At 67.7% G+C, this 47,926-nt stretch carries 48 protein-coding genes; 23 read left to right on the top strand and 25 right to left on the bottom strand.

From position 1 onward, the window contains the following. Positions 1–518 precede the first annotated feature (518 nt). A complete protein-coding gene (locus J2X70_RS19850) occupies positions 519–1,241 on the bottom strand; it encodes a response regulator (protein ID WP_025879186.1) in 723 nt (240 codons plus the stop codon). Positions 1,242–1,369: 128 nt separating this feature from the next. Here J2X70_RS19850 and rlmD point away from each other — a divergent pair, with 128 nt between their 5' ends. Next, a complete protein-coding gene (gene rlmD, locus J2X70_RS19845) occupies positions 1,370–2,704 on the top strand; it encodes a 23S rRNA (uracil(1939)-C(5))-methyltransferase RlmD (protein ID WP_032977094.1) in 1,335 nt (444 codons plus the stop codon). Between the two features lie 60 nt (positions 2,705–2,764). Here the strand turns inward: rlmD and J2X70_RS19840 are convergent, their stop codons facing one another. After that, the gene (locus J2X70_RS19840) at positions 2,765–3,385 is read right to left on the bottom strand and encodes a hypothetical protein (protein WP_080148296.1); all 621 of its coding nucleotides are present in this window, start codon (positions 3,383–3,385) and stop codon (positions 2,765–2,767) included. Between the two features lie 93 nt (positions 3,386–3,478). Here J2X70_RS19840 and J2X70_RS19835 point away from each other — a divergent pair, with 93 nt between their 5' ends. From J2X70_RS19835 to J2X70_RS19800, 8 genes are all read left to right on the top strand, one after another. Beyond that, positions 3,479–3,964 (top strand): CYTH domain-containing protein, encoded by a 486-nt coding sequence (locus tag J2X70_RS19835; RefSeq protein ID WP_309911819.1) that lies wholly within the window; start codon positions 3,479–3,481, stop codon positions 3,962–3,964. A gap of 48 nt (positions 3,965–4,012) precedes the next feature. Next, entirely contained in the window at positions 4,013–4,720 is a 708-nt protein-coding gene (locus J2X70_RS19830) for a DsbA family oxidoreductase (protein WP_309911818.1), read from the top strand. 160 nt (positions 4,721–4,880) lie between these two features. Next, the gene (gene nagZ, locus J2X70_RS19825) at positions 4,881–5,888 is read left to right on the top strand and encodes a beta-N-acetylhexosaminidase (protein WP_309911816.1); all 1,008 of its coding nucleotides are present in this window, start codon (positions 4,881–4,883) and stop codon (positions 5,886–5,888) included. Continuing rightward, entirely contained in the window at positions 5,888–6,442 is a 555-nt protein-coding gene (locus J2X70_RS19820) for a hypoxanthine-guanine phosphoribosyltransferase (RefSeq protein WP_025879180.1), read from the top strand. The genes nagZ and J2X70_RS19820 overlap by 1 nt, the downstream gene beginning before the upstream one ends. Positions 6,443–6,523: 81 nt before the next feature. After that, the gene (locus J2X70_RS19815; RefSeq protein WP_025879179.1) at positions 6,524–7,270 is read left to right on the top strand and encodes an S-methyl-5'-thioinosine phosphorylase; all 747 of its coding nucleotides are present in this window, start codon (positions 6,524–6,526) and stop codon (positions 7,268–7,270) included. An 88-nt stretch (positions 7,271–7,358) separates the two neighbouring features. Further along, positions 7,359–7,565, top strand: a complete 207-nt coding sequence (locus J2X70_RS19810) for a cold-shock protein (protein WP_019183439.1) — start codon at positions 7,359–7,361, stop codon at positions 7,563–7,565. Positions 7,566–7,941: 376 nt separating this feature from the next. After that, on the top strand, positions 7,942–9,210 hold the full coding sequence (locus tag J2X70_RS19805; RefSeq protein ID WP_309911814.1) for an NAD(P)/FAD-dependent oxidoreductase: 1,269 nt from the start codon (positions 7,942–7,944) through the stop codon (positions 9,208–9,210). Between the two features lie 175 nt (positions 9,211–9,385). Then, complete coding sequence (locus J2X70_RS19800) at positions 9,386–9,655, top strand: hypothetical protein (protein ID WP_025879177.1); 270 nt, start codon at positions 9,386–9,388, stop codon at positions 9,653–9,655. A 21-nt stretch (positions 9,656–9,676) separates the two neighbouring features. On the opposite strand, the gene pdeM is transcribed toward J2X70_RS19800, so the two are convergent. Genes pdeM through J2X70_RS19780 form a run of 4 tightly spaced genes read right to left on the bottom strand, consistent with a single transcriptional unit; the run spans position 9,677 to position 15,366 of the window. After that, positions 9,677–10,318 (bottom strand): ligase-associated DNA damage response endonuclease PdeM, encoded by a 642-nt coding sequence (gene pdeM, locus J2X70_RS19795; RefSeq protein ID WP_309911812.1) that lies wholly within the window; start codon positions 10,316–10,318, stop codon positions 9,677–9,679. After that, positions 10,308–12,767: a ligase-associated DNA damage response DEXH box helicase gene (locus J2X70_RS19790; protein ID WP_033831731.1), complete on the bottom strand. Its 2,460-nt coding sequence runs from the start codon at positions 12,765–12,767 to the stop codon at positions 10,308–10,310. The genes pdeM and J2X70_RS19790 overlap by 11 nt, the downstream gene beginning before the upstream one ends. After that, on the bottom strand, positions 12,764–14,371 hold the full coding sequence (locus J2X70_RS19785) for an ATP-dependent DNA ligase (RefSeq protein WP_025879174.1): 1,608 nt from the start codon (positions 14,369–14,371) through the stop codon (positions 12,764–12,766). Before J2X70_RS19785 ends, J2X70_RS19790 begins: the two co-directional genes overlap by 4 nt. Then, positions 14,368–15,366, bottom strand: coding sequence for a ligase-associated DNA damage response exonuclease (locus tag J2X70_RS19780; protein ID WP_032977105.1), 999 nt, complete (start codon positions 15,364–15,366; stop codon positions 14,368–14,370). The genes J2X70_RS19785 and J2X70_RS19780 overlap by 4 nt, the downstream gene beginning before the upstream one ends. A 114-nt stretch (positions 15,367–15,480) precedes the next feature. Between J2X70_RS19780 and J2X70_RS19775 the strand changes: the two genes are divergently transcribed. After that, complete coding sequence (locus J2X70_RS19775) at positions 15,481–17,118, top strand: acyl-CoA dehydrogenase family protein (RefSeq protein WP_025879172.1); 1,638 nt, start codon at positions 15,481–15,483, stop codon at positions 17,116–17,118. A gap of 171 nt (positions 17,119–17,289) precedes the next feature. Here J2X70_RS19775 and J2X70_RS19770 read toward each other — a convergent pair whose 3' ends face one another. The 3 genes from J2X70_RS19770 to J2X70_RS19760 all read right to left on the bottom strand — a co-directional run bounded on the left by J2X70_RS19770 (position 17,290) and on the right by J2X70_RS19760 (position 19,491). Then, entirely contained in the window at positions 17,290–17,700 is a 411-nt protein-coding gene (locus tag J2X70_RS19770; RefSeq protein WP_025879171.1) for a hypothetical protein, read from the bottom strand. 149 nt (positions 17,701–17,849) lie between these two features. Then, a complete protein-coding gene (locus J2X70_RS19765; RefSeq protein ID WP_025879170.1) occupies positions 17,850–18,191 on the bottom strand; it encodes a hypothetical protein in 342 nt (113 codons plus the stop codon). A 124-nt stretch (positions 18,192–18,315) separates the two neighbouring features. Further along, positions 18,316–19,491: a thiolase family protein gene (locus J2X70_RS19760; protein ID WP_025879169.1), complete on the bottom strand. Its 1,176-nt coding sequence runs from the start codon at positions 19,489–19,491 to the stop codon at positions 18,316–18,318. Between the two features lie 181 nt (positions 19,492–19,672). On the opposite strand from J2X70_RS19760, the gene J2X70_RS19755 reads away from it, so the two are divergent. Beyond that, positions 19,673–22,510, top strand: coding sequence for a S8 family serine peptidase (locus J2X70_RS19755; RefSeq protein WP_279208976.1), 2,838 nt, complete (start codon positions 19,673–19,675; stop codon positions 22,508–22,510). 85 nt (positions 22,511–22,595) lie between these two features. On the opposite strand, the gene J2X70_RS19750 is transcribed toward J2X70_RS19755, so the two are convergent. Then, positions 22,596–23,693: a Glu/Leu/Phe/Val dehydrogenase dimerization domain-containing protein gene (locus J2X70_RS19750; protein WP_025879167.1), complete on the bottom strand. Its 1,098-nt coding sequence runs from the start codon at positions 23,691–23,693 to the stop codon at positions 22,596–22,598. Positions 23,694–23,965: 272 nt separating this feature from the next. On the opposite strand from J2X70_RS19750, the gene J2X70_RS19745 reads away from it, so the two are divergent. Further along, positions 23,966–25,045 (top strand): HDOD domain-containing protein, encoded by a 1,080-nt coding sequence (locus J2X70_RS19745; RefSeq protein ID WP_218787820.1) that lies wholly within the window; start codon positions 23,966–23,968, stop codon positions 25,043–25,045. 3 nt (positions 25,046–25,048) lie between these two features. On the opposite strand, the gene J2X70_RS19740 is transcribed toward J2X70_RS19745, so the two are convergent. From J2X70_RS19740 to J2X70_RS19730, 3 genes are all read right to left on the bottom strand, one after another. Continuing rightward, a complete protein-coding gene (locus J2X70_RS19740; protein ID WP_263929645.1) occupies positions 25,049–26,617 on the bottom strand; it encodes a phospholipase D family protein in 1,569 nt (522 codons plus the stop codon). Between the two features lie 419 nt (positions 26,618–27,036). After that, positions 27,037–27,735: an RNA pseudouridine synthase gene (locus J2X70_RS19735; protein WP_025879164.1), complete on the bottom strand. Its 699-nt coding sequence runs from the start codon at positions 27,733–27,735 to the stop codon at positions 27,037–27,039. A gap of 46 nt (positions 27,736–27,781) precedes the next feature. Further along, positions 27,782–28,282 (bottom strand): M48 family metallopeptidase, encoded by a 501-nt coding sequence (locus J2X70_RS19730; RefSeq protein ID WP_025879163.1) that lies wholly within the window; start codon positions 28,280–28,282, stop codon positions 27,782–27,784. Between the two features lie 61 nt (positions 28,283–28,343). Between J2X70_RS19730 and J2X70_RS19725 the strand changes: the two genes are divergently transcribed. Next, the gene (locus tag J2X70_RS19725; RefSeq protein WP_025879162.1) at positions 28,344–28,901 is read left to right on the top strand and encodes a DUF2058 domain-containing protein; all 558 of its coding nucleotides are present in this window, start codon (positions 28,344–28,346) and stop codon (positions 28,899–28,901) included. Between the two features lie 106 nt (positions 28,902–29,007). Beyond that, entirely contained in the window at positions 29,008–29,274 is a 267-nt protein-coding gene (locus tag J2X70_RS19720) for a DksA/TraR family C4-type zinc finger protein (protein ID WP_025879161.1), read from the top strand. Positions 29,275–29,835: 561 nt separating this feature from the next. On the opposite strand, the gene J2X70_RS19715 is transcribed toward J2X70_RS19720, so the two are convergent. Both J2X70_RS19715 and J2X70_RS19710 read right to left on the bottom strand, forming a co-directional pair. Beyond that, positions 29,836–30,429 carry a mechanosensitive ion channel family protein gene (locus J2X70_RS19715; RefSeq protein ID WP_025879067.1) on the bottom strand — a complete coding sequence of 198 codons (594 nt, stop codon included), beginning with the start codon at positions 30,427–30,429 and terminating at the stop codon, positions 29,836–29,838. 35 nt (positions 30,430–30,464) lie between these two features. Next, positions 30,465–30,644, bottom strand: a complete 180-nt coding sequence (locus J2X70_RS19710; protein ID WP_032977115.1) for a hypothetical protein — start codon at positions 30,642–30,644, stop codon at positions 30,465–30,467. Between the two features lie 126 nt (positions 30,645–30,770). Between J2X70_RS19710 and J2X70_RS19705 the strand changes: the two genes are divergently transcribed. From J2X70_RS19705 to J2X70_RS19695, 3 genes are read left to right on the top strand one after another with little or no spacing between them, the layout of a single operon-like run. Further along, the gene (locus J2X70_RS19705) at positions 30,771–31,349 is read left to right on the top strand and encodes an RNA polymerase sigma factor (protein ID WP_032977116.1); all 579 of its coding nucleotides are present in this window, start codon (positions 30,771–30,773) and stop codon (positions 31,347–31,349) included. After that, positions 31,346–31,870, top strand: coding sequence for a hypothetical protein (locus tag J2X70_RS19700; RefSeq protein ID WP_134832917.1), 525 nt, complete (start codon positions 31,346–31,348; stop codon positions 31,868–31,870). The genes J2X70_RS19705 and J2X70_RS19700 overlap by 4 nt, the downstream gene beginning before the upstream one ends. 12 nt (positions 31,871–31,882) lie before the next feature. Then, a complete protein-coding gene (locus tag J2X70_RS19695) occupies positions 31,883–32,761 on the top strand; it encodes a DUF4097 domain-containing protein (RefSeq protein WP_263929646.1) in 879 nt (292 codons plus the stop codon). Between the two features lie 49 nt (positions 32,762–32,810). On the opposite strand, the gene J2X70_RS19690 is transcribed toward J2X70_RS19695, so the two are convergent. The 3 genes from J2X70_RS19690 to J2X70_RS19680 all read right to left on the bottom strand — a co-directional run bounded on the left by J2X70_RS19690 (position 32,811) and on the right by J2X70_RS19680 (position 34,890). After that, on the bottom strand, positions 32,811–32,993 hold the full coding sequence (locus J2X70_RS19690; RefSeq protein ID WP_025879072.1) for a hypothetical protein: 183 nt from the start codon (positions 32,991–32,993) through the stop codon (positions 32,811–32,813). An 11-nt stretch (positions 32,994–33,004) separates the two neighbouring features. Continuing rightward, entirely contained in the window at positions 33,005–33,298 is a 294-nt protein-coding gene (locus J2X70_RS19685; RefSeq protein WP_222391115.1) for a YkgJ family cysteine cluster protein, read from the bottom strand. 230 nt (positions 33,299–33,528) lie between these two features. After that, positions 33,529–34,890, bottom strand: a complete 1,362-nt coding sequence (locus J2X70_RS19680; RefSeq protein ID WP_025879074.1) for an Hsp70 family protein — start codon at positions 34,888–34,890, stop codon at positions 33,529–33,531. 180 nt (positions 34,891–35,070) lie between these two features. On the opposite strand from J2X70_RS19680, the gene J2X70_RS19675 reads away from it, so the two are divergent. Beyond that, a complete protein-coding gene (locus J2X70_RS19675; RefSeq protein WP_025879075.1) occupies positions 35,071–35,406 on the top strand; it encodes a zinc ribbon domain-containing protein YjdM in 336 nt (111 codons plus the stop codon). A 7-nt stretch (positions 35,407–35,413) separates the two neighbouring features. Here the strand turns inward: J2X70_RS19675 and J2X70_RS19670 are convergent, their stop codons facing one another. Then, positions 35,414–36,571, bottom strand: a complete 1,158-nt coding sequence (locus tag J2X70_RS19670; RefSeq protein ID WP_309911799.1) for a transglutaminase domain-containing protein — start codon at positions 36,569–36,571, stop codon at positions 35,414–35,416. A 229-nt stretch (positions 36,572–36,800) separates the two neighbouring features. Between J2X70_RS19670 and J2X70_RS19665 the strand changes: the two genes are divergently transcribed. The 4 genes from J2X70_RS19665 to J2X70_RS19650 all read left to right on the top strand — a co-directional run bounded on the left by J2X70_RS19665 (position 36,801) and on the right by J2X70_RS19650 (position 39,677). Next, positions 36,801–37,403 (top strand): hypothetical protein, encoded by a 603-nt coding sequence (locus tag J2X70_RS19665; RefSeq protein ID WP_059064768.1) that lies wholly within the window; start codon positions 36,801–36,803, stop codon positions 37,401–37,403. Positions 37,404–37,452: 49 nt separating this feature from the next. Continuing rightward, on the top strand, positions 37,453–37,632 hold the full coding sequence (locus tag J2X70_RS19660; RefSeq protein ID WP_033832209.1) for an oxidoreductase-like domain-containing protein: 180 nt from the start codon (positions 37,453–37,455) through the stop codon (positions 37,630–37,632). Beyond that, on the top strand, positions 37,629–38,246 hold the full coding sequence (locus tag J2X70_RS19655) for a DUF998 domain-containing protein (protein WP_049467943.1): 618 nt from the start codon (positions 37,629–37,631) through the stop codon (positions 38,244–38,246). The genes J2X70_RS19660 and J2X70_RS19655 overlap by 4 nt, the downstream gene beginning before the upstream one ends. A gap of 96 nt (positions 38,247–38,342) precedes the next feature. After that, complete coding sequence (locus tag J2X70_RS19650; RefSeq protein WP_309911794.1) at positions 38,343–39,677, top strand: AcvB/VirJ family lysyl-phosphatidylglycerol hydrolase; 1,335 nt, start codon at positions 38,343–38,345, stop codon at positions 39,675–39,677. A 94-nt stretch (positions 39,678–39,771) separates the two neighbouring features. On the opposite strand, the gene mprF is transcribed toward J2X70_RS19650, so the two are convergent. Further along, entirely contained in the window at positions 39,772–42,336 is a 2,565-nt protein-coding gene (mprF, locus tag J2X70_RS19645; RefSeq protein WP_309911792.1) for a bifunctional lysylphosphatidylglycerol flippase/synthetase MprF, read from the bottom strand. A gap of 192 nt (positions 42,337–42,528) precedes the next feature. Here mprF and J2X70_RS19640 point away from each other — a divergent pair, with 192 nt between their 5' ends. Further along, positions 42,529–42,876 carry a RidA family protein gene (locus J2X70_RS19640; RefSeq protein WP_025879081.1) on the top strand — a complete coding sequence of 116 codons (348 nt, stop codon included), beginning with the start codon at positions 42,529–42,531 and terminating at the stop codon, positions 42,874–42,876. Positions 42,877–42,959: 83 nt separating this feature from the next. Here the strand turns inward: J2X70_RS19640 and J2X70_RS19635 are convergent, their stop codons facing one another. The 5 genes from J2X70_RS19635 to J2X70_RS19615 all read right to left on the bottom strand — a co-directional run bounded on the left by J2X70_RS19635 (position 42,960) and on the right by J2X70_RS19615 (position 47,690). After that, a complete protein-coding gene (locus J2X70_RS19635) occupies positions 42,960–43,334 on the bottom strand; it encodes a hypothetical protein (RefSeq protein WP_033831714.1) in 375 nt (124 codons plus the stop codon). Between the two features lie 626 nt (positions 43,335–43,960). Then, positions 43,961–44,374 (bottom strand): Rnf electron transport complex subunit RnfB, encoded by a 414-nt coding sequence (gene rnfB / locus J2X70_RS19630; protein WP_032952130.1) that lies wholly within the window; start codon positions 44,372–44,374, stop codon positions 43,961–43,963. A 24-nt stretch (positions 44,375–44,398) separates the two neighbouring features. Next, positions 44,399–44,989, bottom strand: coding sequence for an HAD family hydrolase (locus J2X70_RS19625; RefSeq protein ID WP_025879084.1), 591 nt, complete (start codon positions 44,987–44,989; stop codon positions 44,399–44,401). Positions 44,990–45,065: 76 nt separating this feature from the next. Continuing rightward, a complete protein-coding gene (gene metG / locus J2X70_RS19620) occupies positions 45,066–47,138 on the bottom strand; it encodes a methionine--tRNA ligase (protein WP_309911789.1) in 2,073 nt (690 codons plus the stop codon). A 102-nt stretch (positions 47,139–47,240) separates the two neighbouring features. Further along, positions 47,241–47,690: a DUF2147 domain-containing protein gene (locus J2X70_RS19615; RefSeq protein ID WP_025879086.1), complete on the bottom strand. Its 450-nt coding sequence runs from the start codon at positions 47,688–47,690 to the stop codon at positions 47,241–47,243. Positions 47,691–47,926 lie beyond the last annotated feature (236 nt).

The raw sequence follows: 47,926 nt of genomic DNA, 5'->3' as shown, positions 1-47,926 counted from the left end.
GACTGAAACTAAAGGGCCTGAGCCCGGTAAAGTACCGGGAACAGGTCGCGCTGGCTGCCTGATCCCCAACTGTCCAACTTTAGGGGGTCACTTCACCCTGGGGGCTTGGCCGCGGCATCCATGCCGCGGACACCCCCGCAACCGGACCCACCCCGCCTTCGACAATTGTCCGCGAGCTGTCGGAATGGCTTCCGGCTCTGGTAGGTGTCGACCTTGGTCGACACGTAGATCCACGCCATGCGTGGATGCTCTTCGATCCAATATCGAAATATTCGATTTCGATGGAGATTCATCCACGCATGGCGTGGATCTACCAGATCGCGGAAATCTGTCAGAGGTGGGGCGGTGTCGGAGTGCGGGGTGTCAGCCGCATGGATGCGGCTGCCAAGCCCCCATGGATGGGTTCACGGCGTCCCCGCACTCCGACACCGCCCCGCCATCCCACGGGATGCACGCTTTTGACGTTGAATTTGACGTCAGCTTCGGCGGGTGCAGGGCGCAGCCCTGCCGAGCAACCCTCAGTGCAGCAGGGCAGCCACCGCCGCGCGGAACCCCGCCTGTGCCTGCCCCGATTCGGGCGTGTGATGCAGCTGCCGTACCGCACGTGCCAGTCGCGCTGCACCCACGAACCCGCAGCTGGCCTGCAACCGGTGCAGCTGGCTGCGCAGCTGGCGCTCGTCATGCTGGTCCACGGCCTGTTCGACCGCATCGCGCACGCCCGGCAGTTCGGCCAGGAACAGCTCGCGCAGGGCGATCAGGTGGTTGCGTTGGCCATTGAGCGCGGCCAGGGCGGCGGTTTCGTCCCAGTCCTCCAGGGCCAGCTCGACCGCCGCCGGCGGCACCGTGGAACCGGCGGGGCTGTTGACCAGCGCACGACGGACCGCCTTCAGCAGTTGGTCGCGGCCCAGCGGTTTGACCAGGGTGTCGCTGAAACCCGCCTCGCGCAGGCGGGCGTGAATGGCAGCATCGCCGTCGGCGGTGTGCGCCAGCGCCGGGGTGTCCGGGTGCGAGCGGCGCAGCTGGTGCAACAGCTGGGCACCGTTGCCATCAGGCAGGTTGACGTCGATCAGCCACAGATCGTGGGCACCGGGCTCGGCGCGCGCCAGGGCGCTGGCCAGTGAGTCGGCGGTATCCACATCCGCTGGTAACGTTTCCAACGCCGCTTTGAAAAAACCACGGCTGATGATGTCGTCCTCGACAAGCAGGAAGCGGGGTCGACTGGCCCGCGGGGTCATCTGCATCAGGGCTGCCTCCATGTCAGCTGGGGTCAATCATCAAGCACGGCGGCGGCGGGCGCAAGCGGCCAGCGGCCCTGCTGGTCAGGATCTGCGACAATACGCCCCCACTTTTGCCCGCAGCCTGTTGCCACGTGGCCCGATCCCGCTCCCGTATCGACCGTACTCCCTTCCAGACCGAGATCCTCGACCTCAGCCATGATGGTCGCGGTGTTGCCCGCCGTGAAGGCGAGGGCGGCAAGGTCACCTTCATCAGCGGCGCCCTGCCGGGCGAAGTGGTGATGGCCGAACAGACCGCCCGCAGCCGCCACTTCGATGAAGCGCGCACGGTGGAAGTGCTGCAGGCCTCGCCGCAGCGGGTGACCCCCAAGTGCCCGCATTTCGGCACCTGCGCCGGCTGCGTGCTGCAGCACCTGGACGAAGACCAGCAGATCGTCGCCAAGCAGCGCGTGCTGATGGACAACCTGGAGCGCATCGGCCATGTGAAGCCGGGCACCGTGCTGCCGCCGCTGGTGGGTGACAGCTGGGGCTACCGCCGCAAGGGCCGGTTCTCGGTGCGCCGGGTCGAGAAGAAGGACAAGACCCTGGTCGGCTTCCGCGAGCAGGACCCGCGCTTCGTCGCGGACCTGCAGCAGTGCCTGACCGTGATCCCGGAAATCGGCACCAAGGTGGAGGTGCTGTCGACCTTCATCGAATCCCTGGATGGCAAGCGCGACATCCCGCAGATCGAGTTCATCGCCGGTGACCAGGCCGTGGTGCTGACCGTGCGCCACCTGCAGCCGCTGAGTGATGCCGATCGGGCCGCCTGGGCGGCCTTTGGCCAACAGCACGGTTTTGTCATCTACCTGCAGTCGGGCGGCGTGGATACCGTGCAGCCGCTGGACGGGCAGGGCGTGGCGCTTTCGTTCCGGCTGGCGCCGTGGGATGTCGAACTGGCGTTCCGTCCGCTGGATTTCATCCAGGTCAATGCCAAGCTCAACGAGAAGATGATCGCCCACGCGCTGGACCTGCTTGAACCGGGTGCCGACGAGCGCGTGCTGGACCTGTTCTGTGGCCTGGGCAACTTCACCCTGCCGCTGGCGCGCAAGGTGCGCGAAGTGGTGGGCGTGGAAGGTGATGCCGGGCTGGTGGCGCGTGCGCGTGAGAACGCCGAGCGCAACGGGCTGACCAACGCGCAGTTCTACAGCGCCGACCTCACCCAGGACCAGCGCAGCACGGCATGGATGCGCCAGGGCTTTGACAAGCTGCTGCTGGATCCGCCGCGTTCGGGCGCCATCGAAGTGCTGCAGCAGCTGCCGTTGAAGCAGTTCAAGCGCATCGTCTATGTCAGCTGCCATCCGGGCTCGCTGGCCCGCGATGCCGGCTACCTGGTCAACGAACAGGGCTTCACCCTGGTCAGCGCCGGTGCGATGGACATGTTCCCGCATACCGCGCACGTGGAAAGCATCGCGGTGTTCGAAAAGCGCTGATGCCTGCAGCGCCGGGGGCTGCCCGGCGCCTGCCTTGCGGCTTGCAGGCAGGCAATGCGGTCAGTCGGCCGGGGCGTTCTGCCACTGGCCGTCCACGCGCACGAAGGCCATGGACTGCTCGCCATGCTCGCTGCCGTCGCCTGCGCGCACGGTGCATTCGATGGCGGCCCTGTCGCTGGCGACCTCGCAGTTCCTCACTTCCTGCACCTGCAGGGTGCCGGCAGCCTGTTCGAAGCGTGCGCGCAGGGCTGGGTCGGCCTGCTGCTGCGCCTGCCCGGCGATCCGTTCCCGCAGCAGCACCTGCACTCTTTCGCGGGGCGGTGCCGGTACGGGCACATTGCGCTGGTCAGGCAGTGTCCACGCGCCATCCACCAGCGCCAGCCGCAGCAGCTGTGGTCGCGAGTTGATGCCTGCGCTGGCGGTGGCGATGCAATCGACGGCGTCGCCGGCCTCGGCGGGGGCACAGCTGTCCAGGGTCTGCAGACGGGGCCGGAACGTCTCGGCAACCAGGCGACTGCTGTCGCTGGCGGGGCGATCGGCAACGGCCTGGTCGAACATCCGGTCCATCGCAGCCTGTGCCTGCTGCAGCGAAGGTACGGTCGCCGATCCGGCGCTGGCAACGGCGCACGGCAGCAGCGCCGACAGGGCAAGACAGCGACGAAGGCGATGGGAAAGCGTCATGAGCGACCATTCCATGGTTGGGGGCCGCGCAGTGTAGTCCTGCCCGTCGCCGCGCCGATAGGCAGCGTCTGGCGTGAGCCGCATACTGTGCCCATGGGCATCGAAATCGAACGCAAATTCCTCGTCACCCATGATGGGTGGCGCACTGCCGCGCACCGGGTCATCCCGATGGCGCAGGGCTACATCAACGATCTGGGCGCACTCGACCGCGGCAGCCAGAACGCCTCGGTGCGGGTCCGCATTGAAGGCGACAAGGCCGCGCTGAACCTGAAGTCGCGCACCTTGGGCCATACCCGGCAGGAGTTCGACTACCCGATTCCGGTGCAGGATGCGCGCGACCTGCTGGCGCTGTGCGTCGGCGGCCTGATCGACAAGCGCCGGCATTTGGTCGAGTACGCCGGCCTGACCTGGGAAGTGGACGAGTTCCTCGGCGACAACGCCGGCCTGGTGGTCGCCGAAGTCGAGCTGGACAGCGCCGACCAGGCCATCGAGCTGCCGGACTGGATCGGCGCCGAAGTGACCGACGACGCCCGCTACTACAACGTCGCTCTGGCCAGCCGCCCCTATTCACAGTGGTGAAACCCTCCGTCCCCTTTTTTCGAGGGTGTCGGCCCCCATGTCGGGGGGATGAGAATCGACATCTACTCCGACGTGGTCTGCCCCTGGTGCTGGATCGGCAAGCATCGCTTCCAGCAGGGTGTGCAGTTGCTGGGCGCCGATGCGCCCGAACTCGAGATCCACTGGCAGCCGTTCCAGCTTGACCCCGATGCGGACGCCACCCCGGTGCCACTGCGCGAGGCCTATGTGCGCAAGTTCGGCGGTGCCGAGCGCACCGAGCAGATTCTGGGCCAGACCCAGACCGCTGCGTGGGCCGAGGGCCTGCCGATGGACTTCAGCCAGGGCCAGGTGCGGGTAACCACGCTGCCGGCGCATCGCCTGTTGTGGCTGGCTGGCCAGCACGGCGTGCAGGAGGCCGTCAGTGAGGCGCTGTTCCGCGCCCATTTCGAGCATGGACAGAATCTGGCCGACCCGGCGGTGCTGGTCGAGGCCGGCGCCGCCGGTGGCCTTGCCGCAGACGAGATCCAGCAGATGCTGGCCGGCGATCGTGGCCTGGCCGAAGTGGAAGCGGGCCTGGCGCAGGCCCACGCACTGGGTATCTCCTCGGTGCCCACCTTCGTCATCGACGGCCGCTGGGCGGTTTCCGGAGCCCAGCCCCCGGAAGCCTTCGCCAACGCGTTGCGCCAGATCGCCGCCGAGCAGGCGGCAGGGCAGGGCGCGGAGGGTGCCCCGGAAGGCGGCGACGACGCCTGCGGCGCGGACGGCTGCAAGGTCTGACCGACCCGCAAAAGGGGACGGAGGGGGGTGAGTCCCATCCGGCACCAGTGGGTCGATTGCGCCTTGACCCTCCGTCCCCCTTTTTGACCACTGCGCCTGTTGGCCGGTTCTGCGACAATGCGGCACTGCGCCATGCGGGCGCCCGTTGTGGAGATCGACCATGCTGCTGATCGGCGTTGCCGGTACTGAACTGACCGCCCAGGAACGTGAGTGGCTGCAGCACGATGCTGTGGCCGGGGTGGTGCTGTTCAAGCGCAACTTCGCTTCGCGGCAGCAGGTCACCGAACTGTCCGCGTCGATCCGCGCTGCCGCACCGCGCCCGCAGTTGATCTGCGTGGACCAGGAAGGCGGTCGCGTGCAGCGCTTCCGTGAGGGCTTCAGCGAACTGCCGCCGCTGCAGGACATCGGTGTCCAGTACGCCAGGGATCCCGACGCTGCGCTGGCATTGGCCGAGCAGCACGCCTGGCTGATGGCCAGTGAGGTCCGTGCCAGCGGCGTGGACCTGAGCTTCGCCCCGGTGGTCGACCTCGGCCGTGGCAATCGCGCCATCGGCAATCGTGCCTTCAGTGAAGACCCGCAGGTCGTGGCCGCGTTCACCGCCGCCTACGTACGCGGCATGCATGCGGTCGGCATGGCCGCCACCCTCAAGCATTTCCCCGGCCATGGCACCGTGCTGGAAGACACCCACGTGGATACCGCGATCGATCCGCGTGCGCTGGATGAACTGCGCGCACAGGATCTGGTCCCGTTCACGGCCGGTATCGCCGCCGGCGCCGATGCGGTGATGATGGCGCACGTGATCTACCCGCAGGTCGCACCGGAACCCGCTGGTTACTCGCCGCGCTGGATCCAGCAGATCCTGCGTGGCGAGCTCGGCTTCCGCGGCGTGGTGTTCTCCGATGACATCGGCATGGCCGCCTCGCACAGCGCCGGTGGCGTGCCGGCACGCGTGCACGCACACCTGGATGCCGGCTGCGATGTGGTGCTGGTCTGCCACCCGGAGCTGGTCGATGAAGCCCTGCACGCGGTGCAGGGACGCTCCCTCAATACCGCTGCGCTGCTGGGGCTGCTCGGCCGCGGCGCGCTTGGCTGGGATGGCCTGCTGGCCGATGCCCGCCATGGCGACACCCAATCCCGTCTGCTGCAAACCCTTGGAAGAACCGTCTGATGCCGAACCTCACCATTTCCCAGGCCCTGGCCCAAGCCGACCTGCTGGTCGACCGCCCCACCATCGACAAGGCCATTGCCGGCATCGCCGACGCCATTGCGCGCGACTACCAGGGCGAGGTGCCGCTGTTCCTGTCGATCATGCACGGTGCGCTGCCGTTCGCCGGCCAGCTGGCACTGGAGCTGGGCGCGCGTGGCCAGGACGTGCAGTTCGATTACCTGCACGCCACCCGTTACCGCGGTGAGACTACCGGCGGCGACCTGGTGTGGAAGCACAAGCCGGCCACGGCGCTGTTCGGCCGCCGCGTGCTGCTGGTCGATGACATCCTCGACGAGGGTTACACCCTGCAGGGCGTGCGTACCTGGTGCCTGGAGCAGGGCGCGACCGACGTGCGCATTGCCGCGATGACCGTGAAGAAGCACGATCGCGCGCTGCCGGACGTCACCGCCGACTATGCCGGCATCGAGCTGCCGGATCGCTACGTGTTCGGTTTCGGCATGGACGTCAACGAAACCCTGCGCTGCGTGCCGGCCATCTACGCGATGAAGGAATAACAACGCGGCCGCCTGCGGCCTGCGTTTCCTGCCGCCGGCATCCTCGGGTGCCGGCGTTCTTTTTTCTCTGGAGTGCTTTCCATGCAACAGATCGCCCTGGCCGTGATTGGCGGTACCGGTGTCTACAACCTGGCCAAGCTTGACGACGTGCAGACCCACGAAGTCGACACCCGCTTCGGCAAGCCGTCCGGCCCGGTGCGGGTCGGGACATTGCTCGGTCATCGCGTGGCCTTCCTTGCACGCCATGGTGAAGGCCATTCGTTGCCGCCGCACAAGATCAACTACCGGGCCAACCTGGCCGCGCTGCAGCAGATCGGCGCGCAGCGGGTGCTGGCGCTGAACACGGTCGGTGGCATCGGTGACGATTTCGGGCCGCGCGTGCTGGCCTGCCCGGATCAGGTAATCGATTACACCTGGGGCCGCATCAGCACGATCTGCGAAGAAGAGGGCACCGACGTGGTGCACGTCGACTTCGGCCATCCGTATACGCCGATGCTGCGCAGCAAGATCCTGGCGGCGGCGAAGGTGACCGGTGTGAAGGTCCACGATGGCGGCTGCTATGGCGCGACCCAGGGCCCGCGGCTGGAAACCATCGCCGAGATCGCGCGCATGCGCCGCGATGGCTGCGATCTGGTCGGCATGACCGGCATGCCCGAAGCGGCGCTGGCGCGTGAGCTGGGGCTGGATTACGCCTGCCTGGCGATCGTTGCCAACTGGGCCGCCGGGTGCGGTGATGGTGAGGAGATCACCATGGCCGAAGTGCTCGCCAATGTGCAGGCCGCCAGCAACGGACTTCCGGAACTGGTCGGCGAATTGGCGCGGGGGTGATTGTCTTCGCGTAACAAGCTTTGCATACTCAGCTTGTGCGCGGGTTCAGCGTACACCACCCATTCATTGCATAAGGTCACGCATCACCATGCCGAACGGTACCGTCAAGTGGTTCAACGACGCCAAGGGATTTGGCTTCATCTCGCCGGAGGACGGCAGCGCCGACGTCTTCGCGCACTTCTCCGCGATCAACTCCAAGGGCTTCCGCAGTCTGCAGGAAGGCCAGAAGGTCACCTACGACGTGACCCAGGGCCCGAAGGGCGCCCAGGCCTCGAACATCGTTCCGGCCGAGTGATCCACTCGATAGTGCGTTGAAAACCCCGCTTCGGCGGGGTTTTTTTTGCTGGCCGTGAAGACGCTCTTGCGGCGGGAGCGCCTGTCCTTGCGTGCGAATGTCCCCCGGCGCCGGCCTGCCGCCATCGCCTCCTCCTTTACTTCGCACGCAAGGACAGGCGCTCCCGTTGCGGAATCGCGCGCGCCAACAGAGGCCATGAAAGCTGAGCGCTGCCACCACTGCCGGCTCTCCTGCGAAGTAAAGGAGGAGGCAGCCGCGCAGAGGCTGCCGGGGGACATTCGCAGGAGAGCCGGCAGTGGTGGCGGAGCCCGATGCACCTCTGCTCGGAAGAGGGGCAGCTGATGTACCGCCCCTGCGCCGATGGCACAATGCGGGCATGACGGAACGACTGCGCATCGCCGTGATTGGATACGGCACCGCTGGCCAGGCATTGGCCATCCTGCTCACCCGTGATGGCCACGAGGTGGAGATCTTCGAACGCGTGCCGACCCCCGGGCCGGTGGGTGCGGGATTCCTGCTGCAGCCCAGCGGACTGCAGGTGCTGTGGCAGATGGGCCTGCTTGAGGCCGTGCGTGGCTACGCCATGCCGGTGCGACGGCTGTATGGCGATACGCCGTGCGAGCGCGCGGTGATGGACATGGGCTATGACGGCCTGGATGCGCGACTGCACGGCATGGGCATGCAGCGCGGGGCGTTGTTCTCGGTGCTGGACCAGGCGCGTGAAGGCGCCGGCGAGCTGCACGTGGGCACGACCATCGTCGAGGTCGATCACCAGCAGGGGCGGCTGCGCGACAGCGACGGTCGCACGCACGGACCGTTCGATCTGGTGGTTGCCGCCGACGGCGCCGCCTCCACGCTGCGCAACGCCGTCGACGGTGGCGCGGCGCTGGACCGTGTGTACCCGTGGGGCGCGCTGTGGTGCCTGTTGCCGGCCGAAGACTGGCCACACATGCAGCAGCTGCGGCAGCGCTACGTCGCCGCGCGCAAGATGATCGGCCTGCTGCCGGTGGGCACCCGACCCGGTGACGACACGCCTCGCCTGAGCTTCTTCTGGAGCCTGCCGCGTGCGGATTTCGACCGCTGGCAGGGCGACGGCATGGCGCCGTGGCTGGAAGAACTGCATGCGCTGTGGCCACAGGCGGGCGCGCGCTTCGCCCATCTGCGCGACGCCGGTCAGCTGGCGCGTGCGGTGTACCGCGATGCCGTGATGAAGCGTTGGCATCAGGGGCGGCTGGTGCTGGCAGGCGATGCAGCACATGCGATGAGCCCGCAGCTGGGGCAGGGCGTGAACATGGCGCTGCTGGATGCACTTGCACTGCGCGACGCGTTACGCACCCACGGTGCTGGCGAACCGGCATTGCAGGCCTACCAGGCGCAACGACGTGCGCATGTGGCGGTCTATCAGCGCTGGAGCCGCTGGCTGACGCCGCTGTTCCAGTCCGATCGCGATGCGTGGGCAAAGGCGCGCGATGTGCTGCTGGGGCCGATGGGACGACTGCCTGGCGGGCGTGGGCACATGCTGCGCGTGCTCAGCGGCACCCAGCACGGATGGCTGGGCGCGTTGCCGCTCGATCCGGCATTCATCCAGGCGCTTGCCGCTGCGCCCCTGCCGCTACAGGGCGTGGAAATGCCGGCCACCGCGTGAAGCCCTTCGTTACGGCATTTAACGATTGCCTCACCCCGTATGTGCGACAAGAGATGAGCACGCGGCAGCCGCGTCGCCCGCTTTCCTTTTCGTGATCGATCATCGCGTGGCCCGGGTGGCGCCGCCGTCGTTGCCTGCTGCGGCCCGGATGCGCCGCACGAACGAGGAGGATGCCATGTTGTTCGCGGTCGAGAAGCTGGAATCGGAAATCTGCAAGCTGCGCGGTCTGCTGCGGATGCTGCACGAGGACCAGCCCGACGTACTGGAAGATGTGTTCGAGTTTCATGTCGGCAGTCTGATCAGCCACGCATCACCGGAAAGCCACGGCCATATCCGCGCCTGCGCACAGGAAATGCTGATGGCGATACAGGCACTGCCGCGTCATGCCGACGAGGCGACGCAGGATTTCAGCCTGATGCACGGAATCGCCGCCCGCCCGTCGTAATCCCGCGCAGGTCTCGACGCCTCAGCGAACCGGTAGCGGCACTACGCTGTCTTCCACACAGGCGAGCAGCTGTTCGCCCGGCGCCAGTACAGGCACCACACCGGCGGTGAATGCCGAGAATGCCGGCAGGATGGTCACGCCGTGGCGCAGCCAGAACGCGGGGAAGCGCCGACGCAGTGCCGGCAACGCAACCTGCGGATGCACATGGCCCGCCAGCACGTGCGCGGTGGCATCGGCCAGCGGCTCGTGCCGCAGCAGGAACGGTCCCCATCGCGCGTCGTCATGCATCTGCACCTGCAGCGCCGCCTTCGGCAGATCACGGTCGTGATTGCCGCGCACCACGTGGATCTCCAGCGCGGCGTGATGTTCGCGCCAGCCAAGCCATTGCTGATACCAGGCCGCGCGATGCGCCGGGCCGTGCAGGACGTCGCCGAGGATCCATAGTTGCTGGCACTGGTGCATGGTCACCAGGTCCTGCAGGCGCTGCAGGTCATTGCCGGTGCCGCCCGACGGCAGGGCGATTCCCGCACGCCGGAACACGTCCGCCTTGCCCAGGTGCAGGTCGGCGATCAACAGCGCGCGCTGCGCCGGCCACAGCAGCGCCCGGCCGCCGAGCAGCAGCATCGACTCACCTCCCAGCTGCAGCGGAAGATCAGCGGCCATGGCGGCGCTCCAGCTGCTGCGCGGCACGCTGCACGCGCGTGCGCCAGTCTTCATTGCTGAACTGCCCACGCAGGCGTTCGGCCCACAAGGGAAATGCCAGCGGGGTCAGTGATGAGGGCCGCTGCAGGGACAACGAACGTGTGGCGATGCGTGCCAGCACCTGCTGCAACCCGGGCAGGTCGAGGCTGTCGTGCAGTACTTCCTGCTCGGCCAATGCCAGCAGCAGATGCTCCGGGTCGTGCTCGCGCAGCACGTCATGCAGCAGTCCGGCGGAGGCCTGCAGCTGGCGCAGCGAGCGTGGCATGCCACCCGGCAGGCTGGGTACCAGCAGGCCCGCCACGCGCGCGATGCCGCGGAACTGGCGGCGCGCCAGCTCGCCCAGGTTCACCGCTTCGCGCAGGTCCTGCAGCAGATCGCCAGCATCCAGCATTGCCCGCCAGTCCTGTTCCTGCAGATCCACCGGCGTGGCCGGAGCGAGCACCAGACCATGGTCATTCACTGCATAGCCGATGCTGTTGCGTTGCCGACGGGTGCAGCGAAGGGCCAGCAGCGCGGCCAGCGCTTCGTGCACATGGCGGCCCGCAAAGGGATAGACGAACAGGAACTGGCCTTCGCGTCGGCGCACGTCTTCCACCAGCAGGTGGTCGGGCGATGGCGCCGCAGACAGCTGCGACTGCAATGCCAGCAGCGGCGCAAGCCACCGCGACTCCGCGCTCTGGTCGGCGCCTGACAGCACCTTTTCCAGTTCGCGGCCCAGCGGCATCGACAGTGGCAGTTGACCGCCCTGCCAGCGCGGTACCACGCCATCACCACCACCGCGCGCCACGCGCACGAACGCGGTCATGTCGCGCAGCTGCACCAGCTCCAGCAGCCGCCCTGCAAACTGGAAACGGTCGCCGCGGCGCAGGCGGCTGGCGAACTGCTCTTCCACCGCGCCCAGGCTGCCGCCACGCAGGAACTGTACGCGCACGCTGCCGTCGCTGCTGATGGTGCCGATCGACAGCCGATGGCGCAGCGCCTGGCGGCGATCGGGCATGCGGTACACGCCGTCGGCATCGCGTACCACCTTATGGAACTCCGGGTACCGGGACAATGCACGTCCGCCCTGCACGATGAAATCGATCACCGCATTCCACTGTGCGTCCTCCAGCGCGGCGAAGGCATGCGTGCCACGGACCTGTTCCAGCAGTGCATCGGCGTTGAAGCCGCCCGCCAGCGCGCGGCTGACGGCGTGCTGGGCCAATACGTCCAGCGACAACGTGGGAGGACGTCGCGCTTCGATCACCCCGTCATGCAACGCGTGCCGGGCCGCCGCGTACTCGGCCAGTTCCAGCGCATGGCTGGGAATGCACAGTATCTGGCCGCTGGCACCGGGCCGATGGCGCGCACGCCCTGCGCGCTGGCGCAGGCGCGCCACGCCCTTCGGGCTGCCCAGCTGCAGCACCTGGTCCACTTCCGGAAAGTCCACGCCCAGATCCAGGCTGGAAGTGGCCACCACGCACCGCAGCGTGCCCGCACGCAGTCCGTCCTCGACCTGCTGTCGCAGCGTGGGATCCAATGATCCATGGTGCAGGGCGAGCGTGCCGGCATCTTCCGGCCACACGGCTGCGAGGGCCTGGTGCCACAGTTCCGCCTGCGCACGGGTATTGGTGAAGAGCAGGCTGCTGCGTGCACGGAACAGCGCGTCGAGCACGCGCGGAAGCTGGGAAAGGCCAAGATGCCCGGCCCATGGAAAGCGTTCGCCGGGTTCGGGCAGCAGGCTGCGGATCGTCACCGGCCGCTGCCGTGCACCTTCCACGATTGTTGCCTGTGGACGGTGTGGCAGCAGTACGTCGCGTGCCTGTGGCAGGTTGCCCAATGTGGCCGACAGCCCCCACAGCTGCATCGCCGGCGCTGCATCACGCAGCAGCGCCAGATTCAACTGCAGCAGCACGCCACGCTTGTTGCCCAGCAGTTCGTGCCATTCGTCCACCACCACGCAGCGCAGTTGGCGCATGCGCTCGAGGGTGTCGGGATAGCTGAGCAGCAGCGCCAGCGACTCCGGCGTGGTGACCAGCACGTCGATGCGACCTTCGCGGGCCAGGCGCCGGTCGCGGTTGCTGGCATCGCCGCTGCGCAGCCCCACGCGCCAGCCCAGGCCCAGGCCGTCGATCGGTGCCTGCAGCGCACGTGCGGTATCGCTGGCCAGCGCACGCAGCGGCGTTACCCACAGCACCTGCAGCGGGCGTACCGCGCTGGCGCGACGCGGTGCGGGGGGCGGGTCGAGCATCGCCTGCAACAAGGGGCCGCCGAACATGGCAAGGGTCTTGCCGCTGCCGGTGGGCGTGTGCAGCAGGCCCGATTCGCCCGCCAGGTAATGACGCCACATCGCGCGCTGGAAGGGCAGGGGGCGCCAGCCGCGGCTGCCGAACCATGCGTGCAGGCGCTGCAGCGCATCGCTGCGCTTCATCGCGCCAGCGCCTGCAACTGGGCCAGGTGGTCGGCTTCGGCAGCCGGCTTGTCGTGGCGCCAGCGCAGGATGCGTGGAAAGCGCACGGCAATGCCGGACTTGTGGCGCGCGCTGCGGTTGACTGCTTCGAAACCAAGTTCGAACACCTGTTCAGCACTTACGCTGCGCACCGGGCCGAAGCGTTCACGGGTGTGCGCGCGGATCCAGCGATCGAGGGCGAGGATTTCCTTGTCGTCCAGACCGGAATAGGCCTTGGCCACTGGAACCAGTGTCTCGCCGTCCCAGACGCCGAAGGTGTAGTCGGTATACAGCGTGCTGCGCCGACCATGACCTGCCTGCGCGTACAGCAACACTGCATCGATCGTGAGCGGTTCGACCTTCCACTTCCACCAGTCGCCACGGCGACGCCCGGACTGGTAGACCGAATCACGACGCTTGAGCATCAGCCCTTCCACACCACGCTCGCGCGATGCTTCGCGCAGCTGCGCGGCATGCTGCCAATCGTCGGCGTCTACCTCGGGCGAGAGCTGGATGCGCGGATCGCCGAGCGCGCCGACCACCTCGGCCAACTGCACGCGTCGCTGCTGCAGCGGCAGTGCACGCAGGTCCTCGCCGTCGCGTTCAAGCAGATCGTAGGCGAGCACGCGTACCGGCGTGTTGCGCAGGGTGGCGGCGCCGGGTTTGCGGCGCTGGATGCGGGTCTGCAGGGCGGTGAATGCACGCGGCAGATTGTCGGCGTCGTCCCATGCCAGCAGCTCGCCATCGAGTACGCAGCCATCGGGCAGAGACGCTGCCGCCTGCTCGATCTCCGGGAAGCGACCGTCCAGCCGCTCTTCGCCGCGCGACCACAACGCCACCTCACCCTGGCGCCGCAGCAGCTGCAGGCGGATGCCATCCCACTTCCATTCCAGCAGCCAGTGGCTGATGTCGCCCAGCCGCTCGGTAGGCTCGCCTTCCAGCGGCGAAGCGAGGAAGAACGGGTAGGGCTGCTGACGATCGGTCGGCAGTTCTTCGGCAGACAGCAAGGTGGTAAGCAGGCCGGGGGAGGGCACCCAGTCGCCGAGCATGCGCTGGGCGATACGGGCGATATCCAGCCCGGACCACTCGGCCAACGCCTGCTGCACCACGCGCTGCGACACACCAACGCGCAGCGCGCCGGTCAGCAGCTTGTTGAAGACCAGGCGTTCGGCCGATGCCAGCTGTCGCCAGCCGTCGACTACGGCGGCACGACGCACCGGCTCCGGCTGGTTGGCAACGGCAAGCAGGTGGTGTTCGATCCAGTCGGCCAGAGGCCGATCCTCGGCTTCGGTGGCCGGATCATCCAGCAGCAGGGTAAGCGTTTCAGCAAGGTCGCCGACCTGCGCGTAGCTGTCTTCGACCAGCCAGGGGGGCAGGCCGGATTCGTCGGCGATCCACGCCCGCAATTCGCCGCTGCCGGCAATCTTCCGCCGCGCGCCGCCCACTTTGCCGCCGCTGAGCAGGTACAGCGCCCACGCTGCGTCATGCGGGCGTGCGTGCTGGAAGTAATCGATCAACGCCGCGCGCTTGTCCAGCGTCGCCGTGCTGCGATCCAGCCGCTGGTACAGCGCGGCGAAGGCCTTCATTCCTCGCCTCCGAAATCGGTGCGGAACGCTTCGGCGGCAACGCCGCGTTCGCGCAGGTACGGAATCAACGCATCGGTGTTGCCGTGGGTGGCAATGACCCGCTGCGCGCCGGTCTGGGTGATGGTCTGCAGCAGCGCTGGCCAATCGGCATGGTCGGAGATCACAAAGCCACGGTCGACGTTGCGCCGGCGGCGGTTGCCGCGCAACTGCATCCAGCCCGAGGCGAAACCGAGCTGGTGACGGCCGAACCGGCGCAGCCACGGCGTACCGGCGGCCGAGGGCGGGGCCAGGATCAGCTGGCCGGCCGCATCGGGCTGACGCCCCTGTTCGGCAACGGTGAGCGTGTCGAGCATGGGCACACCGGCCTGGCGATAGACGGCCACGCCGTTGGCGATGGCGCCATGCAGCCAGGCAGGCTGGTCATCCACCGCACGCAGCTCGGCAAGCACGCGTTGCGCCTTGCCCAGCGCATAGCAGAGCAGCACTGCCGCTTCGCCCCGCTGCGCGCACTCGCGGCGCCAGGCGGCGATCTCGGCCGCCACGGCACGGGTATCGGGCCAGCGGTAGATCGGCAGCGCAAAAGTCGCCTCGGTGATGAAGGTATCGCAGGGCACCACTTCGAATGCAGTGCAGGTCGGGTCGGGCTGGCGCTTGTAGTCGCCCGACGCCACCCAGACCTGCTCACCATCGTCGATGCGCACCTGCGACGAGCCGAGCACGTGGCCGGCGGGATGCAGCGATACCTGCACCCGGCCCAGCGCGAACGGCACGCCCTCGGCATGCGCGTGCAGCGGCACATCGCCCAGGCGCCAGCGCAGAATCGGCACGCTGCCGGTGCTGCAGTGGTACTCGCCCATGCCCGGACGCGCATGGTCGCCATGGCCATGGGTGATGACCGCGCGCGGTACCGGCCGCCAGGGATCGATATGGAAATCGCCTGCCGCGCAGTACAGCCCTTCCGGCCGCAGTACTACCAGATCGTCTTTGCCTGCCATGCCGTCACTGTGGCGGTCCGGTCGTGCACGTGGCGAGAATCGGCCTGAACGCGGGGTTGCCGGGCGATACGGCACAATCGGACCGCACACCTCTTGCCGGCGGGGAAGGAACCGATGAGTGGACCGAGCTTCAACAGCAGCGCCCCCTACGAAACCCATGTGGTGCTCAACCAGCCGCCGCCGTTTGCCGGCCGGCAGCTGTGGACCGACGACATCGCATTGATGGAGGCCGTGCAGCGCGAGGGCGCGGCGGCGTTCGCACCGCGGTTGGCGGCGTACGGAGGACTGGCCGGCGACGCGCTGTACCGCATCGGCTTCGACGCCAACCGCGATCGCCCACGCCTGCGTACCCATGATGCACAGGGCCATCGCATCGATACCGTGGAATTCCATCCGGCGTATCACCAGTTGATGCAGACGGCCAAGGAACATGGCGTGGCAGGGTTGTCCTGGCACGAGCCGCAGCCCGGCGCGCATGTCGCGCGCGCTGCGCTGAGCTACCTGCACCACCAGGCCGAGGCCGGCACCAGCTGCCCGTTGACCATGACCCACGCCGCGGTAGCCGTGCTGCGCGGGCAGCCGCATCTGGCCGAGTGGTCGCGCAAGGCCGCCGCACCGGTATACGACCCGCGCGATGTGCCAGTGGCCGACAAGGCCGGCATCACCCTGGGCATGGGCATGACCGAGAAGCAGGGCGGTTCGGATGTGCGCGCCAACACCACCCGCGCCGAACCCATCGACGGCGAGCGCTATCGGCTGATCGGCCACAAATGGTTTTTCTCCGCACCCATGTGCGATGGCTTCCTGGTACTGGCGCAGGCGCCGGCCGGATTGACCTGCCTGCTGATGCCACGGCGCCTGGCCGACGGTGATCGCAATGCATTCCGCCTGATGCGCTTGAAGGACAAGCTGGGCGACTGGGCCAACGCATCCAGCGAAGTGGAGTTCTGTGGCGCACAGGCCTGGCGTGTGGGCGAGGAGGGACGCGGGGTGGCCACCATCATCGGCATGGTGATGATGACCCGGCTGGACTGCATGCTGGGCGCTGCGGCGGAAATGCGCATGGCGCTGGCGCAGGCGCTGCATCACGCGCGGCATCGGCGCACCTTCGGCAAGCCACTGTTGGACCATCCGCTGATGGGCAACGTGCTGGCCGATCTGGCGCTGGAATCGGAAGCGGCCACGGTGCTGGCGATGCGCATCGCACGCGCGGTCGATCGCGCTGGCAGCGATCCGGCCGAGGCCGCGCTCGCGCGGCTGGGTACGGCCTTGGGCAAGTACTGGATATGCAAGCGCGCACCTGCGTTCGTCAACGAAGCGCAGGAATGCCTGGGCGGTGCCGGCTACGTGGAGGAATCGATGTTGCCGCGGCTGTACCGGCAGGCACCGTTGAATTCGATCTGGGAAGGCAGCGGCAACATCCAGTGCCTGGATGTGCTGCGCGCGCTGGCGCGCGAGCCGGAGGTGCTGGCGGCGCTGCACGGTGAACTGGAGGCGGTGGCCGATCGTGATGCGCGTTATGCGTCGGCACTGCAGCAGTGGCGCGATGCGGCGGCGCCGGAGGAGGCACAGGCACGGGTGTTCTGCGAACGCACTGCCTTGCTGCTGCAGGCCGCGCTGTTGCTGCGTGCACGCAGTCCAATGGCCGAAGCGTTCATCCGCAGCCGGTTGCACGGCGAGCATGGGTTGGCATTCGGCACGCTGCCGGCGGGGTTGGATGTGGCGGCGATGCTGGCGCGTGCGCTGCCGTAGGTGACGGCCAACGGCGAGGCCCCTCATGGTGGGCGGCGCAGGAGCGCGGCCTTGGACGGTTTCCGTGCGCGCCCAGCACGGAATCAACAGAAAAAGCGAAAAGCAGAAAAGCCGCGGCGATGCCGCGGCTTTTCCGGTAGCGCCGGGCGATGCCCGACGAACGCGAAGGCCTTAGTGCTTGGCTTCTTCCTTGGCGGCAGTGGCCTTGGCGTCGTCAGCAACATCGCGGGCCTTGTCGGCAACCTTCTGCGCGGCATCGGCCGTGGCGTCGCTGGCGTGGGCGGCGGCATCGGTGGCTGCGACCTTGGCCTTGTCGGCGGCGGTGGCGGTCGCGGCTGCGGCGCTGTCCAGCGCCTGCTGGGTATCGGCGGCAGCCTGTTCAGAGGCGGCAGCAGTCTTGTCGGCAGCGTCGCGGGTGGCGGCAGCGGCCTTGTCGACGGCATCGCGTGCGGCGACACCGGCGCTGTCGGCGGCCTGCGCGGCATCCTGCTTGGCCTGTTCGGCTTCCGGGCCCTTGCAGGCAGCCAGTGCGAGCAGCAGGGAGGCGGCCAGCAGGGTAGTGGTCAGCGGACGGATCTTCATGGCGGTCTCCGGTACTGCAATGGATGGGGACGCCAGCCTATTCATACCGTTGTGAAGACCTGGTGGTGACCTGCGCACGGAACTGCGCGCAAAGAAAAAGCCGCTGGCGAACCAGCGGCTTCTTCAGAACAGCTTGAAGAAAGAAGTTATTACTTCTTGGCTTCTTCAGCAGCGTCCTTGGCCTGCTCAGCGGTAGCTTCGGCAGCCTTGGCGGCGTCCTTGGCTTCGCCAGCAGCGGCGTCGGTGGCAGCGCCAGCAGCCTGGGCAGCGGCGTCGACCGAAGCGTCAGCAGCGGTGGCGGCGGTGTCAGCGGCCTGCTGGGCAGCGTCGGCGGTCTGGGCGCCAGCAGCGGCGGCCTGGTCGGCAGCAGCCTGGGCTTCGGTGGCGGCCTGGTTGGCCGAAGCAGCGGCGTCCTGGGCAGCTTCCTGCTTCGAGCAGGCGGCCAGGGCCAGAGCCAGGGACATCGCGACCAGCAGCTTGTTGATGCTCATTGTGTAAATCCTCGTCGTTAGAATTAGGCAACGCGCATGCTGCGCGCCGACAACATGATGACAAGCCAAGATTGGGTGTCAAGCGATCCCGCATTCATTTTTGCGAAATAGACGTTAAACCCTTTCAGATCAACTCGATGGCGATAGCCGTCGCTTCGCCGCCGCCGATGCACAGGGTGGCAATGCCGCGCTTGCCGCCGCGCGTGCGCAATGCGTTGACCAGGGTGACCACCAGGCGTGCGCCGGAGGCGCCGATCGGATGGCCCAGCGCGCAGGCACCGCCATTCACGTTGAGCTTGTCGTGCGGGATGCCCAGTTCGCGCATCGGTGCCATCGCCACCACGGCGAAGGCCTCGTTGACTTCGAACAGATCGACCTGGTCCAGCGACCAGCCGGTCTTCGCCAGCAGGGTGTGGATGGCACCGATCGGGGCGGTGGTGAACCACTCCGGCTCCTGCGAATGGGTGGCATGGCCGACGATGCGCGCCAGCGGCTGCAGGCCGCGTGCGGCAGCATCTTCTTCGGTCAGCAGGACCACGGCGGCAGCGCCGTCGGAGATGCTGGAGGAACTGGCGGCGGTCACGCTGCCGTCCTTCTTGAAGGCCGGGCGCAGGGTCGGGATCTTGGCAATGTCCGAACGACCGGGCTGTTCGTCGCTGGCGACCTCGACTTCACCCTTGCGGGTGGCGACCTTCACCGCAACGATCTCGTCGGCGAAGGCGCCGTTGGCCTGGGCTGCCTGTGCGCGCTTGACCGATTCGATGGAGTAGGCGTCCTGCTCTTCGCGGGTGAACTGGTACTTGTCCACGGCGCATTCGGCGAACTCGCCCATGGCCTTGCCGTCATAGGCATTGACCAGGCCGTCGTGGGCCATGTGGTCCACCGCCTGGAAGTTGCCGAAACGGTTGCCGGTGCGCGAATTGGGCAACAGGTGCGGCGCGTTGGACATCGACTCCATGCCGCCGGCGACCACGACCTTGGCCGAACCGGCCTTGATCAGGTCATGCCCGAGCATGATGGCCTTCATGCCCGAACCGCAGACCTTGTTGAGGGTGGTGGCGCCGACCGACAGCGGAATACCGGCGGCGATCGCTGCCTGGCGGGCAGGGGCCTGGCCGAGATTGGCCGGCAGCACGCAGCCCATCAGGACTTCGGAGACGTCGCTGGCAGGCACGCCCGACTGTTCCAGCGCGGCGGCGATGGCGGCCGCGCCGAGGGTCGGGGTCGGAACGCCGTTGAACTGGCCGAGGAAGGAGCCGATGGCGGTGCGCTTGGCGGCGGCGATGACGATGTTGGACATGGCAATCTCGTTGATGCGTGAGCAATGTTCGGAAAGGAGACGACGGGCGTTGGATACGGCGCCGTTTCCCGGCAGACTGCGTGGGGGTCGGCCCAGTATAGAGGGTCGGCGAAGACTGCCGCTGGGCAGTACTGGATGCCTGCCCGGATGGCGGCAGGCCAACGTTCATGGGAAGGAAACGATGGAACGTAAGACGATGGGAAGGTCGGTCCTGGCATCGGCGCTGGCGGTGGCGCTGACGGCGTGTGGCGGTGGAGGCGGCGGCAGCAACGTGCGCATCGACCCGCCCCCGACCACGCCTCCGGTCACGCCCCCGGTCACCCCGCCTCCCGCTGCCAGACCGCTTGAGCCGGTCGTGGATGCGCATCTGGCACAGACCAACGCGCGTGCCGCACAGGCCACCGGCGCGACCGGCCGCGGCGTGCGCATCGGCATCGTCGATTCGGGCGTGCTGCGCAGTGCCGAGGCGCTGAACGGACGGGTGGTGGCCAACCTCAACTACATCGACCCGAGCCGCAACAATCTCAACGTCGATGACGTGCTTGGCCATGGCACGGCCGTCGCCAGCCTGGCGGCCGGTGTACCGGTGGGGGTCTGGCCCGGCGGCATCGCACAGGGTGCGGAGATCGTCTCGGCACGCATCATTTCCGACACCACGCCCAAGGATGACGGCAGTGGCCGGGGCAACTCCTTCAGCGGCACGCTGGGCGTGGCCGGGGTCCACCAGGACCTGATCAACTACGGCGTGAAGGTGATGAACAATTCCTGGGGCGGCCTGTACTGGACCGACCTCGGCACCACAGCGCAGGTCGCGGGCGAATATCGCCCCTTCATCATCAATCACGGTGGCCTGGTGGTGTTCGCCGCAGGCAACGAAGGGCGCGACCAGCCCAGCAGCGTGGCCGCGCTGCCCAGCCAGCGTGGCTTCGGTGGATCGCTGCCGGCAGCGGATCTGGAAAAAGGCTGGCTGGTAGCTACTGCGATCGATCCGAACAAGCCCGGTGAACGTGCGCCGTGGGCCAATGCCTGTGGCGACGCCGCGCGCTATTGCCTGACCGCTCCCGGCAGCGCGGTGTTTCCGGAGCCGGGTACCGGCAAGTACCTGTGGAACTACGGTACGTCCTTCGCCGCGCCACTGATCTCCGGTGCTGCGGCGCTGGTCTGGCAGCGCTATCCCTACTTCGACAACGACCTGGTGCGGCAGACCCTGCTCGGCACCGCCACCGACATCGGTGCGCCGGGCGTCGATCCCATCTACGGCTACGGCATGCTCAACGTCGGCAAGGCGGTGAACGGTCCCGGCCGCTTCGACTGGGGCGATGCCACGGTCAATGTCGACGCGGCCTCTTCGGGCTCGATCTGGAGCAACGACATCGCCGGCGCTGGCGGCCTGATCAAGCGCGGCGATGGCCGGCTGGAGCTGAGCGGCAACAACAGCTACAGCGGTGCGACACGCATCGAGCGCGGCACCCTGGCCCTGCGCGGTGGCGGCGTGATCCGTTCCAACGTGAGCGTCTCCGGTTCCGGTGGTGCCTCGATGGCCGGCCTGCAGTTCATGCCCGGCACGCCGCGGGTGATCGGCAACGTCGACAACGGCGCCAGCGTGGTGCTGGTCAACGCCAACACCACCGCGACCATCGAAGGAAATTACAGCCAGCGGCCGGATGCGCAGCTGATCGTCGCGCTGGGGGTAAACGCGCTGCAGGTGACCGGCACCGCACGCCTGGCCGGCGGCGTGGTGGTCGATGGCATCGTGTCCGGTTACGTGCCGCAGGTCGGCAGCCGCCAGGGTCTGGTCCATGCCAACGGCGGTATCAACGGCACGTTCACCACGCCGGTGGCCAACACCGGCGCCAACGGCCTGACCCTGCTGCAGGCGCAGTACGGCTATGGCAGCAACGACGCGTGGATGGACCTGACCCAGGTCAACGTTTCGGCAGCCGCATCGGGCCTGGGCGCCAATGCACAGGCATCGGCGCTGCGGGTGCAGTCGGCATTCACCGCGCTGGACCGCAATGCGGATCTGCAGGGCTCGGCGTTCGGCGTGGCCGCAGGCGCGCTGCAGCGTACGTCTGGCGGAACCGATGGCCTGTCGGCGAGCCTGGAGAGCCTGTCCGGACAAGCACATGCGCGCGCTGAAGCGTCGACCTTCGACAGCGTGGACATGTCGCGCCGCGCGGTTGCCGAGCGCTTCGACCGCGTGCAGGCTGCGCCGAAACTGCGTGGCGCCTGGCAGAGCGCGCTGGGTGAAGCCGGGCAGGGCAGCTTTGCCGGCAACGCCGCCGACAGCCAGGGCTGGATGGCCGGCCAGGACGTGGCACTGGGCAGCAACGGCCTGCTGGGCATGGCCTTTGGCGAAACCCGCAGCAATGGTGGCAGCAACTTCAGTGGTGACCGTGGGCGTGACCGCCAGGCGCAGGCGCAGCTGTATGCCGGCTGGAGCCTGGGGCGTGGCTATGCGCTGGCCCAGTTCGGCACCGGCCAGTTCACCCGGGAACTGGATCGCCAGTTGCTGCTGGGTGCCGGTGCCTACGGTGTGTCCGCGCGCTACGGCGGACGTTTCAGCAGTGCCAGCGTTGAAGGCGGCTACCGTTTCGGGCGCATCGGTGCGTCGTTGACACCGTACCTGGGGGCAAGCAGCACCCGCCTGGATACCGATGGCTTCAGCGAGCAGGGCGGCTTCGGCTTCGGCCTGCGCGGTGAGGCGTCGCGTGCACAGCGCAGCCAGATGCTGGCGGGCCTGCGGGGTGAGCGGCAGTGGGGGCGCTGGACGCTGCGCGGCCATGCCGAATGGCAGCAACGGCTGGATGGCGGTGAGCAGGCCTGGCAGGCAAGTTTCGTCGGCGTTGATGCCTGGGCGCCGTTGGCCGGTGTTGACGCACCGCGTGGCAGTGCCTTGTTCGGCCTGGCGCTGGAATCGTGGTGGGGCCGCAATGGCCGCCTGAGCCTGGGCATCGACCAGCGCGTGGGTGGCGATGATGCACGTCAGGCGGCGCTGCGCTACAGCACCGGTTTCTGATCATGGCGCCGGGCGTGCTGCCCGGCGCGTTCATCCGGCGGTGCCGACCCACGGTCGGCACGCGTCCGGTTGCCGGGGGCGGCGCTCAGCCGCCGCGCAGGTCGCCCAGGCGCGGTGTGCTGCGGCCCAGCGGCATCTTCAGCTTGCCGATCGACAGGATGCGCGCTTCTGCGATCCGGTCAGCCGCGCGCTGCGGGGCAATGTTCTCGCGCTGCGACAGTTCGAAGATGCGCGTCAGGTTGTGGTAGATGCTGCGGATCAGCCGCATCGCGCGCTCGCGGTTGTAACCGTCGATTTCCAGCGACACGTTCATCACGCCACCAGCGTTGACCGCGTAGTCAGGCGCATACAGGATGCCGCGCGCATGCAGCTCGTCGCCGATCTCCAGGCTGGACAGCTGGTTGTTGGCGGTGCCACAGATGATCTTCGCCTTGATCCGCGGCAGCGTGTCGGCGTTGATCGCGCCTTCCAGCGCGCACGGCGCGAACACATCGGCGTTCACTTCGTGGATCTCGTCCGGCTTGACTGCCTCGGCGCCGAAATCGTTGACTGCACGATCCACCAGCGCGCTGTCCAGGTCGGTGACATACAGCTTGGCGCCACGGTCGCGCAGCAGCTTCACCAGTTCCATGCCGATATGGCCCAGGCCCTGCACCGCGATGCTGGTCTTGCCCACTTCCTCATGGCCGAACTTGAAGCGCATCGAGGCCATCAACGCCTGCAGCGCGCCATAGGCGGTGAACGGCGCCGGATCTCCCGAGCCGCCATGGACCTGGTGCACGCCGGTGACGAACTGGCTCTCCAGGTAGATGTTCTCCATGTCGTTGACGTCGGTGCCGACGTCCTCGGCCGTGATGTAGCGACCACCCAGCGAATCGACATAGCGGCCGAACGCGCGGAACAGCACTTCGGTCTTGTCGACCTTGGGGTCGCCGATGATCACCGCCTTGCCGCCACCGACATTGAGACCGGCCAGCGCATTCTTGTAGGTCATCGTGCGGCTCAGCCGCAGCACATCGGCCAGCGCATCGTCGGTGCTGGCGTAGGGGCGCATGCGCACCCCGCCCAGGGCAGGGCCCAGGGTGGTGTTGTGGATGGCGATGATTGCCCGCAGGCCGGCATCCTGGTTGTGGCAGAACACCACCTGTTCGTGGCCGGTGGTTGCGAGGGTTTCGAATAGCATGGGGTCTCCGATGGCGCGATCTGCGGTGAACTGCGGCGAACTGCCAATGAACGGTAGGGTCCGAAAACAAAAAAAGCGACGTCGTCGGTACAGGGGGACGGGTCGCGCGGCGCCATTCTAGTCCATTCGCCCGGGATATGCCGTCGACGCCGGACGCGCCCGGGTTAAAGAAGATGAAAGTGCGGCCGATGCTGCGACGACGGCAGGTCGCCGGATGTGATGAAGGCGCAGGGGCAGGCAGTGGCAGCAGGACAACGACAGGATGGGCGGCGATGACCGCAGCGTGGTGGCGATCTGTGCTCCGTTGGCTGTCGCAGCTGACCGGGCAGGCCCCGGCACGCCTGGCCGCAGCCCCCCGCCAGGCCGTGGCGGCCGCGGCGGCCAGCCTGCAGGGCGACGCCTTGTCGGCGGCCGAGGTCGCCGCCCACCTGCAGCGCGGACTGCACGCGCTGGCCCTGTATCCGCGCTTGGCAGGCGAACCGGCGGCGGTCAGCGCATCGGGTCTGGCCGAAGCGGTGGACCGCGCGCTGCAGGACCGCGACTGGGCTACCCGGCAGCTGCCGCGGCGCCCGCAACTGCTGCCGCAGCTGATCCAGACGGTCAATGACGACGTTGCATCGGCGCGGGTGATGGCGGCGATCATCGGCCAGGATCCGGTGCTGACCGGCAACCTGCTGCGGATCGCCAACAGCCCGGCCTACAAGGTGCACGAGCGGCCCGTGGAAAGCCTGCAGCGGGCGGTGACCCTGGTCGGCACCGAAGGTGTGCGGCAGATCATCAGCGCCGTGCTGGTGCAGCCGGTGATGCAGGTGCAGTGCGAGGTGTTCCCGCAGTTCAGTTCGATCATATGGGAGCACGCGCTGCTGGCGTCGCGCGCGGCCGCCGACCACGCCCGCACGGTCACCTTCGGCGATGCCTTCGCTGCGCAATGGCTGGGCCTGGTGCAGGGCCTGGGCGCGGCGCTGGTCATGCGTCAACTGCTGCAGGAAGCACAGGTGCGTGGCGAAGAAGTGGAGCCCGCGCTGGCCCTGCAGTTGCTGCAGCAGTGGTCACTGCCGTTGGCGCAGCGGGTGGCAGCAGCGTGGGAACTGCCCGAACCGGTGCATCAGGCCCTGGCGCCTGATGCAGACGGTCCGCTGGCCGACAGCCTGCGCCTGGCCAGCGCCGCTGCGGCGGCCAGCCTGCTGTGCCGGCACGGGCATGCCAGCCAGGGCCGCATGCTGGCCTTGCTGGAACAATTGCCGGCAGCGCCGCCACACGCGCTGCGCTGGATCTGGCGGCGCCTGCACGGGCGCAATGTGGAAACCCTGGACGAAAGCCTGCACGGCGATGGCGAGGGGAACGCCCTCTGATCGTTACAGCTGGGATTCCAGCGGCAACCAGCTGATCACCCGTGCCGTCCAGCGTTTGCCGAGGCTGCTGCCGGGCTCGGCATCGACCCAGTGCGGCGGCGGCTCGCGCTGCAGCCAGCGCAGCTCATCATCAGCGCCGAGCGCAAGCCACCAGCTGTGTTCCGGGCTGGCCAGGCGCAGGTATTCCGCGCGCAGCTGTGCGCCCAGCACCGGGTCGTCGAACAGCACGCCCATCTCGGTGTTGAGATAGGCCGAACGCGGATCGAGGTTGAACGATCCGACGAATCCGCGCCGGTCGTCGACCAGCAATGCCTTGGTGTGCAGGCTGGCGCCGCTGCTGCCGAACAGGCTGCCGTCACCGGCCTGGCCGTTCGCCTTCAGTTCGTACAGCTGTACGCCGGCCTTCAGCAGCGGCACCCGGTAGCCCATGTAGCCACCGTGCACGGCAGCAACATCATTGGCCGCCAGCGAGTTGGTCACCACGCCGACCTGGGCGCCGCGGCCGGCCATCGCCGAAAGGCCGTCCAGCCCTTCGCTGCCGGGGACGAAGTACGGCGAGATCAACAGTGCCTTGTAGCGCGTCGACTGCAGCTGTTGGACCAGCTCGGTGACCAGCCAGTCGTCGTGTGCATCGTCGTGGTGCTTCATCGGTGGATCGGACACGATCCGTACCTGCCTGCTCCAGTGCAGCGGCTCCGGGCTGGCACGCTGGCGCTGGCGCGACTCGGCCACGCGCTGCAGGTACGGTTGGGCCTGCGCATGCAGCGCGTCCAGATCGGACTGGCGCACCAGCTGGCGCAGCTGTGCATCGGTATAGGTTGCCAGCGCCGAGATCGGAATCGCCGCGTCGCTGTTCCAGTAGTCGTCGAAGATCTGGTTGGCCTGCTGCACGGCCGGGCCGGCTACCACCAGGTCCAGGTCCTGGAAATTCACGTCGCTGCGCGCGCTGAAATATTCCTCGCCGATGTTGCGGCCACCCACGATTGCAATGCGGCCATCGGCGATCCAGCTCTTGTTGTGCATGCGGTGGTTCACGCTGAAGGCGCGTTGCACCAGCTCCAGCGTGCGGGCCAAGCCACTGCGGTTGCGGAACGGGTTGTACAGGCGAAGCTCGATGTTGGGATGCGCATCGAGCGCCATCATCAGCGCATCCTTGTCCTTGGCATTCATGTCATCAAGCAGGATGCGCACGCGCACGCCACGTTCGGCAGCGTCGTACAGCGCCTTGGCCATCAAGTGGCCGATCAGGTCGTCGTGCCAGATATAGTACTGCAGGTCCAGGCTGCGGCCGGCGTGCTCGGTGACCATCGCGCGGGCAGCGAACGCATCCATGCCATCGCTGAGGAAGGCTACGCCCGACTGGCCGGGATGGGCGGCCTGCAGGGGCATCATCTGCCGATCGATGGGCGTCTGCGCAGGTTGCAGCGGCAGTACCTGCGACGCTTCGCCGCGCGCCTGCGGGGCCAGGTGGTCGGCCAGCAGCAGGCCGGACAGCACCAGCAGAAGCAGGGCGGCGATGATGATCGCGGCCACGCGCAGCAGGCGTCGCCATAGGGGTTTGCGCACACTCATGACCCCGATGGTAGATCCTGGCTACGCATGGAGGTAGACCCACGCCACGCGTGGATGAACTGTCACCGGTAGATCCACGCCACGCGTGGATGAACTGTCACCGGTAGATCCACGCCATGCGTGGATGAACTGCCACCGGTAGATCCACGCCACGCGTGGATGAACTGTCACTGGTAGATCCACGCCATGCGTGGATGAACTACCACCGGTAGATCCACGCCATGCGTGGATGAACTGCCACCGGTAGATCCACGCCATGCGTGGATGAACTACCACCGGTAGATCCACGCCATGCGTGGATGAAGCGCCACCGGTAGATCCACGCCATGCGTGGATGAACTGCCACCGGTAGATCCACGCCACGCGTGGATGAACTGCCACCGGTAGATCCACGCCATGCGTGGATGAAGCGCCGTGACTCAGAACCGCTCGTCGCTGCCCAGATAGCGCCACTGGCCCACGGCCAGCGGGCCCAGTGCCACCCGGCCGATGCGCAGGCGGCGTACGGCCACCACCTGCAGGCCGGCAGCCGTCACCGCAGTCCTCAGTCCCTTCGCGGTCAGTCCCTTGCCTGCAAAACGCAGGCGCTGCTCGCTCTGCCAGCTGACCTTCGGGCCACCTGCTTCATGCTGCAGCCGGGCCATCAGCCACGGGCCACGTTCCGGGCCGCCTTCAGCCACTTCGACCAGGTATTCCTGTTCGGTGCGGCCCAGGTTGCGCTGCAGGTGCGCGAGCACCGCCGGATCCTGGCTGACCACCACCAGCCCGTTGTCGTCGGCCGGCAGCGAGGATGCCAGCTGCAGGCCGTGGAAATGCCGTTGCAGCGGACGGATGTCGCTGGCATCCAGTTCGCTGCGGGTCTCGGTGCGGATCAGCGCGCACAGGGCATCGGCTGGCACGCCCGCCGGTTTGTGCAGCAGCATGCTGGCGCGCTCGGCCTTGCTGTCGCTGGCCTGCTCGGCCACCACGATGCTGGCGCTCTCGTCAACCGGGCGCTGCGGCTGTTCCACCACTTCGCCATCGACGCTGACCCAGCCGCCCTCGATATAGCGCCGCGCTTCACCGCGCGGGATGCCGAGCAGGGCGGACAGGCGTTTGTCGAGTCGGGTCGGTTCCATGGCGAAAGGTCGGGCAGGGGGCGCGCAGTGTAGCCGCTACGCCGGCTCAGCGCTGGCCGCGGTTGGCCAGCTCGGTCAGGTACAGGCGGGTATCGAACTCCAGCTGCAGGTAATCCGGCTCCATGTGCTGGCACAGCTGGTAGAAGGCCTTGTTGTGGTCGGCCTCCCTCAGATGGGCCAGCTCGTGCACCACGATCATGCGCAGGAAGGCGGCTGGCGCCTGCCGGAACACGGTGGCGATGCGGATCTCGCGGCTGGCCTTGAGCCGGCCGCCGTGTACACGGGAAATGGCGGTGTGGGTGCCCAAGGCATGCTTGATGACCTCCAGCGTGTTGTCGTAGCAGACCTTGTTGAGCGGCACCGACTTGCGCAGGTAGCGGTCCTTCATGTCCTGGGTGTAGTCGTACAGCTGGCGGTCGCTGCGCACCTCATGCGGGTCGGGGTAGCGCTGCTGCAGCCAGGGGCCGAGCTTGCCCTGTGCCAGCAGATCGCTGACTTGGGCGACCAGGGGTTCGGGGTAGCCGGTGAGGTACTTCAGGACAGCCATGCAGGGGCGTCGGCGCGTCGGTAGAATGGGGCATCCAGATTACACGCGGTACGTATCGACCATGGCAAAGCCCAACGCGCTGCAGGAACAATTGCTCAAGGCCGGCCTGGCCAAGAAGTCGCAGGCCAGCGCCGCCGCGCGTGAACAGGCCAAGGCCCGCCAGGGCAAGGCCGAGTCGACGTCGGCGGAGGTCCAGCGTGAAGCTGAACGCGCGCGCGCCGAGAAGATCGAGCGTGACCGTGCGCTGGCTGCCGAGCGCAACGCGCAGGCCAAGCAGGCTGAGCGCAAGGCGCAGGCCAAGCAGATCATCAGCGCCCACGCCGTGCCGCACAAAGGCGAGGACGAGTACCGCTTCAGCGATGGCGCAGTGATCCGCACCCTGTTGATCGATACCAAGCTGCGCAAGGCGTTGTCGGTGGGCGTGCTGGTCATTGTGGCCCATGGCGATGGCTACGCGGTGCTGCCACGCGCGGCAGCGGAGAAGGTGCGTGAACGCGCCCCGGAAGCCATCATCGTCGACCATGGCACGCCCGGCTCCAGCGCCGAGATCTCCACAGGCAACGCCGAGGACGACGCCTACTACGCACAGTTCCAGGTCCCCGACGACCTGGTCTGGTAAGGCGGCGCTGAACCGGCCGCAGCGTCCGCCGGGCATGGCCCGGCGCTACCGATTGCGGCGGGGTGTATTGTCCCCATATCAGGCGACACACCTGCGGAGGATGGCCATGGCTACCGGTTGGGCCGGAGATGGCGCGGTCCAGGACCAGATCGACGCCACCGTCGACGATGCGATTGCCCGCGCGCGGCGCCAGCTGCGCCAGGGCCCGGGTCTGGAACACTGTGAGGAATGCGACGCGCCGATTCCCTTGGCGCGGCGTCAGGCAGTGCCTGGCGTACGGCTGTGCGTGAACTGTCAGCAGGCGCACGACGAAGAGGAACAGGCGCAGAGTGGCTACAACCGCCGGGGCAGCAAGGACAGCCAACTGCGGTGAAGGGTGTTCGACAGGGCTGGGCCCTGCACCCGCGGTAGTGCCGGCCGCTGGCCGGCAACCTTGAGAGCAACAGCAAGAGCAAGAGCGGCATTCCGTGGGATGGCGGGGTGGGCCCGGTTGCGGGAGACGCCGTAAACCCATCCATGGGGGCTTGGCCGCGGCATCCATGCCGCGGACACTCCCGCAACCGGACCCACCCCGCCTTCGACAGGTTCCCGCGATCTGTCATGGATCCACGCCACGTGTGGATGAATTTCGATGGAAATCAATATTTCGATATTGGATCGAAGAGCATCCACGCATGGCGTGGATCTACGTGTCGACCAAGGTCGACACCTACCAACAGCAGCCGGGAATTGTCGAAGGCGGGGCGCTGTGGGTTTGCGGGGTGTGAGCGGCATGGATGCCGCGACCAAGCCTCCAGGGATGGATTCACGGCGTCCCCGCACACCCACTGTGCCCCGCCATCCCACGGAATGCCGGCTTTTGACGTTGACGTTGACGTTGCCTTGGTTTGAAGGCCTCTGCGGGTGCAGGGCGCAGCCCTGCCGAACAATCCCCTCAGCCGTCGCCCTGGATGCCGCCGGGCGCCTGCGTCGGGTCGCGCCAGCGCCGCACCGTGCGCTGGAAGAACAGGTTGTTCGGCAGCTGCAGCACCGTGCCCTCGTGGCCGTTGCCGGTTTCCTGCAGCGTGGTGTAGATCAGGTTCACGTCGATTACCCGGCCCTTCAGCCCGGGCTTTTCGCCGTTCTCCAGCACTTCGATGTAGTCATGCAGGCGGAACGGTCGCGTGGTGAAGATCAGCAGCGTGCAGAAGATGTTGGACAGCACGCTCCAGGCCGCGAAGAACGCCACCGCGCCCACCGCAGCGAAACCGGTGAAGGCCGTCCACAGCACCGAGGGCGATGCACCGAGCAGGCTGAGGATGTACAGCACCGCGCTGAAATAGACCACGAAGCTGGTGATCCGGCGCGCGCCCATCACCATTTCCGGCGGCAGCGTGTAATGGTCGGCGAAGCGGCGGATCAGGCGCCGCGCCAGCACCCGTAGCAGCCAGGCGGCGAGCAGGGTGATCAGGATCTGCAGGGCGATCCCGATGTCATGCAGCCAGGGGTGGGTCCAGGCGGGCAGGTGGTCCTTCAGCGACAACATCATGGGGTGACAACGTGTGACGGAAACGGGGCTTGATGTTACCCGGCGCGTGTCGACGTTTCGACCGCCTGTGCCCAGGCAAGGCAGACAAGGTCCTGTTTGTGCTGCTGCAGGCAGGCGCGGCCGCTTTCGGCACGCCAGTGCAGGGAAACGTCGAACGCCTGCAGCAGCATGCAGGCCGCGATCGCCAGCAGGGCGGCGCAGGAAGGGCTGGACATGGGAGGCTCCTGGCCGGGCAGGCCTGCGGGGGACCTGTGATGGATGCAGCCAGGCGCGAAAAGGTTGCAACCGAAAAGCGCTCCGGAAGATCTAAACCTTTTTCCGGCAGGCCGCATCCAACGGATATGCTCGACACCACCATGCCCGCGCCGCCTGCCGCCAACGACGTCGTCGACGAAACCGCCTTGGTACGTGCAGCGGCGGCCGGCGATACCGCTGCCTATGAACAGCTGTATCGGCAGCATGCGCCGCGGGTGTTTGCCACCCTGTGGCGGCTGTGTGGCGGGCAGCAGGCGCGTGCCGAGGATGCATTGCAGGAAGCGTTCCTGCAGGCATGGAAGGCACTGCCCGGCTTCCGTTTCGAGAGCAGCCTGTCGACCTGGCTGCATCGGTTGGGAGTGAACGCCGCGCTGATGGAACTGCGCGGTCGTGCCGCCGGGCATGACCACGACAGCCTGGACGACGTGGACGGTGGGCTGCCGGAGATGGCGGTGCATGACGGCTGCGCCGGCACCGAACGCGACCTGGAACGCGCGTTGGCGACCCTGCCGCCGCGCGCGCGTGCGGTCTTGGTGCTGCACGATATCGAAGGCTGGAAACACCATGAAATCGCCGGCCAGCTGCAGATGGCGGTCGGCAGTTCCAAAGCACAGCTGCATCGCGCGCGTGGCCTGCTGCGCGCGCGCCTGGGAGACATGACATGAGTACGCACGACCCCGATCACGACCTGCTGGCGCGCCTGCGCGCCCTTCCCGCGGAACGCAGCGCACCGGCCGATGGCTGGGAACGCCTGTCGGCGCGGTTGCCACCCCGCGAGCCGGTTGCCGCGCAGGCGCCGTTGGACAACGTGGTGGCCTTGCCACTGCGCACCCGTCGACGCTGGTGGCTGCCGGTTGGCGCGGCGTTGGCAGCCAGCCTCGCGCTCTACGCGGTGGCGCCGTGGCGGCACGCGCCCGAGTCGCTGCCTGCACCCAGCGGCCTGCAGCTGCAGGCCGATGCGATGACCGAACAGTACCGGCAGGCAGTGGCGTCGCTGCCTGATGGCACTGCGCCGGAGTGGCAGCCCGCGCTGCATGAACTGGATCGCAGCGCGGAACAGATCCGCGCCGCGATGGCGCAGGACCCGCGTGCGCCGCACCTGCTTGGACAGCTCAAGCGGACCTATGCGCTGCGGCTCGAACTGACCCGGCAGGCGGCCCAGGCCGCCTCCGGTCTGACAACCTGAGGAGACCCCCCGATGCGAACCCTTTTCCCTCTCTGCGCGGCCCTGCTGCTGGTGCCCGCCATGGCGCTGGCCGATACACGCGTCGATGAACGCCACAATGTTGCTGCAGGCGGCCGCATCGAACTGAGCAACGTCGCTGGCAAGGTGACTGTACGCGGCTGGGACCGCAATGACGTGCAGCTCACCGGCACGCTCAGCGACGGCCTGCAGCTGCGCCAGGAAAAGAGTGCCAACCGGGTGCGCTGGGAAATCGAGTATCCGCGACGCGGCAACAATGGCGGCGCCACCTTGACCCTCAACGTGCCGCGCTCGGTGGAGCTGCTGCTGAGCACGGTCAGTGCCGACCAGGACATCAGTGGCGTGGACGTGCGGCGGCTGCAGGCCGACACTGTCAGCGGCAACCTTGCCGCCGCCGGTCGTAGTGGCGACAGCGTGCTCAATACGGTCAGCGGCAATGTCACTGCGCGGTTGCAGACCCCGCGGCTGGACGTGAACACGGTCAGCGGCCGGATCGAGGCTGGCGGGGGCGTTTCCGGGGAGGTCGGGGCGCAGACGGTGTCTGGCCGGGTAGGCGTCGATGCCGGTCGCATCCAGCGCCTGGTGGTGGAGACGGTATCCGGAGGCATCGACCTGTCGGCGACGGCACTGGCACCAGGCGGGCGCATCAACGTCGAGTCGGTCAGTGCCTCGGTCAGCCTGCGCCTGCCGCGCACGGTGTCGGCGCAGCTGTCAGTGAACAGCTTCAGCGGGTCGATCAACAGCGACGCCGGCAAGGTAGAGCGGCCGCGCTATGGGCCGGGCAGCAGCCTGGATGCGCGGCTGGGCAGCGGCGACGGCGATATCCGCGTGCAGTCGCACTCGGGTAGTGTGCAGGTGCGCCTGGACCGCTGAGCGCGGCCCGGCAGGCCGCGGCGGCAGCGCCGCCGCGGTCGGGGGAGGGTCAGCTGGCTTTCTTCAGCGCCCAGGTGGTACCGAGAACTTCAATCTTGCCACCGCTCTTGCGGAACGCGGCCAGGTCGGAGGCGATCGAGTCGCTGTTGACCACGGTGCTGGCGGATGCGCCCTTGCGTTCGCTGCGGATGCTGTTGCTGGCCTTCGCGGGGGTCTTTGCCTTGCGGGGCATGGTTGCTCCTGTCAGGTGGAAGGGGAGGAAAGCGCGCAGGATTCAGCCTGGCGCAGGTAGTCCTGCCGCTCGCGGCGGCAGTCGTCGCCGCCCATCGAAAACTGGCGGCAGATCGCCGGGCGCTGCGAATAGATCGTGCAGCGCAGGTGATACGGATCGATCGCCGCGCACCAGCCTTCCTCGTTGCGCGCCATCACGGCACGGCCGTGAGCGTCGCGCGACAGGAACTGGCCGGGCACGTGGTCGCTGGGCTGCAGCAGGACCGGCAACCGGCAACAGACCGCGTCACAACGGCGGCAGTCGATGGGTGCTGGTTCAGCGTCAGGTTGTACGGCCACAGGGGCCTGGCGGGTGCCCAAAGCGGGTCTCGATGGCGGCTCGGGTAATACGCGGACCATGATCGAGCCAGAGGGCATGGTCGCCAGACCCGCTGGGCGGGTCAGGCTGCACCATGGGTACACACACCGGCGAGGCCAGCGGAAGGTGCAGCGGTTTTCTAGCCGGCCAAGGGTAGCTCAGACCGCGTAACGTTTTGTTAATCCCGGCTGGCTGCCGCCAGCGCGAGGCCCTGGACGACCCCCAGCGAGGGCTCGCCGTGCACCATCCGGGCGCCCGGGAACGCCTCGGCAGCGGCCTGCCGCAGGTAGCCAGCGCGGGACATGCCGCCGGTCAGGAACACCGCGTCAGGGTCGCCGCCGATGTCGCTGCGGACCTGGGCCAGCAGTTCGCGGATCTGGCTCAGGTAACCATGGGCGGCGGCGGCCAGGCCGTCGGCGCTGTTGTCCACGTGCAGGTCGCGGGCGATGTAATCCAGCGTGCTGCGGTGTTCGCTGGCACCGCTGAGGGCGATCTTGGCGCGCTCGACATCGCGGTACAGGCGGGCGGTGTTGCCGGTGTCCTGCAGCGCCTGCAGGCGCGCGCCCCACGGCGCGTCGACGTTGTCGTAGTTGTGCTGGCGGAACTCGCGCTGGCGGGTCATGTCCTGCACGGTGGCCGCTTCCACGTAGTGGTGGGTGGGCACGCGGGTGATGCCGCGGCCGAACAGCGGCATGTAGCCGGACAGGCTCAGGGCCAGGTCGATATCGGTGCCGCCGCGGGCAATACCCCAGGCACGGTGGATGCGCGGGGCCTGGCTGCCGCCCACTTCGGCGTGCGCGATATCGGTGGTGCCGCCGCCGATATCGACGATCACCGCCTGATGGCGATCGCGGCTTTCAGCGTGGTAATGCATCGCTGCGGCGGCAGGCTCTTCAAGGAAATCGATGTGGTCGAAGCCGGCCTGGCCGGCCGCTTCGCGCAGGATGTCCAGGGCCTGGTCGTTGCCGGCCTCGCCGATCGAGCTGCGGAACTGCACCGGGCGGCCGAGCAGGGCGCTGCGCAGCGGCTGGCCGAGCTGGGCGCTGGCGGTCAAGCGGATGTGTTCGAGGATGTGCGCGGCAATGCCGGTGATGGTCTGCCGCGCGCGTGGGTGCAGGTTGTAGCCGAGCATGGACTTCGGGCTCTGCACGAGGTTGCCTTCGTGCTCCTCGAAATACGCTTCCAGCGCGTCGTCGCCATAGACGGCGTTCTGCAGCAGGTCGCTGGCGCTGCGCTCCTTTCCGGCGCGAGCCTCCATCCATTCCCGGCGCAGGGCGCGCAGTGCCTCGCGGCGCAGGGCCTGTGGCGTGCGCTCCTGGCCAGCGGCGCGGGCTGCACGGGCGGCGCTGTCGATCAGCTGCTGCAGTTCGTGTTCCTGCCCGGCGTCGAGCTGGAAATCGTCCGGGTCGGGCACCACGCCGGGGAAGTACACGCTGGTGCGGAACTGCTCGGCCTCGCCGAAGCGGATCGGCAGCAGCTTCCCATCACGCACGATGGCGGCGGCGGAGTTGCTGGTACCGAAGTCGATGCCGAGGCGCATGGGGAGGTCCGGGGGACGATCAGGGGCCGCGCACTCTGCTGGAGTTTGCCGCGCGCTGCAAGTTCCAGTGCCTGCCTCGGGCGGGGTGGGGCGAGGTCCGGTCCGGACCGACGTCGGAAAATGAATGAAAAGGCCGGGCGGTTACAATGGCTGCTGTTGATTCATTTTGAGGTACTTGCAATGTCTTCTGTTCCCGCCTGCCCGCAGTGCACCCTGGAAAACACCTATGCCGATGGCGCGCTGTGGATCTGCGCCGACTGCGGCTTCGAGTGGACGGCCGAAGAAGGTACCGGTTCGACCCTGGTCGTGCGTGACAGCAACGGCAATACCCTGCAGACCGGCGACACCGTCACCGTGATCAAGGACCTGAAGGTCAAGGGCTCCTCAATCCCGCTCAAGCAGGGCACCGTGATCCGCAACATCCGCCTGGTCGAAGACGATGCCGAGCACATCGAGGGCAACTCGGACAAGATCAAGGGCCTGGTGCTGAAGACCTGCTTCCTCAAGAAGGCCTGATCGCGCCTCAGCGCTTGGCCTGCTGCGCCCGCCAGCGGGCCAGGCTGTCCAGCTTGGCCTGGTAGCGTGCCTGCTGCATTGATCCGCCCAGTTCCTGCGCCCGCAGCAGTTCGCGGTCCGCACGCTGCAGCCGGCCCGTCAGGAAATACACCCGCGCCAGGCCGAAGTGGAACTGGTGCGCGGTGTCGTACAGGCGCACCGCCCGCCGGTAGTACGTGATCGCCTTGTCCAGGTCGCCAGCGCGTTCGGCCTGGGCACCGTGCATGTACTGCGCGAACGGGTCCTCGCGCTGCACCGACTGCAGCTTCTTCTGCATGGCTTCCGCCTGCGCCGTCATGCCCAGCTTGCGATAGAGCGCACTGGCGTTGTTCAGCGCTGCACTCTGGCGTCCGTCCAGGCGCAATGCCGTGTCCAGCGCCGTGCGGGCCGCTTGGTCATCGCCCAGGCGGTTGTCGAGCACGCCGATGTTGTTCCATGTCGAGGCGAACTCCGGGTCCTGCGCCAGCGCGGCATCGAAGAAGGCACGTGCTCCGCTCAGGTCGCCATCGGCCAGCTGCTCCGCGCCCCGGTTGTTGTAGTAGTGCGCCAGCGCCCGTTCGCGGCCAATCGGTTGCGGCCCATGGCGGTCGTACAGCACGTTGCGGTCCAGGTCGACCGTACCGTAGCGGCCACCGACATCCACGCCGGCGTTGACGTGCCCGACGTTGTAGACAACGCCCTGGTCCTGGTCCTGGTACCACGACACCACCTGGCCGACTTCCTGCACCCGCGCCTGGATGCCGGCCTCACGGGCGAGGGTGACGAACAGCAGGGTGAAGGCGAGGCAGTTGGCGCGCTGGTGCTGCCAGATCTCGCTGACGGTGTAGGTCGCATCGGCGTCGTACTGCAGGTCCAGGCCGTGCTGGCTGAAGATCATCTCCACCAGCGCCTGCAGGCGCTGGTCGCGCGAGTAGCTGCGGCTGATCACCTGCTTCTGCAGCATCTCGCGCATCGCCGGCGGGATCGCGAGCACCTGTTCGGGTGTCGGCACGCTGGCGGCGGTGACCTTTACGGTGGAGATGGTCGGGATGGCGGGCGCAGCGGCTGGAGCATCCTGCGCGGACAGGGCTGGCGCGCCGAGCGCAGCCAGTGACAGGAGAAAGCATCGGGCGGCAAGACGGCGCATGACGGTTTCCGGCAGCGGCGGGCGCTCCCGCCTGCGGCCAGTGTAGACCTGCATGTGGCGGTCCGCATCCACCGGCGATCAGCGCTGCGCTTCGTCCACAGCCGGTGTGGACCAGCACGCGACAAACCTGTGGACAACTGCCCTACGCCCTCGCCCGGCACGGGATGTGAGTGGCTGGTGAAAAAACAGCCAGCTTGCCCGGCGGTGCCAAGGGCGGGATCATCCCTGCATGGACTTCGCCCCGCTGACTCTCGCTCCCGCGCATTGGCAGGCTCTGCAGGATGCCTATGCGACGCCACCGCGCGCCTACCACCACTTCGGCCATGTGCGCGCGGTCCTGCAGCATTGCCAGGAGGTGGCTGCGGGTCCGGGCTGGCAGCAGCCGGCCGAGGTTTATCTGGCAGTGCTGTACCACGATGCGATCTACCAGGCCGGCCGCAAGGACAACGAGGCCAGGTCGGCCGCGCTGGCCCTGCAGGCGATCGCGGACTGGCCCGAGCTGGCATCGGTCGATGCCGGCCGGGTCGAGCAGTTGATCCTGCTCACCGCCCGCCATGGCGAGCTGGGCCCGGCCGATGTCGATGCCGAAGCGGCGCTGTTCCTCGACTGCGACATGGCGATCCTGGCGGCACCCGAGGAGGTGTTTGCCGCGTATGACCGCGGCGTGGCCGAAGAGTACAAAGGCGTGGTGCCGGGCTTCCTGTACCGCGCCGGACGCCGCCGCTTCCTGCAGGGGCTGCTGCGCGCGCCGCGGATCTTCCTCAGCGACTTTTTCGACCAGCAGCTTGATGCCGCCGCGCGGTCCAACCTGCGCCGCCAACTGGGCGCCTGAGCGCGCCGCTACACTACCCACCTGCCATTGCGTGGTGTTGTTTGCAGCCGTGACCGTCTCCGATACTCCTGCCGATCCCCGTCCGCTGCCGCCGGAAGAACCCGGCCCCAACGAATGCTGCGGCAGTGGCTGCCCGTTGTGCGTGCTCGACCTGTACGCCGAGGAGTTGCAGCGTTATCGCAAGGCGCTGGCTGAGTGGCTGGCACGGCATCCGGACGCTGGCCCATGACGCGGGCGCGTCCGGCCGCGACGCTGGCGCTGGTGGCACTGCTGTTGTTCGTGGCGACCGCGTTGTGGACGCAGTTCGCGCGGGCCGATCTGGATTGGGTGAAGGCCACCTTGAGCCTGTACCTGCATGGGCCGTGGGGCCTGGCGCTACGCAGCGCCTACTGCCTGCTGGCACTGGCCATCGCCGTGCTCGGTATCGCGTTGTATCGGCACAGCGTGGGGCCGCGGCGCAGCGCTGCGGCACCGTTGTTGTTCTGCGTTGCCGCCGTAGGCCTGGCGACCGTCGCCATCGGTGACAGCTGGCTTCCTGCGGCAACGCCGTTGCTGGCGCCGTTGATCCACGGCCTGGCCGCCAATACCGCCTTCCTGTGCGCCAGCGTCGGCATGCTGCTGCAGGCCTGGTACCTGCGCCGCGAGCCAGGCTGGCGGGGCAGTGCGGCGCTGTTGTGGGGCTGGGCCTGGCTGGCCTTCGTGCTGCTGTGGGTACACGTGCTGTGGCGCGGTGGCCCACCGCGTGGGTTGGGGCAGAAGCTGGTGATCGCGGTGATCGTCGGCTGGCTGCTGTGGTTGGCGCTGGCGCTGTATCGCCGCGGGCGTGCCGCCGGCACCCGCTGAATCAACCACCTGCCCGATTGCAGGGCGCCTGTACCGGTACGTGCCGTGCACGCAGCAGCGGCGTATCGTGTGCGCATTCCAACGGGATGCGAAACGATGCGTGCAGGGCTGGGCAGGGCGATGGGACTGGTGTTGGCGCTGGCGGCGGTGCCAGCGGTGGCGTCAGTGCAGCAGGTCAGCCATGGACGTTTCGATCAGGTGCCGGTGCATGTTCCGGCCGGGGCACCGCAACGGGTGGTGATCTGGTTCCATGACGGCACCGATGCCGATGACAGCCGCATGCCGATTGAAGCGCTGCGCGCCGATGGTGCACTGGTCGCATCGGTGGATGTGGCCCACCTGCGTGGCGTGCTCAAGCGCGAAGGCAACAGCAGCTGCGCGTTCGGCGCGGGCGATGTCGAGAATTTCTCGCGTTGGGTACAGGCGTTCCTGCATCTGCCGGGGTATCACCTGCCGTTGGTCGGCGGCAGCGGCGAAGGCGCCGAACTGGCCTATGCGCTGGCAGCGCAGGCCGACACCCAGGTCTTTGCCGGCCTGCTGACCTCGGGATTCTGCCCGGCACATGTGCACGAGCGCATGGTCTGCGGTGATGGCGTGAAGCACGACCGCCTGCAGCCCAGCGAACTGAATTTCCCGTGGTTGAACGCGGCCGGCGCGCCGGGGTGTTCGACCAACAGCGCTGGACCGTTCGTGCAGCAGGTTGCAATGGCGCGTGAATTCAAGCGCACCGCCGCTGGCGATGCGACACCGGGGCTGGTGGCCGCCGCGCGGGTGATCGGCGCACAGGCCGGGGTCGCGCTGGCACCGCCGCCGGATGCCCTGAAGGGGCTGCCGGTAGTGGAAGTGCCGGCGCAGGGCGGCGGTGACACCCTGGCGGTGTTTGTTTCCGGCGATGGCGGCTGGGCCGGCCTGGACAAGGACGTGGCCGGCGCCCTGGCCGAACATGGCGTGGCGGTGGTTGGCATCGATTCGCTGCGTTATTTCTGGAGCGAACGCACGCCGCAGGGATTCGCTGTCGATCTGCAGAAGATCATCGGCCACTACCGCCAGCAATGGCAGCGCGACAAGGTGATGCTGATCGGTTTCTCGCAGGGCGCCGACGTGCTGCCGGCCACCATCAACCAGCTTGATGCAGGCACCCGCGCCGGCCTCGAACGCATCGTGCTGCTGTCGGTGGGCAGGAATGCCGACTTTGAATTCCATGTTAGCAACTGGCTGGGCGGCGGTGGCGGCGGCCTGCCGATCGCGCCGGAAGTGGCGAAGCTGCCGGCGGCCAGGACCCTGTGCGTGTACGGCGACAAGGACGAGGATGCGCTGTGCCCCGATCTGCCGGGCAACGACGGCGTGCACAAGGTCAAGTTGCCCGGTGACCATCACTTCGGCGGTGACTACGATCGCCTGGCCGAGGTGATCCTCAAGGGCGGCGCGTAATCGGCCTCATGGGACCACCGCCGGGCATGGCCCGGCGCTACCCGTGCGGACGATCCATCAGGTAGCGCCGGGCCATGCCCGGCGGATCGGGGCGTCAGTTGCGTCGCGGGTCCAGCGAGATCAGCCGTGTGGCATCCAGCAGGGCGGCGGGCAGATGCATGCCGCCGGGCGCGGCCAGGTAGCGCGGTCGCCACTGCGGATCGAACTTCGACTTGAACCTGCGCAGGCCGCTGAAGCCATAGAAGCGCTCGCCGTGTCGTGCGAGCAGGCCGGCCAGGCGGCTCCAGCGACCGGCCAGGCGGTGCTGGGCCAGGCCGGACAGCGGTGCCATGCCCAGCGAGAACCGTGCATAGCCCTGCGCGCGGCCCCACAGGAACAACTCGATGAACAGGAAATCCATCGTGCCCTTCGGTGCATCGCTGACATGACGCATCAGATCCACCGACAGTTCGGCGCCCGCCGGTGCCTGCCACAGGTTGGCAAAGGCCACGATCCGACCTTCAGCTTCGACCAGGGCGATCGGGAAACGCACGAGATAGTCCGGGTCGTAGCTGCCCAGCGAGAAGCCCTTCTCGTCGCCTGACTTGTCCTCCAGCCAAGCGTTGGAAATCGCATGCAGGCGTGGCAGCAGGGCAGGGATCTCTTCCGCCGGTGCTACGCGGAACGACAGCCCTCCGCGCTTGCCGCGGTTCCAGGCTTGCCGCAGGTCGGCACGCTCGCGGCCTTCCAGACCGAAATCGTGCAGCGGCACCATGGCCTCTTCGCCCAGCTTGACCAGGCCCAGGCCGAGATCGAGATAGGTCTGCCAATACGCCTCACCCACCTGGTAGAACACCGGGCGCAGTCCAAGCCGGTCGGCTTCTTCGCGGAAGCGCCAGATCAGTGCGCGCGCCACCTCCGGTGGCCCGACCGGATCGCCCATCGCGATCAGCGAGCCGCCGTAGCGCTGCATCATCACAAAGCCCTTGTGCTGCTCATCGCGCAGCACCGCCTTGTCGGCAGTCAGCACCAGGCAGGCCTGGGTGTCGGTGGCGCCGGCCAGCACCGGTGCCAGCGCCTGCAGGGTTGCGTCGTCGGCAGGCGGCAGCGGGCTGCGCGTGCTGTGCAGCAGCCGCGCCAGGCCGAACATCACCAGCGCCATCGCCACCAGCAGCAGTGCACGCAGCGCGCGCGGCGCATTGCCGGACACGGCGAACTGCCACCACAGCTCGTTCTGGTATTCGACGTGGCTGTAAGTGAAGAACAGCAGCCACGTCACCGCCACCAGCACCAGGCCGAGGTTGCGCAGCCATGGCCACGACCAGGCTTCGTCCAGCAGCGCGCCCTGGCGATAGAACTCGCGACGTGCCGCCCACAGCGCCATCGCCACCAGCAACGCCGACAAGGCGATCAGCGGTTGGCCACCGCGCAGCCAGATCGGCAGCGGTGCGATCACGCAGATCGCCATCGCCAGCATCCAGGCCGCGTGGCTGCGGCGGGCCAGGCCCTGGCCGATCAGCAGCAGGGCGACGCCGGCCAGGCTGCCGATCAGGTGCGAGGTTTCCAGGATCGGCAGCGAGGCATTGATCAGGTGCCGTCGCGGTGTGGGCAGGGTGCCGTCGATGACCAGCGCGGCACCGACACTGAAGGCGGCCAGCGCGATGATCTGCGGCAACCACGGACGCAGCGCGTACCAGCCGGCGCGGGTGGCACCTGCGCTGGCCTGCAGCGGCTGCCGCAGCGCGGGCGCCAGGGCCAGCACAGTCGCCAGCAGCAGCGGCAGCACGTAGTAGCTGACGCGGTAGATCAATGCCGCCGCCAGCACCGCAGCCGGCGCTACCTGCGGCAGCAGCTTCAGCAGGCTCCACTCGAACACGCCAAGGCCGGCCGGTACCGTCGACACCAGGCCGGCCAGCACGGCCACCAGATACAGGCCGACGAAACCGGGCAGGCCGGTCGGCGTGGAATCGGGCAGCAGCACATAGAACGCGGCACTGGCCAGGACCAGTTCAACCACGCTCAACACGGTGACCCCGAGCATGGTGCGCCGGTCGGGCAGCCACAGGCCATGGCCGAAGATGCGGAACTGGCGACCGTTGCGGCCGACCAGGACGAAGGTGGTCGCATAGGCGAGCAGCGCGACGATGCCGACCACGCGCACCGCGCCGGGGTCCAGCGGCAGCGCAAGCGCGGCAGCGGCCGGCTCCATGCACAGCGCAACGCCGATCAGCAGCCACGCGCCGAAGATGAAGCCGAGCGTGCTCATCAGCACCACCTGGCCGATCTGCGCCAGGTCCAGGCCGGCACTGCGGTAGCCGCGCAGGCGCACTGCGCCGCCGGTGAGGGCGGCAAAGCCCACGGTCTGGCCCAGGGTGTGGGCGAGGAAGGCGGTGATGCCGATCCGTGCCGGGTGCACGCGGATACCACTGCGGCGCAGGCCGATCGCATCGAAGCCGATCAGGCAGGCGTAGCTGGCCAGGCCGAGCAGCACGGTCAGCGCGATCTGCGCAGCGCTGAGCTCGCGGAAGGCCTGGCGGATGGCGCGGTAGCCATGCTCGTCGAATTCGCCGGCCAGCCCATGCAGGGCCAGCGCGAGGATCAGCAGCGGGACGACGATGGTGACGACCCGCTTCCAGGTCGGTGTGGAAGGGGAGGCAGTGGAATCGGTGGGTGCGGTCATCGGCGCAAGGGTGCGTCAGAAAGGGCGAGGGCGGTGTCAACGCAGGCGTGGCGCATCGTGCGCCTGTCCACGCCGTTTGACCAGCACTGCCGCTGTGCTGGTGGTGGCGGTATCCAGTGGCCGCACCGGGCACACACTTCCAACGCCGGCTGGGTGAGAATGCAGTCCAGACCACCCGCAGGAGCCACGCCCATGATGGAGCGTTACGACGTCGGACCGCGCATGTCCGAGATGACCGTGTACAACAAGGTCGCCTACCTTTCCGGCCAGATTCCGGAAGACACCAGCCAGGACATCACCGGCCAGACCCGGCAGGTGCTGGCCGAGATCGACAAGCTGCTGGCGCTGGTGGCCAGTGACCGCCAGCACGTGCTGCGTGCGGAGATTTTCCTGGCCGACATGGCCGATTTCGAGGGCATGAACAAGGCGTGGGACGAGTGGGTGGTGGAGGGCGCGACCCCGGCCCGCGCCACGGTTGAAGCCAAGCTTGCGCACGCCGAATGGAAGGTCGAGATCATCGTTACGGCGGCAGTGCCGTAATGACCGGACAGGGGTCAGATCCCTTTTCCTCCGGGAAAGGGATCTGACCCCGTTCGCCGGGGAAGCTGACGCTGCAACATCCGTTACAGCTGCGGCTGCAGTCGTGTGCTTGCCTGCGTGCACAAGGCCAGGCAGGCCAGCATCAGGCCTTCCATGACCCGGTCGCCGACGTACTCCTCCGGCGCGCCGTTCTGCCGGGTGCGTTCGGCGGCCAGCAGGACCTCCTGCACTACGCGCAGCCCGGCCAGCGCGCAATCGGCATCGGCCAGCGCCATGCACCGGCTGGGAAGTTGATGCCGCTCCGGCCACGGCTGACCGTCAGCGGCGGCGCCGGTACCGATGCGCCGCAGGGTCGCAACCAGCGTGGTGGGATCAAGCGATGGCGACGGTTCCGTGTCCTCGTCGGCGTCTGCCGGGCCGAGGTAGGCGTGCAGATGGGGGAAATCCGATGCGTTCATGGCAAGGCTCCGTGCAGGACAGACGGTAGCCGCCACTCAAAGGTGGCGGACGGAGACGTGGCTCGAAAACCGGGACGCAAGACGAAACCGGTGGACCCGAAAGCCCCCACGCTCCGCCCGCCATGACCGGCAGACGGATTGCCAGCCGGCGCCACGCAAGGTGACGCCGGCTGGCAAGCGTAAACAACATCTTGCGTCGCGGGTTTTCGACACCCGGCCACCCTTTTTCGGCGGCTCACCATCTGTAAACCCGTCGTAGCGGAATGCCAATCAGACAAGTTGCAATGCCCGCAACGTCAGGAGGTTTCCGGCATTTTTGCATGCTGTTAAGCCGCCTCGAACGCAGGTGGCGCCACGGTCGCGATAGACCGAGCAATCTGCGACATGCATCGTGATTCGATAGTCGCCAGCGTGCGCAGGCAAGGTCGATTGCGACGACGGTTCATGACATCGGACAGATAGTGCGGACCAAGGTCCGCACCCACCAACATCCCAGCCATGGCATTGCAGTTGCCCGCCCACCCGCCCAGATCATCAAACCCAGGCAGCCGACGCTCCCAGCTGTTGCCGTTGCTGTTGCTGTTGCTCTCAGCGCAACGCGACGCCGCGGCGTCGCAAAAAAAAACCTACACCAACACCAGCTCGATGCAATCCACCGGGCACGGTGGAATACACAACTCGCACCCCGTGCACAGATCGGCGATCACCGTGTGCATGTACTTCGCCCCGCCGACGATCGCATCCACCGGGCACGCCTGTATGCACTTGGTGCAACCGATGCAGTCAGCCTCCACGATCAACGCCACCTGCGGCGGTTTGTGCTCGCCCCGGCTGCGATCGAACGGCAACGCCGGCACACCCAGCACCTGCGCCAACGCCCGCGCACCGGCATCGCCGCCGGGCGGACAACGATCCACGCCTGCCTCGCCACGTGCCATCGCCTGCGCATACGGGCGACAGCCGTCGTAACCGCATTGCCCGCATTGGGTCTGCGGCAGCAAGCGGTCCAGGCGTTCGGTCAGGGGCGGAATCAGGCTCATGCGTGGCGAAGGCTGCGCGTTGGGTTACTTCAGGGGTTTGCCGCGGTACCAGCGCTCGTGCGCCAGGGCCAGCATCGGGCGATCCTCCGCGCTGTCACCGTAGGCATGGATGCGTGTGTAACGTGACAGGTCGAACTGGCGGCGGATGTGCTCGACCTTGCGCGGACCACAATCGCCACCGGCGTAGCGGCCGGTCAGGCGTCCGCTTTCGCTTTCCAGTCGATTGCAGATCAGCTGCAGGCCCAGTTGTTCGCACCACGGCCGCAGGTACAGGTCCAGTGAACCGGACACCACCACCACGGTGTGCTGCTGCTCCTTGTGCCAACGGATCTGCTCCAGCATTTCCGGGCGCACGACATCGGGCAGGAACTCGCGGGAGAAGCCCGCAGCCAGCGTCTCGATGTCATCGGCGTGGCGCTCGCTGAAGGTCAACCGGGTCACCCGTGCGCGGATGCGCTCGGCGGAGATCAGTTTCAGCTTGTAGGCCAGCAGCCACGGGCCGACTTTCCACCAGGCCTGTGCCAGCTGTTCGGCGGTGGCGACCCGGCGCAGGAAGCGGCCATAGGTGTCGCAGGTGGTGACAGTGTGGTCGAAGTCGAACAGCGCCAGTTCCAACGCAGCATCTCCCATCACGGTACCTCCCTTCGCGGTGCTCATGACCGGGCGCGGCCAGGGCCGCGCCCGTACTGCATCAACGAACCGGCATGCCCGGCTGCGCGCCGCTGTCGGCGTCCAGCAGCGCCAGCGCGCCGCCATCGAAACCGGCCGACAGGATCATGCCTTCGCTCAGGCCGAAGCGCATCTTGCGCGGTGCCAGGTTGGCGATGAACACCACGCTGCGGCCGACCAGCGCTTCCGGCTCGCCGTAGCTGGCGCGGATGCCGGAGAAGATCTGGCGCTTGCCGAGGTCGCCGGCATCCAGTTCGAAACGCAGCAGCTTGTCCGAGCCTTCCACGAACTCGCACATCAGCACCTTGCCGATGCGCAGGTCGAGCTTGGCGAAGTCGTCGATGCCGATGTAGGCCGGCGCGTCGGCGCTGTTTGCTTCGTCCTTGGCCACCACCGGTGCGGCGGGCTTGCTTGCTTCAACCTTGGCGGCGGGGGCGGCGGTGGTCAGGGTGTCCTTGGAGGCGTCGATCATGGCGTCAATCTTCTTCGGGTCGATACGGGTGAACAGCGGGGTGTAGTCGGTGATGCGGTGGCCCAGCAGCGGCTGCGCCAGCTCGGTCCAGTCATTCACCGGCGCGGCCAGGAAGGCCTCGGCCTGCGCGGCGGTGGCCGGCAGCACCGGCTTCAGGGCGGTGACCAGTACGCGGAACAGGTTCAGGCCCTGGCTGCAGACCGCTTGCAGCTGCGCGTCGGCGCCTTCCTGCTTGGCGATCACCCATGGCTTGACGTCGTCGATGTAGCGGTTGGCTTCGTCGGCCAGGGTCATGGTCAGGCGGATTGCCGCGGCCGGGTCGTTGCGCTCGTACGCCTCACGGATCGGCGCCAGGCCATCGACGAAGCGCTGGTACTGCGCCGCGTCGGGCAGCTGCGCGGCCAACTGGCCATCGAAGCGCTTGCTGATGAAACCGGCGCAGCGGCTGGCGAGGTTGACGAACTTGCCGACCAGATCGGCGTTGACGCGCGCGATGAAGTCGCCCAGGTTCAGGTCGAGGTCGTCGACGCCGCCACCGGATTTGGCGGCGAAGTAGTAACGCAGTGCCTCCGGCTCCAGGCCGGCATCGAGGAACGTACGCGCCATCACGAAGGTGCCGCGCGACTTGCTCATCTTCGCGCCATCGACGGTCAGGTAGCCGTTGACGTGCAGGCGGGTCGGCGCGCGGTGGCCGGTGCCGTGCAGCACCGCCGGCCAGAACAGGCCATGGAAATTGACGATGTCCTTGCCGAGGAAATGATGCAGCTCGGTGCTGGTGCCCGCGCGCAGGTGCGCTTCGAAGTCCTCGCCGATCCTGCTGCACAGGGTCTGGAAGCTGGACAGGTAGCCGATCGGCGCGTCCAGCCAGACGTAGAAGTACTTGCCCGGCTGGCCGGGAATCTCGAAACCGAAGTACGGCGCATCGCGCGAGATGTCCCACGCACGCAGGCCGCCTTCGGCGTTGAGCCATTCACCCAGCTTGGCCTTCACGCCCGGCAGGGCGACATCGCCGGCCAGCCAGTCGCGCAGGAAGCCGTCGAAATGGCCGACCTCGAAGAAGAAGTGCTCCGAATCGCGCATTTCCGGGGTGGCCCCGGAGATCACCGAGCGCGGCTCCTTCAGGTCGGTCGGCGCATAGGTGGCGCCGCAGACCTCGCAGTTGTCGCCGTACTGGTCGGCGCTGCCGCAGTTCGGGCAGATGCCCTTGACGTAGCGGTCGGGCAGGAACATGCCCTTGGCCGGGTCGTAGAACTGCGCCACCGAACGGCGGCTGATGTGGCCGGCCGCTTCCAGCTTCAGGTAGAACGCTTCGGTCAGCGCCTTGTTGGCGGCGGAGTTGGTCGAGTCGTAATGGTCGAAGGCGACGCCAAAGGCGGCGAAATCGCGCTCGTGGCTGGCCTGGATGTTGGCGATGAAGGTTTCCGGGGTGACCCCGGCCTTTTCCGCAGCCAGCATGATCGGCGTGCCGTGGGTGTCGTCGGCGCACACGAACCAGGCCTTGCCGCCACTCATTCGACGCGCCCGCACCCAGATGTCAGCCTGGATGTAGCCGACCAGGTGGCCCAGGTGCAGCGGGCCGTTGGCGTAGGGCAGGGCGGTGGTGACGAGCGCGGTACGGGTCATGGTCACGGGGTGCAGCCAGGGGGAACCGGGGATTATCGCATGCCCGCAACGCGGTGACCCGGCCGGAGCCGGGTCACCAGGGCATTGCCGGGGCCGTGACGCTTACTCGCGGACCCAGGTCTGCGCGCGGCAGATGAAGGCGATGCAGCCGGACACGTCCAGCTTGCCGCCACCCGGCTGCAGCTCGATCTTCGAGCGATAGGTCTTGCCGTTGGCCGGGTCGAGGATGGTGCCACCGGACCACTTGCTGGTGGTGCCCTTGTCCTGGCTCAGGTTCCAGAGAATGGTCATGCCCTTCACCGGCTTGTTCTTGTTGGCGCCCTCGCAACCATCGCAGACCGGGTTCGGGCCCTTGTCCGAGTGCAGGATCTCGACCACCTTGCCGGACAGCGTGCCGTTGGCGGCCTGGCTGATCTCGACGATCGACTTCACCTTGCCGGTCTTGTCGTCGATGGTCTTCCAGCGGCCGGCGGCACTGTCGGCGGCCTGCGCGGAAAGCGCGGCCAGGCACAGCGGCAGCGCCAGCAGCAGGGTCTTGAAGGTCTTGCGCATGGTCCCCTCCCAGGGTTCATTCCGGCACGATGCCGGTACGGGTCGACTGTATACCCATTCGGCGGGGTATGGGGAAGGGGGGCTTTGGCCGGGCTGCGCCCGGCACCCGCTACGGCAACGGCAACGGCAACAGCGTGCATTCCGTGGGATGGCGGGGTGGGTCCGGTTGCGGGGGACGCCGTAAACCCGTCCTTGGGGGCTTGGCCGCGGCATCCATGCCGCGGACACCCCCGCAA

It is taken from the genome of Stenotrophomonas sp. 1337 (assembly GCF_031455455.1).
Classification (GTDB): Bacteria; Pseudomonadota; Gammaproteobacteria; order Xanthomonadales; family Xanthomonadaceae; genus Stenotrophomonas; species Stenotrophomonas indicatrix.
Note: the sequence above shows the minus strand (reverse complement) of the source record. Positions and strands in the feature narration are given on the sequence as shown.

What these genes read in the sequence shown, in the direction of transcription:
- J2X70_RS19615 (WP_025879086.1), bottom strand. Translation starts at nt 47,690, where the DNA reads ATGCGCAAGACCTTCAAGACCCTGCTGCTGGCGCTGCCGCTGTGCCTG.
- J2X70_RS19835 (WP_309911819.1), top strand. Translation starts at nt 3,479, where the DNA reads ATGGGCATCGAAATCGAACGCAAATTCCTCGTCACCCATGATGGGTGG.
- J2X70_RS19675 (WP_025879075.1), top strand. Translation starts at nt 35,071, where the DNA reads ATGTCTTCTGTTCCCGCCTGCCCGCAGTGCACCCTGGAAAACACCTAT.
- J2X70_RS19820 (WP_025879180.1), top strand. Translation starts at nt 5,888, where the DNA reads ATGCCGAACCTCACCATTTCCCAGGCCCTGGCCCAAGCCGACCTGCTG.
- J2X70_RS19680 (WP_025879074.1), bottom strand. Translation starts at nt 34,890, where the DNA reads ATGCGCCTCGGCATCGACTTCGGTACCAGCAACTCCGCCGCCGCCATC.
- mprF (WP_309911792.1), bottom strand. Translation starts at nt 42,336, where the DNA reads ATGACCGCACCCACCGATTCCACTGCCTCCCCTTCCACACCGACCTGG.
- J2X70_RS19775 (WP_025879172.1), top strand. Translation starts at nt 15,481, where the DNA reads ATGAGTGGACCGAGCTTCAACAGCAGCGCCCCCTACGAAACCCATGTG.
- J2X70_RS19670 (WP_309911799.1), bottom strand. Translation starts at nt 36,571, where the DNA reads ATGCGCCGTCTTGCCGCCCGATGCTTTCTCCTGTCACTGGCTGCGCTC.
- J2X70_RS19650 (WP_309911794.1), top strand. Translation starts at nt 38,343, where the DNA reads ATGCGTGCAGGGCTGGGCAGGGCGATGGGACTGGTGTTGGCGCTGGCG.
- J2X70_RS19725 (WP_025879162.1), top strand. Translation starts at nt 28,344, where the DNA reads ATGGCAAAGCCCAACGCGCTGCAGGAACAATTGCTCAAGGCCGGCCTG.
- rnfB (WP_032952130.1), bottom strand. Translation starts at nt 44,374, where the DNA reads ATGAGCCTGATTCCGCCCCTGACCGAACGCCTGGACCGCTTGCTGCCG.
- J2X70_RS19710 (WP_032977115.1), bottom strand. Translation starts at nt 30,644, where the DNA reads ATGTCCAGCCCTTCCTGCGCCGCCCTGCTGGCGATCGCGGCCTGCATG.
- J2X70_RS19695 (WP_263929646.1), top strand. Translation starts at nt 31,883, where the DNA reads ATGCGAACCCTTTTCCCTCTCTGCGCGGCCCTGCTGCTGGTGCCCGCC.
- J2X70_RS19760 (WP_025879169.1), bottom strand. Translation starts at nt 19,491, where the DNA reads ATGTCCAACATCGTCATCGCCGCCGCCAAGCGCACCGCCATCGGCTCC.
- J2X70_RS19800 (WP_025879177.1), top strand. Translation starts at nt 9,386, where the DNA reads ATGTTGTTCGCGGTCGAGAAGCTGGAATCGGAAATCTGCAAGCTGCGC.
- J2X70_RS19745 (WP_218787820.1), top strand. Translation starts at nt 23,966, where the DNA reads ATGACCGCAGCGTGGTGGCGATCTGTGCTCCGTTGGCTGTCGCAGCTG.
- J2X70_RS19730 (WP_025879163.1), bottom strand. Translation starts at nt 28,282, where the DNA reads ATGGCTGTCCTGAAGTACCTCACCGGCTACCCCGAACCCCTGGTCGCC.
- J2X70_RS19840 (WP_080148296.1), bottom strand. Translation starts at nt 3,385, where the DNA reads ATGACGCTTTCCCATCGCCTTCGTCGCTGTCTTGCCCTGTCGGCGCTG.
- J2X70_RS19655 (WP_049467943.1), top strand. Translation starts at nt 37,629, where the DNA reads ATGACGCGGGCGCGTCCGGCCGCGACGCTGGCGCTGGTGGCACTGCTG.
- J2X70_RS19755 (WP_279208976.1), top strand. Translation starts at nt 19,673, where the DNA reads ATGGAACGTAAGACGATGGGAAGGTCGGTCCTGGCATCGGCGCTGGCG.
- J2X70_RS19715 (WP_025879067.1), bottom strand. Translation starts at nt 30,429, where the DNA reads ATGATGTTGTCGCTGAAGGACCACCTGCCCGCCTGGACCCACCCCTGG.
- J2X70_RS19765 (WP_025879170.1), bottom strand. Translation starts at nt 18,191, where the DNA reads ATGAGCATCAACAAGCTGCTGGTCGCGATGTCCCTGGCTCTGGCCCTG.
- J2X70_RS19750 (WP_025879167.1), bottom strand. Translation starts at nt 23,693, where the DNA reads ATGCTATTCGAAACCCTCGCAACCACCGGCCACGAACAGGTGGTGTTC.
- J2X70_RS19640 (WP_025879081.1), top strand. Translation starts at nt 42,529, where the DNA reads ATGATGGAGCGTTACGACGTCGGACCGCGCATGTCCGAGATGACCGTG.
- J2X70_RS19735 (WP_025879164.1), bottom strand. Translation starts at nt 27,735, where the DNA reads ATGGAACCGACCCGACTCGACAAACGCCTGTCCGCCCTGCTCGGCATC.
- J2X70_RS19635 (WP_033831714.1), bottom strand. Translation starts at nt 43,334, where the DNA reads ATGAACGCATCGGATTTCCCCCATCTGCACGCCTACCTCGGCCCGGCA.
- J2X70_RS19830 (WP_309911818.1), top strand. Translation starts at nt 4,013, where the DNA reads ATGAGAATCGACATCTACTCCGACGTGGTCTGCCCCTGGTGCTGGATC.
- J2X70_RS19850 (WP_025879186.1), bottom strand. Translation starts at nt 1,241, where the DNA reads ATGCAGATGACCCCGCGGGCCAGTCGACCCCGCTTCCTGCTTGTCGAG.
- J2X70_RS19740 (WP_263929645.1), bottom strand. Translation starts at nt 26,617, where the DNA reads ATGAGTGTGCGCAAACCCCTATGGCGACGCCTGCTGCGCGTGGCCGCG.
- pdeM (WP_309911812.1), bottom strand. Translation starts at nt 10,318, where the DNA reads ATGGCCGCTGATCTTCCGCTGCAGCTGGGAGGTGAGTCGATGCTGCTG.
- J2X70_RS19665 (WP_059064768.1), top strand. Translation starts at nt 36,801, where the DNA reads ATGGACTTCGCCCCGCTGACTCTCGCTCCCGCGCATTGGCAGGCTCTG.
- J2X70_RS19780 (WP_032977105.1), bottom strand. Translation starts at nt 15,366, where the DNA reads ATGGCAGGCAAAGACGATCTGGTAGTACTGCGGCCGGAAGGGCTGTAC.
- J2X70_RS19690 (WP_025879072.1), bottom strand. Translation starts at nt 32,993, where the DNA reads ATGCCCCGCAAGGCAAAGACCCCCGCGAAGGCCAGCAACAGCATCCGC.
- J2X70_RS19805 (WP_309911814.1), top strand. Translation starts at nt 7,942, where the DNA reads ATGACGGAACGACTGCGCATCGCCGTGATTGGATACGGCACCGCTGGC.
- J2X70_RS19810 (WP_019183439.1), top strand. Translation starts at nt 7,359, where the DNA reads ATGCCGAACGGTACCGTCAAGTGGTTCAACGACGCCAAGGGATTTGGC.
- J2X70_RS19815 (WP_025879179.1), top strand. Translation starts at nt 6,524, where the DNA reads ATGCAACAGATCGCCCTGGCCGTGATTGGCGGTACCGGTGTCTACAAC.
- J2X70_RS19785 (WP_025879174.1), bottom strand. Translation starts at nt 14,371, where the DNA reads ATGAAGGCCTTCGCCGCGCTGTACCAGCGGCTGGATCGCAGCACGGCG.
- J2X70_RS19705 (WP_032977116.1), top strand. Translation starts at nt 30,771, where the DNA reads ATGCTCGACACCACCATGCCCGCGCCGCCTGCCGCCAACGACGTCGTC.
- J2X70_RS19720 (WP_025879161.1), top strand. Translation starts at nt 29,008, where the DNA reads ATGGCTACCGGTTGGGCCGGAGATGGCGCGGTCCAGGACCAGATCGAC.
- J2X70_RS19700 (WP_134832917.1), top strand. Translation starts at nt 31,346, where the DNA reads ATGAGTACGCACGACCCCGATCACGACCTGCTGGCGCGCCTGCGCGCC.
- metG (WP_309911789.1), bottom strand. Translation starts at nt 47,138, where the DNA reads ATGACCCGTACCGCGCTCGTCACCACCGCCCTGCCCTACGCCAACGGC.
- J2X70_RS19770 (WP_025879171.1), bottom strand. Translation starts at nt 17,700, where the DNA reads ATGAAGATCCGTCCGCTGACCACTACCCTGCTGGCCGCCTCCCTGCTG.
- nagZ (WP_309911816.1), top strand. Translation starts at nt 4,881, where the DNA reads ATGCTGCTGATCGGCGTTGCCGGTACTGAACTGACCGCCCAGGAACGT.
- J2X70_RS19790 (WP_033831731.1), bottom strand. Translation starts at nt 12,767, where the DNA reads ATGAAGCGCAGCGATGCGCTGCAGCGCCTGCACGCATGGTTCGGCAGC.